Source organism: Nonomuraea angiospora (assembly GCF_014873145.1).
GTDB classification, from domain to species: Bacteria; Actinomycetota; Actinomycetes; order Streptosporangiales; family Streptosporangiaceae; genus Nonomuraea; species Nonomuraea angiospora.
Genome location: NZ_JADBEK010000001.1, coordinates 452684 through 509641 on the forward strand (window position 1 = coordinate 452684; position 56958 = coordinate 509641).

At 70.9% G+C, this 56958-nt stretch carries 50 protein-coding genes and 2 pseudogenes (2 of these 52 only partly in view); 20 read left to right on the forward strand and 32 right to left on the reverse strand.

The features are described 5' to 3' along the window. Nucleotides 1-343: the 3' portion of an FAD-dependent oxidoreductase gene (locus H4W80_RS02030; protein ID WP_318786663.1), read on the forward strand. The gene continues 842 nt to the left of window position 1, outside the view; the window shows 343 of its 1185 coding nt (coding positions 843-1185); its start codon lies beyond the left edge, outside the window; the stop codon is at nt 341-343. Between the two features lie 24 nt (nt 344-367). Beyond that, entirely contained in the window at nt 368-895 is a 528-nt protein-coding gene (locus H4W80_RS02035; RefSeq protein WP_192783488.1) for a hypothetical protein, read from the forward strand. 24 nt (nt 896-919) lie between these two features. On the opposite strand, the gene mltG is transcribed toward H4W80_RS02035, so the two are convergent. From mltG to H4W80_RS02060, 5 genes are all read right to left on the reverse strand, one after another. Further along, nucleotides 920-1852, reverse strand: a complete 933-nt coding sequence (gene mltG, locus H4W80_RS02040; protein WP_192783489.1) for an endolytic transglycosylase MltG — start codon at nt 1850-1852, stop codon at nt 920-922. Next, nucleotides 1849-2361: a SigE family RNA polymerase sigma factor gene (locus H4W80_RS02045; RefSeq protein WP_192783490.1), complete on the reverse strand. Its 513-nt coding sequence runs from the start codon at nt 2359-2361 to the stop codon at nt 1849-1851. The genes mltG and H4W80_RS02045 overlap by 4 nt, the downstream gene beginning before the upstream one ends. A 150-nt stretch (nt 2362-2511) precedes the next feature. Continuing rightward, a complete protein-coding gene (locus H4W80_RS02050) occupies nt 2512-5739 on the reverse strand; it encodes a S8 family serine peptidase (RefSeq protein ID WP_192783491.1) in 3228 nt (1075 codons plus the stop codon). 78 nt (nt 5740-5817) lie between these two features. Beyond that, nucleotides 5818-8907: a TIM-barrel domain-containing protein gene (locus H4W80_RS02055; protein ID WP_192783492.1), complete on the reverse strand. Its 3090-nt coding sequence runs from the start codon at nt 8905-8907 to the stop codon at nt 5818-5820. A 111-nt stretch (nt 8908-9018) separates the two neighbouring features. Continuing rightward, on the reverse strand, nt 9019-9507 hold the full coding sequence (locus H4W80_RS02060; protein ID WP_192783493.1) for a hypothetical protein: 489 nt from the start codon (nt 9505-9507) through the stop codon (nt 9019-9021). A 184-nt stretch (nt 9508-9691) separates the two neighbouring features. On the opposite strand from H4W80_RS02060, the pseudogene H4W80_RS64315 reads away from it, so the two are divergent. Next, a pseudogene (locus tag H4W80_RS64315) lies at nt 9692-10354 on the forward strand (AfsR/SARP family transcriptional regulator); the annotation flags it as partial. 2616 nt (nt 10355-12970) lie between these two features. On the opposite strand, the gene H4W80_RS64320 reads toward H4W80_RS64315, so the two are convergent. Next, the gene (locus H4W80_RS64320) at nt 12971-14119 is read right to left on the reverse strand and encodes an FtsX-like permease family protein (RefSeq protein WP_378526044.1); all 1149 of its coding nucleotides are present in this window, start codon (nt 14117-14119) and stop codon (nt 12971-12973) included. Here H4W80_RS64320 and H4W80_RS60020 point away from each other — a divergent pair. After that, a complete protein-coding gene (locus H4W80_RS60020; protein ID WP_225966520.1) occupies nt 14019-14264 on the forward strand; it encodes a hypothetical protein in 246 nt (81 codons plus the stop codon). The genes H4W80_RS64320 and H4W80_RS60020 overlap by 101 nt on opposite strands. A 28-nt stretch (nt 14265-14292) precedes the next feature. Here H4W80_RS60020 and H4W80_RS02070 read toward each other — a convergent pair whose 3' ends face one another. After that, nucleotides 14293-15081 (reverse strand): ABC transporter ATP-binding protein, encoded by a 789-nt coding sequence (locus tag H4W80_RS02070; protein WP_192783495.1) that lies wholly within the window; start codon nt 15079-15081, stop codon nt 14293-14295. 68 nt (nt 15082-15149) lie between these two features. Between H4W80_RS02070 and H4W80_RS02075 the strand changes: the two genes are divergently transcribed. Next, nucleotides 15150-15722 carry a TetR/AcrR family transcriptional regulator gene (locus H4W80_RS02075; RefSeq protein ID WP_192783496.1) on the forward strand — a complete coding sequence of 191 codons (573 nt, stop codon included), beginning with the start codon at nt 15150-15152 and terminating at the stop codon, nt 15720-15722. Between the two features lie 61 nt (nt 15723-15783). On the opposite strand, the gene H4W80_RS02080 is transcribed toward H4W80_RS02075, so the two are convergent. From H4W80_RS02080 to H4W80_RS02090, 3 genes are all read right to left on the reverse strand, one after another. Next, entirely contained in the window at nt 15784-17022 is a 1239-nt protein-coding gene (locus H4W80_RS02080; RefSeq protein ID WP_192783497.1) for a sensor histidine kinase, read from the reverse strand. A 223-nt stretch (nt 17023-17245) separates the two neighbouring features. Next, nucleotides 17246-17809: a hypothetical protein gene (locus H4W80_RS02085; RefSeq protein ID WP_192783498.1), complete on the reverse strand. Its 564-nt coding sequence runs from the start codon at nt 17807-17809 to the stop codon at nt 17246-17248. 321 nt (nt 17810-18130) lie between these two features. Then, complete coding sequence (locus H4W80_RS02090; RefSeq protein ID WP_192783499.1) at nt 18131-18562, reverse strand: STAS domain-containing protein; 432 nt, start codon at nt 18560-18562, stop codon at nt 18131-18133. 150 nt (nt 18563-18712) lie between these two features. Here H4W80_RS02090 and H4W80_RS02095 point away from each other — a divergent pair, with 150 nt between their 5' ends. Continuing rightward, nucleotides 18713-19039 (forward strand): helix-turn-helix transcriptional regulator, encoded by a 327-nt coding sequence (locus H4W80_RS02095; protein ID WP_192793217.1) that lies wholly within the window; start codon nt 18713-18715, stop codon nt 19037-19039. A 60-nt stretch (nt 19040-19099) separates the two neighbouring features. Here the strand turns inward: H4W80_RS02095 and H4W80_RS02100 are convergent, their stop codons facing one another. Next, on the reverse strand, nt 19100-20125 hold the full coding sequence (locus H4W80_RS02100; protein ID WP_192783500.1) for a hypothetical protein: 1026 nt from the start codon (nt 20123-20125) through the stop codon (nt 19100-19102). Between the two features lie 469 nt (nt 20126-20594). Here H4W80_RS02100 and H4W80_RS02105 point away from each other — a divergent pair, with 469 nt between their 5' ends. Further along, on the forward strand, nt 20595-21311 hold the full coding sequence (locus tag H4W80_RS02105; protein WP_192783501.1) for an isochorismatase family protein: 717 nt from the start codon (nt 20595-20597) through the stop codon (nt 21309-21311). 460 nt (nt 21312-21771) lie between these two features. Here H4W80_RS02105 and H4W80_RS02110 read toward each other — a convergent pair whose 3' ends face one another. Then, on the reverse strand, nt 21772-23082 hold the full coding sequence (locus H4W80_RS02110; RefSeq protein WP_192783502.1) for a TolB family protein: 1311 nt from the start codon (nt 23080-23082) through the stop codon (nt 21772-21774). Beyond that, nucleotides 23079-23579: a SigE family RNA polymerase sigma factor gene (locus tag H4W80_RS02115; protein ID WP_192783503.1), complete on the reverse strand. Its 501-nt coding sequence runs from the start codon at nt 23577-23579 to the stop codon at nt 23079-23081. Before H4W80_RS02115 ends, H4W80_RS02110 begins: the two co-directional genes overlap by 4 nt. A gap of 715 nt (nt 23580-24294) precedes the next feature. Between H4W80_RS02115 and H4W80_RS02120 the strand changes: the two genes are divergently transcribed. Then, on the forward strand, nt 24295-24819 hold the full coding sequence (locus H4W80_RS02120) for a hypothetical protein (protein WP_192783504.1): 525 nt from the start codon (nt 24295-24297) through the stop codon (nt 24817-24819). Between the two features lie 101 nt (nt 24820-24920). Here the strand turns inward: H4W80_RS02120 and H4W80_RS02125 are convergent, their stop codons facing one another. The 3 genes from H4W80_RS02125 to H4W80_RS02135 are packed head-to-tail and all read right to left on the reverse strand — an operon-like array spanning nt 24921 to nt 26781. Further along, on the reverse strand, nt 24921-25229 hold the full coding sequence (locus tag H4W80_RS02125) for a putative quinol monooxygenase (protein WP_192783505.1): 309 nt from the start codon (nt 25227-25229) through the stop codon (nt 24921-24923). Between the two features lie 41 nt (nt 25230-25270). Beyond that, nucleotides 25271-26191 (reverse strand): NAD-dependent epimerase/dehydratase family protein, encoded by a 921-nt coding sequence (locus H4W80_RS02130; protein ID WP_192783506.1) that lies wholly within the window; start codon nt 26189-26191, stop codon nt 25271-25273. Next, a complete protein-coding gene (locus H4W80_RS02135; RefSeq protein ID WP_192783507.1) occupies nt 26188-26781 on the reverse strand; it encodes a dihydrofolate reductase family protein in 594 nt (197 codons plus the stop codon). Before H4W80_RS02135 ends, H4W80_RS02130 begins: the two co-directional genes overlap by 4 nt. Before the next feature lie 51 nt (nt 26782-26832). Here H4W80_RS02135 and H4W80_RS02140 point away from each other — a divergent pair, with 51 nt between their 5' ends. The 3 genes from H4W80_RS02140 (at nt 26833) to H4W80_RS02150 (ending at nt 28337) form a co-directional block, all read left to right on the forward strand. Further along, complete coding sequence (locus H4W80_RS02140) at nt 26833-27039, forward strand: hypothetical protein (RefSeq protein ID WP_225963190.1); 207 nt, start codon at nt 26833-26835, stop codon at nt 27037-27039. Nucleotides 27040-27458: 419 nt separating this feature from the next. Beyond that, complete coding sequence (locus H4W80_RS02145; RefSeq protein WP_192783508.1) at nt 27459-28136, forward strand: DUF6461 domain-containing protein; 678 nt, start codon at nt 27459-27461, stop codon at nt 28134-28136. A 33-nt stretch (nt 28137-28169) separates the two neighbouring features. Next, the gene (locus tag H4W80_RS02150) at nt 28170-28337 is read left to right on the forward strand and encodes a hypothetical protein (protein ID WP_192783509.1); all 168 of its coding nucleotides are present in this window, start codon (nt 28170-28172) and stop codon (nt 28335-28337) included. A gap of 292 nt (nt 28338-28629) precedes the next feature. On the opposite strand, the gene H4W80_RS02155 is transcribed toward H4W80_RS02150, so the two are convergent. Then, on the reverse strand, nt 28630-29502 hold the full coding sequence (locus H4W80_RS02155) for a class I SAM-dependent methyltransferase (RefSeq protein WP_192783510.1): 873 nt from the start codon (nt 29500-29502) through the stop codon (nt 28630-28632). Nucleotides 29503-29841: 339 nt separating this feature from the next. Here H4W80_RS02155 and H4W80_RS02160 point away from each other — a divergent pair, with 339 nt between their 5' ends. Next, entirely contained in the window at nt 29842-30489 is a 648-nt protein-coding gene (locus H4W80_RS02160; protein ID WP_192783511.1) for a hypothetical protein, read from the forward strand. An 84-nt stretch (nt 30490-30573) separates the two neighbouring features. Here H4W80_RS02160 and H4W80_RS02165 read toward each other — a convergent pair whose 3' ends face one another. From H4W80_RS02165 to H4W80_RS02195, 7 genes are all read right to left on the reverse strand, one after another. Next, nucleotides 30574-30879 (reverse strand): site-specific integrase, encoded by a 306-nt coding sequence (locus H4W80_RS02165; RefSeq protein WP_192783512.1) that lies wholly within the window; start codon nt 30877-30879, stop codon nt 30574-30576. A 340-nt stretch (nt 30880-31219) separates the two neighbouring features. Next, on the reverse strand, nt 31220-32272 hold the full coding sequence (locus H4W80_RS02170; RefSeq protein WP_192783513.1) for a Wadjet anti-phage system protein JetD domain-containing protein: 1053 nt from the start codon (nt 32270-32272) through the stop codon (nt 31220-31222). Continuing rightward, entirely contained in the window at nt 32269-36684 is a 4416-nt protein-coding gene (locus H4W80_RS02175) for a coiled-coil domain-containing protein (protein ID WP_192783514.1), read from the reverse strand. The genes H4W80_RS02170 and H4W80_RS02175 overlap by 4 nt, the downstream gene beginning before the upstream one ends. Continuing rightward, on the reverse strand, nt 36681-37412 hold the full coding sequence (locus tag H4W80_RS02180; protein ID WP_192783515.1) for a hypothetical protein: 732 nt from the start codon (nt 37410-37412) through the stop codon (nt 36681-36683). The genes H4W80_RS02175 and H4W80_RS02180 overlap by 4 nt, the downstream gene beginning before the upstream one ends. Continuing rightward, nucleotides 37409-38941, reverse strand: coding sequence for a hypothetical protein (locus tag H4W80_RS02185; RefSeq protein WP_192783516.1), 1533 nt, complete (start codon nt 38939-38941; stop codon nt 37409-37411). The genes H4W80_RS02180 and H4W80_RS02185 overlap by 4 nt, the downstream gene beginning before the upstream one ends. Nucleotides 38942-39312: 371 nt before the next feature. Beyond that, entirely contained in the window at nt 39313-39735 is a 423-nt protein-coding gene (locus H4W80_RS02190; protein ID WP_192783517.1) for a (4Fe-4S)-binding protein, read from the reverse strand. 30 nt (nt 39736-39765) lie between these two features. Continuing rightward, nucleotides 39766-40074, reverse strand: coding sequence for a GNAT family N-acetyltransferase (locus H4W80_RS02195; protein WP_192783518.1), 309 nt, complete (start codon nt 40072-40074; stop codon nt 39766-39768). A gap of 287 nt (nt 40075-40361) precedes the next feature. Between H4W80_RS02195 and H4W80_RS02200 the strand changes: the two genes are divergently transcribed. Beyond that, nucleotides 40362-41150 (forward strand): MerR family transcriptional regulator, encoded by a 789-nt coding sequence (locus H4W80_RS02200; RefSeq protein ID WP_318786664.1) that lies wholly within the window; start codon nt 40362-40364, stop codon nt 41148-41150. A 725-nt stretch (nt 41151-41875) separates the two neighbouring features. On the opposite strand, the gene H4W80_RS02205 is transcribed toward H4W80_RS02200, so the two are convergent. The 3 genes from H4W80_RS02205 to H4W80_RS02215 all read right to left on the reverse strand — a co-directional run bounded on the left by H4W80_RS02205 (nt 41876) and on the right by H4W80_RS02215 (nt 44496). Further along, the gene (locus H4W80_RS02205) at nt 41876-42451 is read right to left on the reverse strand and encodes a small multidrug efflux protein (protein WP_192783519.1); all 576 of its coding nucleotides are present in this window, start codon (nt 42449-42451) and stop codon (nt 41876-41878) included. A gap of 83 nt (nt 42452-42534) precedes the next feature. Next, nucleotides 42535-43392, reverse strand: coding sequence for an alpha/beta fold hydrolase (locus H4W80_RS02210; RefSeq protein ID WP_318787597.1), 858 nt, complete (start codon nt 43390-43392; stop codon nt 42535-42537). Nucleotides 43393-43476: 84 nt separating this feature from the next. Then, the gene (locus H4W80_RS02215; protein WP_337959995.1) at nt 43477-44496 is read right to left on the reverse strand and encodes a GMC family oxidoreductase; all 1020 of its coding nucleotides are present in this window, start codon (nt 44494-44496) and stop codon (nt 43477-43479) included. 72 nt (nt 44497-44568) lie between these two features. On the opposite strand from H4W80_RS02215, the gene H4W80_RS02220 reads away from it, so the two are divergent. Both H4W80_RS02220 and H4W80_RS64325 read left to right on the forward strand, forming a co-directional pair. Then, nucleotides 44569-44814 (forward strand): hypothetical protein, encoded by a 246-nt coding sequence (locus H4W80_RS02220; protein ID WP_192783521.1) that lies wholly within the window; start codon nt 44569-44571, stop codon nt 44812-44814. A gap of 39 nt (nt 44815-44853) precedes the next feature. Beyond that, nucleotides 44854-45015, forward strand: a pseudogene (locus H4W80_RS64325) (hypothetical protein); the annotation flags it as partial. A gap of 105 nt (nt 45016-45120) precedes the next feature. Here H4W80_RS64325 and H4W80_RS02225 read toward each other — a convergent pair. The 3 genes from H4W80_RS02225 to H4W80_RS02235 all read right to left on the reverse strand — a co-directional run bounded on the left by H4W80_RS02225 (nt 45121) and on the right by H4W80_RS02235 (nt 47879). Continuing rightward, on the reverse strand, nt 45121-45873 hold the full coding sequence (locus H4W80_RS02225; RefSeq protein WP_192783522.1) for a MerR family transcriptional regulator: 753 nt from the start codon (nt 45871-45873) through the stop codon (nt 45121-45123). Between the two features lie 31 nt (nt 45874-45904). Next, complete coding sequence (locus tag H4W80_RS02230; protein ID WP_225963191.1) at nt 45905-46729, reverse strand: CPBP family intramembrane glutamic endopeptidase; 825 nt, start codon at nt 46727-46729, stop codon at nt 45905-45907. A 610-nt stretch (nt 46730-47339) separates the two neighbouring features. After that, nucleotides 47340-47879, reverse strand: coding sequence for an MDR/zinc-dependent alcohol dehydrogenase-like family protein (locus H4W80_RS02235; protein ID WP_378526406.1), 540 nt, complete (start codon nt 47877-47879; stop codon nt 47340-47342). Between the two features lie 365 nt (nt 47880-48244). Here H4W80_RS02235 and H4W80_RS02240 point away from each other — a divergent pair, with 365 nt between their 5' ends. Genes H4W80_RS02240 through H4W80_RS02255 form a run of 4 tightly spaced genes read left to right on the forward strand, consistent with a single transcriptional unit; the run spans nt 48245 to nt 55209 of the window. Next, nucleotides 48245-49177, forward strand: a complete 933-nt coding sequence (locus tag H4W80_RS02240; protein ID WP_192783524.1) for an ABC transporter ATP-binding protein — start codon at nt 48245-48247, stop codon at nt 49175-49177. A 20-nt stretch (nt 49178-49197) separates the two neighbouring features. Continuing rightward, nucleotides 49198-49914, forward strand: coding sequence for an ABC transporter ATP-binding protein (locus tag H4W80_RS02245; protein WP_318786666.1), 717 nt, complete (start codon nt 49198-49200; stop codon nt 49912-49914). Nucleotides 49915-49930: 16 nt separating this feature from the next. Continuing rightward, entirely contained in the window at nt 49931-53101 is a 3171-nt protein-coding gene (locus H4W80_RS02250; RefSeq protein WP_192783526.1) for an FtsX-like permease family protein, read from the forward strand. Continuing rightward, nucleotides 53098-55209, forward strand: coding sequence for an FtsX-like permease family protein (locus H4W80_RS02255; protein WP_192783527.1), 2112 nt, complete (start codon nt 53098-53100; stop codon nt 55207-55209). The genes H4W80_RS02250 and H4W80_RS02255 overlap by 4 nt, the downstream gene beginning before the upstream one ends. Here the strand turns inward: H4W80_RS02255 and H4W80_RS02260 are convergent. Next, nucleotides 55159-55830 (reverse strand): carboxylesterase family protein, encoded by a 672-nt coding sequence (locus H4W80_RS02260; RefSeq protein ID WP_225963192.1) that lies wholly within the window; start codon nt 55828-55830, stop codon nt 55159-55161. The two genes, H4W80_RS02255 and H4W80_RS02260, sit on opposite strands and share 51 nt — an antisense overlap. A 209-nt stretch (nt 55831-56039) precedes the next feature. Between H4W80_RS02260 and H4W80_RS02265 the strand changes: the two genes are divergently transcribed. Continuing rightward, the gene (locus tag H4W80_RS02265) at nt 56040-56651 is read left to right on the forward strand and encodes a TetR/AcrR family transcriptional regulator (protein WP_192783528.1); all 612 of its coding nucleotides are present in this window, start codon (nt 56040-56042) and stop codon (nt 56649-56651) included. A 215-nt stretch (nt 56652-56866) separates the two neighbouring features. On the opposite strand, the gene H4W80_RS02270 is transcribed toward H4W80_RS02265, so the two are convergent. After that, on the reverse strand, nt 56867-56958 hold the final stretch of the coding sequence (locus H4W80_RS02270; RefSeq protein WP_192783529.1) for a serine hydrolase domain-containing protein. 1048 nt of this gene lie beyond the right edge of the window; the window shows 92 of its 1140 coding nt (coding positions 1049-1140); its start codon lies off the right edge, out of view; its stop codon occupies nt 56867-56869.

Consider the following 56958-nt stretch of genomic DNA (forward strand, 5'->3'; position numbering starts at 1 on the left):
GGGGGAGGCCGCGCACCTCTACGCGCCCTTCGGCGCGCGCGGGCTCAACTCCGGCATCGCCGACGCGGCCGCCGCCATCGACGCGATCGTCAACGCAGGCCCCGGCCCCGACGCCGTCCTCGGCGCGCTCGCCGGCTACGACCGGGTGCGGCGGGCCGCCGCCGAACGCAACCGCGCGGCCGCGGGCAAGGCGCTGGCCCACCTGACCGCCGCCGGACCGCACCGCCAGGCCGCGCAGCGGGCCGCCGCCCTCGCCGCCCGGGTGCTGCCCCGCGCCGGGACCTGGCTCGACAGCAAGCCCTACGGGCCGCGCGACGCCGGGATCCCCGGCAGCCTCTACTGAACGTCTGTCCCCCGCGAGGTTCCCATGAAGCCCCGAACGATCACGCCGCGCTCCGCCGGCGCCGAGCTCTTCACCGACCCCCGGACCCGAGCCCTCCTCTCCCACACCGGCAGCACCACCTGCCTGCTCGAACGCCTCCTGGACGAGCGCGTGAACGTCCACACCATGGAGGTGTCCCGCGCGGCCGTGGACCGGACGTGCCCCGAGGCCGCCGCGCCGCTCGGCCTGCCCGCCGCGGCTCCCGTCCTGGTCCGCCGCACCACGCTCGCCGTCGCGCGCCACCAGGTCTCCCGCAACCTCGTCCTGGCCCCGCTCGGCCGGCTGCCCTGGGCCGAGCGGCTGCTGCGCTCGTGCGACACGCCGCTGGGACCACACCTGCCCCAGCCGCACGAGCGCCACCCGCTGGGGCTCGGCCTGGACTCCTGGGGTCCCGGACGCGCCGCCGTCTCCAGGTGGTACCTCGTCATCGACCCCGGCAGCGCCCTGCCGGCCCTGTTCATCCGGGAGACCTTCAACCCGGACCTGTTCGACCCCGCGACGACGCGCCCATGAACGACCGCCCCTGGCCGGCGCCGGTCACCTGTCCTTGAGATTCTTGCGGTACTCCTCGATCAGCGCGATGCGCTCCGCTTCGGTGGTGGCGAACTTCATGACGCGCTCCTTCGGGTCGGTCGCCATGTAGTAGAGCCAGGTGCCGCGGGCCGGGTGCAGCGCGGCCCTGATGGCCTCGGCCCCGGGGCTGCCGATGGGGCCGGGCGGCAGGCCCCGACGCCGGTAGGTGTTGTACGGCGTCGGGCTCCTGATCTCCTTGAGCGTCGCCTCGACGCCGTACTTGTTCAGGCCGTACAGGAGCGGGCTGTCGACCTCCAGGAGCATTTTCCGGTTCAGCCGGTTGTGGATGACCCGGGAGATCTTGGCCATGTCCTCGTCCCTGCCCGCCTCCGCCTGGACGATGCTGGCGATGGTCACGATCTCCAGCGGCGTCCTGCCGGCCCGCCTGGCGCCGTCGGCCAGGCCGGCGGCCTCGGCGGCGGCCTCGAACCGGGCCACCATCGGCCGCAGGATCTCGGCCGGGCTCGCGGCGGGGGAGAACTCGTAGGCGCCGGGGAAGGCGAACCCTTCGAGCGTCCGCCCGGCGTAGGACGGCAGGCCGAGCGCCGTCCCGTCCTTGGCGGCCCGCTCGAACTCCGCAACCGGCCTGCCGGTGAGCCGCGACAGCTCCTTGAACAGCTGAGAGAGCCGCATCCCCGCCGCCACGTTGACGGTCACCCCCGCCTGGAGCGAGGCGGCCGGGCGCGCGACGGTGTCGCCGGGGGCCCGCGCCGAGATCTGCTGGACCACCAGGGTGGATCCCACCACCATGGCGGCGACGGCCGTGGCCGTCGCCAGCGCGAGGCCCCGGCGACGGGGGCGGCGCCCCTGGAGCCGCAGGAACCGGTCCGGCGAGGGCGGCCGCTCTTCGGCGGCCATGTCGGAGAGGGTCTCGCGCAGTATGTCCTCGATGTTCATCCGAACTCCCTCACGGTGGTCAGTTCAGGCGCCGCCTTCTTCAGGCGTTCCAGCGAGCGGTAGATCTGGCTGCGTACCGACCCCACCCGGACGCCGAGCAGGCGCGCGATCTCGGTCTCGGAGAGATCCTCGAAGTAGCGGAGCACGAGCATGGTCCGCTGCCGGGGAGTGAGCCGGGCCAGGGCCGCGCGCATCACCAGGCGAAGGTCCGCGACGTCGGCGTGCCCGGCGTCGATCCGCTCGGGCGGCTGCCCGGTGGAGACCTCCGCGACGCGGGAGCGCCGCCGCCACCAGCTCACCTGTTCGTGGTACATGACCCGGCGGACGTATCCCTCGATGGCGGCCGGATCGCGCAGACTGCGCCATTTCGCGGCCGTCTTGACCAGGGCCGACTGCACCAGGTCCTCGGCGGTGTGCCGGTCACCGGTCAGCAGGTAGGCGGTGCGGAACAACGCCCCCGATCGGTCGATGACGAACTTCCGGAAGTCCGCCTCAAATCCTGGATCCACCCGTCCTCCTCGCGACGTTCACGGGCAAGGACGCGAGCGGCAGGCCGATCTATGCCGGTGCGGCCCAGATTTCTCGCCGCCCTGACGCCCGAGAGCTCGCCCACCCCGATGGCGCCGGGGCGGCGAGCTCTGAACGTGGCTCCTGCGGGCTCAGCCCGTCGCGACGATCCGGTAAGCCCTGATCACCGTCTGCTCCACCGTATTCCCCGCCAGGTCGCGGGACCTGGCCCGCAGCGACACGAATCCGTCGCCCGCGGGATGCCGCAGCACCGCCCGTGAGCCTTTCACCTCCGTCTTCGCCCAGGTGGCGCCGTCGTCGTAGGACACCTCGACGGTCGTCTCCCGGGGGCGTCCCGCCGAGCCGCCCGGCTGCGGGCGCACGGAGAACGGCACGGTGAAGAGCCGGCCCGCGGGCGCGGCGTTCTCCGCGTTCAGCGCAGGGGTGAACGTCACCACGGAGACCGGCAGCCGTACGGTGCCGTCGGGGGCGGTCGCCGAACGGAACGTCCACGCGGCCGACACGCGCGTGCCGAGCACCGCGGGAGCGCCGCGCTCGGCCTCGGCCACCAGCCGGTATCCCGCCTCGCCCGCCGGCACCTCGAAACGGGCCCGAAGGGTGGCCGCCTCGCCGACGCGCTCGCCGTCGCGATAGAGGGTCAGGTGCTCGGTGGCGCGGGAGGACCAGCCGAGCGAGCCGCGCCCGTCGCCGAACATCCACAGGTCGGCCGAGATCACGTCGCCCACCCGGGAGACGGCGCCGCCTTCCTGGTCGCCCGCCGGCAACGACGGGCCGAAGACGCCGCGGTTCCACCACTCCGTCGTGACCCGGCCCGGCGGGTACCGGTGGAAGGCCGACTCGAACTGGTTCACCCGGCCGTCCGCGCCGTACTCCCACAGGTAACGCTGCCAGCGGATGCCGTCCCCGGTGTTGACGTGTTCCGTCCGCACCGAGGGAGTGATGACGGGGTCGGGAGTCAGCCAGGTCGGGATCTTCCCGTCGCGTGGCCAGGCCCGGCTCGCCGCTCTGGCGGTCGCGTCGGGCAGATGGCGGGCGAAGTCGGTGCGTACGGTGGCCAGCCGCTCCCGCGTCGTGTCACGCCGGAACCCGGTCACGACCCTGCCCCGCTCGAACCAGGCCATCCGGTACGTGTCGGCCCCCGCCCAGTGAGCCGCCACCATGGTCAGCAGCCCCTCGTAGTCACGGTCGGGCCCGAGCTGTGCCGTGAACATGCGATCGAACCGGCTGCCGAGCCATCCTCTGTTCAGCGGCGTGCCGCCGGGCCCGCGCCACTGGTAGACGACCTGGCCGAGCTCCAGCTTCGCGTCGGCGCTGGGCGCGGTCACGTCGAGCGGCCGGCCGAGCCGGGCGTCGGCGTCCACCGTCCGGTCGGCGTCGAGTCGCAGCTCCGGCTGGACGAGCAGGGTGACGCCGTCCTCGCTCAGCACCGTCGTGTCGAACAGCCACCTGCCCTTGGGCAGCCGCAGCGTGGTCGTCTCCGCGCCGCCGAACAGCACGATCGGCGGAGCCTCGGCGTCCAGCCGGACGATGCTCGCCTCGAAGTCACCGGTGGGAACGCCCGCCCTGTTCGTGTGCCTGATCGTCAGGTTGTAGCTCTCGACCTCCTTCTCCACCGCCACGGGGGTGCTCACGCTGACACCGCCGGCGCCGGAGGCCACGACGTACCCGCCGAGGAATCCGTCAGGCCCGCCGGCACTGGTGTCGGCGGTGACAGTGGCCTCCGCCGTGCCGCCCGCGGGCACGACGATCGTGTCGGGCGACACCGTGAACGCCTCGCCCGCGCGGATGCCGAGCGTGAGGGTGAGCGGCGTGTCGGAGTGGTTGCGGTAGACCAGCTTCCTGGTGACCGCCTCGTCGTCGCCGTGCGGCCACTCCTGCCGCGGGAAGCCGATGCCGGCCGGTTCGGCGGTCACGTTCTGGAGCGTCGCGCGAGCGGCGTCCACCCGGCCCGCGCCCTGCCCGTACACGTTGACGGTGGGGCCGGGCTTGGCCGAGCCCATGAGGGCGGCCTTCAGCGTGCCCGCCTTCCAGCCGGGATGCTCACCGGCCAGCAGGGCCGCGACCCCGGCCACGTGCGGGGTGGCCATGGAGGTGCCGGACTTGGCGACGTAGGAGCCGCTGCCGGGGCTGTCCTTGCTCCGGGCCGCGGTGATCTCCGCGCCGGGGGCCGTGATGTCCGGTTTGAGCCCGCCGTCACCGACGCGGGGGCCGCGGCTCGAGAACGACGCGAGTTCGTCGGACTTCGTCACCGCGCCCACCGCCAGCGCGGCCTCCGCGCTGGCCGGGGACGACACCGACCGGTCGTCCCCGATGTTGCCCGCCGCCACCACGAACAACGTGCCGTACCGCTCGGTCAGCGTCTGGACCGCCTGCTCGATCGGGTCGGTCTCCGGCGTGTCCGCGATGCCGAGGCTCAGGTTCACGACCTGGGCGCCCTGCTCGGCCGCCCACTGCATGCCGGCCAGGATCGCCGACTCGGAACAGAGAACGGACTCGCACACGCGGCCGTCCAGCAGGGCGGCGTCCGGAGCCACGCCGCGGTAGCGCCCGCCGGAGGCGGCCCCGCTGCCCGCGATGGTGGAGGCGACGTGCGTGCCGTGGCCGACGACATCGCGCTCGTCCGGCTCCTCGGTGAAGTCGCGTCTGGCCACGACCTTGCCGGCGAGGTCCGGGTGGGTCGCGTCGACGCCGGTGTCGAGCACGGCCACCTTCACGCCCTTCCCGGTGTGGCCGCGGGCCCAGGCGTCGGGCGCCCCGATCTGCTTGACGCTCTGGTCCAGCGACACCTTCCTGAGCCCGTCGAGCCAGACCTTGCCGCGCGCCCCGAGCAGCCCGGCCCGGCCGGTGGATCCCGCCAGGTCCCGCCAGAACCGCGCCGCCTGCGCGCGCTCCTCCTGCACGGCGTAGCCGCCGACGGCGGGCAGCGCGGCGGACCGGCCGCCGGCCAGGGAGGCCGGCCGCTCCGCCCCGGTGACGATGAGCGGCAGCGAGCCGCGGCGGTCGTCGTACCCGTATTCGAGCAGCGTGGTCACGTCGAACAGCCGCTCGTCGAGGCGTCCGGCCCTGAGCAGCGGGAGCGCGTCGTCGGGGACGACACGTAACCGGCCCGCGTCCTGGCGGGTGTGGAACATGACCCCCTCGCGGCCCTCGCCCCGCTGGACGAGCACGGCGTCCGGGCCCAAGACGGTCACCCGGTCGCCCGTGACCAAGGTGACGCTCCGGGCCTCCGCCCCGGCCGCGCTCCGCTGCCCCGCCTGCGCGGTGGCGGTGGGCAGGCCGGTGGGCAGGGCAGCGGGCAGGGCGGTGAGCGCGGCCGTGGTCAGCAGTAACGCCCCGGCCGTTCTGACTCCTTTACGCAAGGTGAAGCTCCTGATCGTCGACAGTGCATCACTGTGTATCTGCCGATACGACCATTCGCGTTCACGCCTGGCGGGGCGTCAGCGATAGGTGAAGGTGACCGGGTCGCGCCGGGGGAGCGTGACGGTCAGGGTACGGGTGGCGCTGTCGTAGCGGTAGGCGTTCGCGGGCAGGTCGGTGGGCGGCTCCGCGTTGCGCAGGGAGAGGGTCCACCGGTGGCCGGTCGGCCTGCCGGTGATCTTCACGGTGTGCCGCCCGCCCGACTCCGTGTACCGGATCCTGGTCCTGTCGTGCAGCGCGACCGAGCCCGAGGCCCCCGCCGCGATGCTGACGGTCATCGTGTCCTTGGCGGTCCGGGTCGGCACGATGCCGCCGGCCCTGACGAACACGGGCATCGTGTCGAGGCCGGTGGTGATGCTCCGGGTCGTGCCGCCGCTGTAGGTCTGGCCGGTGAAGTAGTCGGTCCACTGCCCCGGCGGGAACCACACCGAGGTCGTGGCCGTGGCGCCGGGCGTGGTGACGGGGGCGACCAGGAGGTCGGGGCCGTAGAAGTACTGGGTGGCGGCCGCGGCGTAGGCGGCCTCCTCTTCAGGATATTCCAGATATGTCGGGCGGACGATCGGGACGCCGGTGGCGTTGGCCTCCTTGGCGAGCGTGTACGTGTACGGCACCAGGCTCTCCCGCAGGTTGAGGAACTTCTTGGCCGACTCCTTCGCCGCGCTCCCGTACTGCCAGGGCAGCCGGTCGCCATGGTTGCTGTGCAGGCGGTCGATCGGCTGGAAGGTGCCGAACTGGACCCACCGGGCGTACAGGTCGTCGGGCAGCTTGGTGGTCCGCCTGGTCTGCCCGTTGGCGAGGTAGGTCTCCGAGCCCGGCAGGCCCGTGGTGTCGTTGTGGCCGCCGATGTCGTGGCTGATGGCCGCCATGCCGGTGGCCGCCGACTCGGCCGGCGTGGAGCCGACCTCGACCCGCAGGGTGCCCCATGTGGAGGAGGTGTCGCCGGTGAAGTGGAGCGTGGTGCGCTTGTCCGCCCACGGGCCGGTCGGCAGGCCGGAGCGGCCGGCGTACGAGCCGGTCTGCAGCGAACCGTACGCGCGGGACATCACGAACCCGCCGTTGGCCGCCGCGTACTGCTGGTTGATCCAGGCGTCAGGGGTCACGCCGGGCAGCGAGGACTGCGAGGCGTCGCAGCACCAGTCGAGCCACCAGAAGTCGTTGCCCTGCTGGTCCATCGTCTTGTGCAGGTCCATGTACGCCTTGAGCTGGTCGGGGTCGCCCCAGTCGAAGGTGTGGCAGTCCGGCCCCGCCGCCCCCGCGCAGCCGCCCCTGCGGAGCTTGCCCTTGGCCGTGGCCTGCGCCTGGGCGAACTGGGGGTCGTCGGCGACGATGCTGGGGTGGGTGTTGAGCGTGTTGTGCAGGCCCTGGGAGGCGGACCAGTCGAAGAAGGCCTTCGGGTCGGGGAACTTCGCGCGGTCGATCTGCCAACCGCTCCACGTGTTCGGCGACTTGAAGTCCGTGTCGGTGACCAGGACGTCCAGGGGGACGCCCTCGGAGCGGAACCTGGGCAGGATCGTGTTCTGGTAGTCGGCCGCGGTGCGGTCGATGTACTCGGAGTACCAGACGCCGTACGCCCATTGGGGCAGCAGCGCGGGCGGGCCGGTCAGGGTGGCCAGGTCCGCCAGGGCCCGCTTGTGGTCGCGGCCGAAGCCGAAGAAGTAGCCGTCCTGGTAGGGCCGCTGCGCGGGACGCTGGGTGACCGTCCTCGTGGCCGGGTCGTACAGGGCCGAGGGGGTGTCGTCGAGCAGGTACCAGCCGTCCTTGTGCAGCAGGCCGGGGGTGGTCGGCGGGGCGCCGTTGTCGCCGTTCACGTTGTCGAGGCTGCGCCGGTACCCGCCGAGAGGAAGGTGCGGCGGGGGCGCGGACGCGCCGGCGGCGGTCACGGCGAGCGTGTCGGGGTTGACGCGGCAGGCGCTCGGGCAGCTCAGGGCGATGTCGTTCGCGCCCGCCTTGAGGGTGACCGGGAGGGAGGCCGTCTCCCAGGTGTCCCAGTCGGCCGTCGTGGGGAAGCTCAGCTGCCCCGTGGTGGAGCCCGCCGTGACGGTGGCGGTGCGGGTCTGGTGCAGGCCGTCGCCGCCGACGCCGTTGGCGTACCGGACGTGCAGCGTGTACGTGCCGTCGGCGGGGACGTTCACCAGCCTGGCGGCCACGCCGGCGCCCTGGTTCAGCTCGGCCACGAACCCCCTGCCGGCGTAGCCCGCGTGGTCCTCGGCCACCTTCGCCGTGCCGGCCGGCCTGCCCGCCTCGGCCTCGCAGCTCACCCCGTACGCGCAGTCGACGGTCGCCCTGGCCGACGTCGGCGGGTACGCGGCGCCGGGCTGCAGGAGGGCGACGCTGTCGATGTTGACGTTGCCGGAGTCCGCCGCCGTGCGGGTCAGCGCGATCGTGTGGCGGCCCGCGGCGAGCTGGAGCGCGGGGGTGGTGAGGGCCCAGGTGTCCCAGTTCGCGGTCGCCGGCAGCGTCACGGTCCGGGCCGCGCCGCCGTCCACCGACAGGCTCAGGGTGCGGGTGGTGTGCTGGCCGTCGCCGCCCACCGCGTTGGCGTAGCGCAGGGCGAACTGGTACGCGCCCGCGGCCGTGACCTCGACGTCGGCGGCCAGGGAGTTACCCGTTCCCTCGAACCCGGCCAGGAACCCCGCGCCGGTGAACCCCGCGTGGTCGGTGGCGACGGCCAGGCCGCTGTACGACAGGTCCTCCGCCTCGCACAGGGCTCCGGCGGAGCAGGTCAGCTGCTGCCACGGCGCGGCGGTGGTGGTCCTGAGGCTGACCGACAGGTTGCGCGTGGTGAACGGGCCGGAGCCGACCTGGTAGCGCAGGGTGAGCGCGCTCGTCCTGATGGTGAGCCAGCCGTTCGACGTGCTGGAGGTGAAGGAGGCGGGCGCGAACGCGTCGCGGCCGACCGCGTTGAACGTCGGCGCGTCGGCGAACTTGCCGCCGCCCGCGTACTCGGTCCGGATCAGGGTGGGGGAGAGCACTTGGAAGCGGGCGTTCCCCGAGGTCACCGCCTTGATCCGGGTGTCGTGCGCCGCCCCCGCCGGAGCGGGGGCGACGGCTGACATCGCCGCCGCGAGGATCGCGGCGGCGGCGATGCGCTGGAAGGGGCCTGATCTCATGACGACTCCCGACCGAATCTGATCGCTTTGCCGTCACTATCGAGCAATCCGGGAGGCCTGACAAGATCGAGGGGGCCTATTCGATCAGGAATGGGCGCATCTCGGTCACGGCTACAGGCCGGTCATCTCGAGCCTGATGTAGTAGGAGTAGTAGGTGTCGTCCGTGCCGGTGATGGTCTTCGTCAGGCCGACCGACTGCCCCGTGGAGAGCGTGGCGCAGACCGAGCCCTGGGCGGTGATCGAGCCGAGGTTGGTGCCGCTGCCGACCCACGGCGGGGTGACCTCGCGCAGGCTGAAGAGCGCCGAGCCGGCGGAGCTGATCGTGGCGCTCGGGCTGCCGAAGGAAGCGGTGTAGGCCCGGGCGCCCGTCCACATGTTGACCCAGGTGTTGCCGGCGGGATACATGACCCCGCCGAGATTGATCCGGATCTCGTCAACGTTGTCGGACTCGTCCACGTTGTTCGCGTCGATGTAGTCCAGTTCCACCCGGCACGTCGCGGCCCTGGCCGTCGCGCCGGCGGGCGGGGCCGCGGCCAGCGCCGCCGGCACGGCCAGGGCCGCCGTCAGGGCGAGCGCGGGGATCAGTTTGTGAGTGCGCATCCTGTTTTCTCCTTGGTGTGACGTGCGCTGCGCTCCTGTCGCGAAACGCGGCATCAGCGTGGGGCAGGCAGCGTGAGCGCATCGTGAGCGCATCGTGAGAGCCCAGGTCAGTGACACAGAGCACGCTCCATGTGCGCCTTTTGGCACAGCCGCACGGCCGGGGCGCGCCTACTGTGCGGCTTCTATGGGAGACTCGCTGACCCTGCTGCTGCTCGGCCCGCCGGAGCTGGCCGTCGGAGGGCGGCCGGTGGGCATTCGCGCCGCCAAGACGCGGGCGCTGCTCTGCTACCTCGCCGCCACGCCGGGGCCGCGGCCGCGCCCGGAGCTGGCCGCGCTGTTGTGGGGCGAGCGGCCCGACGCCAACGCCCGGGGCAGCCTGCGTCTGGCGCTGTCGGAGCTGCGCAAGGAGGTGGGCGGGTGGCTGGACATCACCCGCGAGCACGTACGCTTCCGCGCCGGCGACGGCTGCTTCGTCGATCACGGGCGCCTGGCCCAGACACCGACCGTGGCCGAGGCGCTGCGCTTGTGGCGCGGCGACTTCATGGACGGCGTGTGGTTCTGCGACGCCCCGGCCTTCGGCGGCTGGCTGGAGTCGGAGCGCGCGCGGACCCGGCTGCAGCTGCGCGAGCTCCTGCTGCGGGCCGGGTCCGCGCCGCCCGACCAGCTCGTACGGCTGGCGCAGCTGGTGGCCGGGCTGGATCCGTACGACGAGGAGGCGCACCGGCTGCTGATCACGGCGCTGGCCCGTGCCGGGAACCGGGGCGCGGCGCTGGCCTGCTACGACGGCCTGCGGCGGCGCCTGGCCGACGAGCTGGGGGTGGAGCCGGCGCCGGAGACGGCGGCCGTCCGCCGGCGGCTCGTCACCCCCGTACGAGCGCTGGAGGCGGCGGACGCCGGCCGGCGGTTCCGGGCCGCGCCGCCCGTACCCCGCACCGACCTGTTCGGCCGGGAGACCGAGATCCGCGAACTGCGCGCGCTGCTGGCCCGCGAACGCCTCGTGACCCTGCTCGGCCCCGGCGGCGTCGGCAAGACCCGCCTGGCCATCGCCACCGCCGCGCCGTCGTGCGCGTTCGTGTCCTTCGCCGGAGTGGCCCCGGAGGCGGCCGTCACGACGCTCGCCCGGCGTCTCGGCGTGGACCTCTCCCCGCGGCGCCCCGCCCTTGACCTGCTGCTGGCCGCCCTGTCCGGCCGCGAGCAGCTCCTCGTGCTGGACAACCTCGAACACCTGCCGGCCCTCGACCCGGTCATCGCCCGGATCCTGCGCACCGCTCCGGGCGTGCGGATCCTCGCGACCAGCAGGCGCCGCCCGGACGTGCCCGGACAGGTGACGTTCGAGGTGGCGGGCCTGCCGGGGCCGGAGGCCGAGGCGTTGTTCGCCTCCAGGGCCGTACGGGCGCAACCGGCCTTCGACCCCGGCCCGCACGCCGTCCAGGTCGCCGCGATCTGCGCCGCCATCGGCGGCCTGCCCCTGGCCATCGAGCTGGCGGCCGGCCTGCTGCGCGCGGTGCCGCTCGCGGAGCTGGCCCAGCGCCTCGGCGTGGACGCCGGCCTGCTGTCCGCCTACGGGCCGGCCGCCCGGTCGCGGCACGCCTGCATGCGCACGGTCTTCGAGACCTCCTGGCGGCTGCTCGACCCGGACGGGCGAGCGGCGCTGGCGGCGTTGTCGGTGTTCGGCGGCGGCTGCACGCTGCGTGCCGCGCTGGAGGTGGCCGGGACCACGCCGCGCGTGCTGGTCCACCTGGTGGATCACAGCATGATCCGGCTCACCCCGTCCGGCCGCTACGTCCTGCACCCCCTCATCCGGCAGTTCGCCGCCGGGCACCTGAACCCGCCGGAGCGTCGCGCGGTGCGCGAACGGCACGCCGCCCACTTCGCCCGCCTGCTCGACCGGCACGCCGCCGCCCTCCAGGACGCCTCCGACGCCGAGGTCACCCGCGTGCTGGGCGCGGAGATGGACAACATCCGGCTGGCCTGGGCGGTGTCCGGCCGGCCCGGCTTCCTCGACCACTACTGGGTGCTGTGCCTGCGCCTGCGCCTGTACGAGGAGTCCGGGGCCGTCGTCCTGCGGCACCTCGCCCGTACGCGCGAGGCTCCCTGCCTTCGGGCGCGGTGGCTGCGGATGGCGGGTGTGAGCGAGCACCAGCTGGCCAGGGAGCGCGAGTCCGCCCGCCTGGCCAGGGCGGCGCTCGACACGATAGGCGCGCCGCTCCCGACGTCCCGCCCCGGCCTCGCCGCCGCCGTCCTGGCGGCCGCCGCCGGCCGGCTCCTGCACCGGGGCCTGCCGATCCGCCGGCTCCTGGACCGCGCCGTGCCGATCCGCCGGCTCCTGCGCCGGGGCCTGCCGATCCGCCGGCTCCTGGACCGCGCCCTGCCGGTCCGTCGCTCAGGCGCCTCGGCGCAGGCCGAGGTGGCGCAGGCGCTGACGTTCCTGGCCCGGCAGGCCTACCACCAGCAGGACCTGCTCACCATGCTGGCCGCCTCGTTACGCCAGCTCAACGCCGCCGACCGGACGCCGGACCCGGCCCTGCGCGCGGAGGCGTACGCGAACTTCGCCACCATCGCCCGCCTGGCCGGACGGCATCGCCTGGCCACCCGCTACGGCGCCCTCGCCGATCGATCGCTGCGCGACCTCGACCACCCGACGGAGCCGGCGAGCCGCGCCCGCCTGGCCAGGGGCCTGGACCTGCTCGCGGCCGGGGACTTCGAGGCGGCGCGCGCCTCGTTCGCCGAGTGCCGGGCCAGGACCGTCGACCCCCGGGTGGCGGAGAACTGCGCGGGGATGCTCGCCGAGACGGCCCTGTGGCGCGGCGACTTCGAGCAGGCGGCGGAGCTGTTCGCCGACACGGCGGAGCAGGCGGCCAGGCGGGTGGGCGGCGACGACCTCGGCCGCCACTGGTGCCTGATCGGGCAGGTCGAGGCGCTGCTGCGCCTCGACGGGACGAGCGCGGAGCGGATCGGGCAGGTGCTGGCGGCGGCCCGCGCGTCGACCGACCGCCGCCGTTCCCAGGAGCGGCGACTCGGCCTGCGTGACGGCACGGTCATGCCGGTGATCCAGGAGATGCGCCTGCTCACGGCCGCGGCCCGCCTCGGGCGGGTCGAGCCGGGGCAGGCGCTGACCACGGCGCTCGAACTGGCCGCCCGCCTGCCGGCGGGCCGGCGCGGCATGCTGGAGTGCTGGTCCGGCCTGGCCGAACTGCTCGTGTCCCTGCCCCCGGACGCCGCCACGGCTCGCCGGCTCGACCGGCACCTGGCCGCGTTCCAGTCCCGCCACCCCGGCGCCGCGGCCCGCATCGGCTGGGCCCGCGCCCTCGTCCTGGCCCACGGGGGACGGCGCAAGGCCGCGCTCAAGGCGGCGGAAGGGGCCATGCGGACGGCCGAACGGCTCCGCGCACCCTACGATCACCGCAGGGCGAAGGCGCTGACCGAACGCTTCGCCGAAAGCGCGGTTCGCCGGGGCCCGGTCTCACGCCCCCCGGATGACGCGCCTTCCGACGACGGACGTGACGCCCAGGGTGACGGCGATCCCGGCCGCGATCGTGACGGCGTAGGGCAGGGGCGCCGCGGCCTGCAGGGGGTTGCCCGTCTTGACGATGGCGAAGGGCAGGACCGTGACGAACGCGCCCACGCTTCCGGCCACGGTGCTGACGGCGGTGGCCGCGCCGATCTCGCGTACGAGCATGCGCTGCGTCTGGGCGCTGGTCGCGCCGATCAGGGACATGGCCGTGAACTCGGAGCGGCGCCGGGTGATGGAGGCGACGAGGTTGTTGGTGAGGGCGATGGCCATGAACGCCGCGATCAGGGCGACGACGAAGTAGTTGATCGAGGCGAGGACCTGGGCGGTGCCGCCGGCCGTGCCGGCGCTGTTCTCGATGCCTTGCATGCTGAGCGTGCCCGCGGCGACGCCGACGAAGAGGGTCAGGAACGTCACGGTCGGCCGCACCCGGTCCGGGGCCACGGCGAGGTTGATCGCGGCCAGGCGGGAAGGGGCGGTGATCCGCGCTCGCCGGAAGGCGCCGAGCGTGGTGTTCGCCGTGACGACGAGCTCCGGGGCGAGGAGGCACAGGCCGGCGGCGACGAGTACGCAGCCGGGGCCGGTCATCGCGGTGGTGAGCACGTCGGCCGGGTCCATGGCGAGGACCGCGGCCGATGAGGCCAGGCCGGCGGCGATGGTGATCGTCGCGGCGATTCGGCGGCCCCGTCCAGGACGCCGTACGGTACGACGGCGCGGGGGCGGAGCCGCGTCGGCCACCGGGCTGCGACGAGCGAGGGCGCGGCTGCCCAGCCACGCGGCGAGTACGCTCGCGGCCAGCACGACGAGCATGCCGAGGACCGGGAGGAGCACGCCGGGCGCGAAGACCGAGGCCGCGTCTGTGAGCCCGGCGGCATGGATGCTCCGCATGACGATCCAGCCGACGAGGTAGCCGCCGGCCAGGCCCGGGAGCGCCGTGACGGACGAGACGGCCGCTGTCTCGATGGCGAGCAGCTGCTGCACCTGCCGAGGACTGGCGCCGATGAGACGGATGCCCGCGATCTCCCCGGCCCGGCCGCCGAGAGCGACGCTGATCGTCGAGACCATGGCGAACAGGACGATCGCGACCGCCCACCCGCCCATGATGAGCGGGAACTGCACCAGGAACGCGCGGTCGGCGGCGGCCGTGCTCGGGGCCAGCCCGGTGCCGAGCAGGCTCATCATGCCCGTGACCAGGATCGTGCCGACGAGCGCGACCAGGCCGGTGGCGGTCGCGGCGGCGCGGTGATGCGCGAAGGAGCGCATGGCGATTTTGATCATCGGTTCGCCGCCGCGTCGTTGGCGGCCTGTTCGGCCGATTCGACCAGGACGGCCATTCTGCCGGCGACCTGCTGGGCGGTGGGGCGCGGGAGATGATCGACGATCCGGCCGTCGGCGAGGAACAGGACGGCGTCGGAATAGGAGGCGGCGACCGGATCATGCGTGACCATGATGATCGTCTGGCCGTGGTCCGCGAGTTCGCGCATCAACCGCAGGACGTCCCCGGCGCTGCGGATGTCGAGGGCGCCCGTGGGCTCGTCGGCGAAGACGACGTCGGGGTCGGTGATCAACGCTCGCGCGACCGCGACGCGCTGCTTCTGGCCGCCGGACAGCTGGTGCGGGCGGTGGCCGCCCCGGTTGGCGAGCCCCACGCGGGTGAGCAGGTCGGCCGTGCGCGCCGGCGCCGTCTCCCGCGAGTCCAGGCGCAGGGGGAGCTCGACGTTGTCGACGGCCGAGAGCGCGGGCAGGAGGTTGAACGACTGGAAGACGAACCCGACGCGGCGCCGGCGCAACCGTGTGAGCTGCGTCTGGTCGAGCGACCCAAGGTCCTGCCCGTCGAACTCCACGGAGCCTGACGTCGGCCGCTGCAGCCCGGCGGCGCAGTGCAGGAGGGTGGTCTTGCCGGAACCCGACGGTCCCATGATCGCGATGAAGGACGACCGCGCGACGTCGAGATCGACGCCGCGCAGGGCATGGACCGGCCCGGCCTCTCCCGGGTACTCGCAGCGTAGACCGCGGATGCGAAGCACTGGTCGCGCGGGCGCGGCGGTGGCGTACGGGGTCATGGAACCTCTCTAAATGGTTGTTTTAAACAAACATCTAAAACGAACGTTTATTTGATACGGTAGGGCATGTGAGTGCGAAGGACAAGCTGCTGCTGGCCGCCCGCGACTGCCTGCTGACCAAGGGGTACGCGCACACCACCGTGCGAGACCTGGTCGCGGCGTCGGGGGCGAACCAGGCGTCGATCAACTACCACTTCGGGTCCAAGGAGCAACTGCTCACGCGGGCCCTGCGCGATCTCAACACGGAGTGGGGCGAGCTGCTGTTCGCCGTGCTCGAAGAACCCGGCGACGCCGCCGGGACGCGGCCCGGCGATCAGGAAGCGCTGTGGGGACGGATCATCGACTCGATCCAGGCCAACCGGTCGCTGTGGTTCGTCAACTTCGAATCTGTGGCGTCCGCGCGGCAGGACGAAGAGATCCGGGGGATGATCGCCGGCGGTCAGGAGCTCGCGCGGGCATCGCTGGCGCGGGCGTTCGCCGGCCTCGGGCCGGACAGCGATCCGGGCGAGGTGCAGGCGGCCGGATCACACTACCTCGCCCTGCTCGTCGGGCTCGCGTCGCAATGGCTCACCGACCCCGAACGCGCGCCGACGGCGGAGCGGTTCGCCGCCGCCAACCTCGGCTCCGGCCGTCGCGGATGACCCCGCCTTCCCTGCCATCTCTCCAGGGCGGTCGGTCCATGCCCTTCCGCGGAACGCGGCGCTAAGGCGCGAGGGGAAGGCGCACCTCGAAGCAGGCGCCGCCGTAGGGGGAGTCCAGGACTTCGATGGCCCCCGAGTGGGAGCGTACGACGTCGGAGACGATCGCCAGGCCCAGGCCGGTGCCGCCGTGCCCGCGGCTGCGGGCCGCGTCCAGCCGGGTGAACCGTTCGAAGACGCGCTCGCGATCCGCCTCGGGGATCCCGGGGCCGTCGTCGCGGACCGCCATGATGGCCTGCCCTCCGTCGCGGCGCACCTCGACCTCGATCTTGTCGCGGGCATGCCGCTGGGCGTTGTCCAGCAGATTCGTCAGCACGCGGGTGAGCTGGCTGGACACCCCCTCCACCGTGACGCCTTCCGCCAGGTTCGCCTGGACGGGGATCCGATCGGCGCGCCGGCCCAGTTCCGTACGGGTCAGGTCTTTCAGGTCCACCTTCTCGCGCACCCTGGATGCGCCGGACCCGAGCCCGGCCAGCATGAGCAGATCCGCCATGATCGCCTGCAGCCGGTCGACGTCGCCCAAGGTCTCGGTGAGCAGCGCGTCCACGTCCCGGCCCTGCGGATGGATCTGGGCCTCCTCCAGCTTGACCCGCAGCCCGGCCAGCGGGGTGCGCAGCTCGTGCGAGGCGTCGGCCACGAACCGCCGCTGTTCGTGGGTGGCCCGCTCCAGCCGCAGCAGCGTCTGGTTGAGCGTATGGATCAGCCTGGCGATCTCGTCGTCGCCTTCCGGCTCGGCGATGCGATCGCTCAGATGGTTGAGGGTGATCGTGGCGAGCTGGGACCGGACGGCCTCCATGGGTCGCAGGATGCGCCCGGTGACCTCCCAGGCGATCCACCCGACGCCGGCGGTCAGGACGGCCGCCTGCGCCGCCACGATGGAGTCGATGAACGTGGTGGACGTCAGCGTTGTGGTGCGCTCGGCGGCGTACACGATCGGGGACTTCGGCCCGTCCACCCGGAGCGCGGTGATGCGCAGGCAGCCGGGCGCGGGGTTGGCGCAGGTCTGGCTGTTCTGCATCGAACCGCCGGAAGAGGGCACCAGCTTCGCCATCGGCTCGACGTCGGCCGCCGGGGACGCGGAGAGCACCTGCCCGCTGGGACTCACGACCTGCAGCAGATCGACCCCGGGCACGGACCGCGGGATCGCGCGAGGCAGGACACCCGCGCGTACGGCCGCCGCCGCCAGCACCGCCTGTTGCTGCGTGTCCTGCCAGGCCAGATCGGCGATCGCCTCTGAGATCATCTTGCTCATCATCAGGGCCATGGGTATGAGGACCAGCAGCGTGCAGACGACGCTCAATATCGTGAGCCGCCCACGAATCGACCGCGGGCGCAATTTCGACAAATAGGTGCCCACACCCCCAAAGTAGTGAAACGGTCCTGGGTCATGACAATGCCGAGGGAAAGGCTCGGCCAAGTCTCGGCGGACGGTCGTGGCCTGCCCCGTCACCGCCCGCCATCGCCCATCACCGCCCGGGTCGCTCGAGGCGCCGGCCAGTCCTCGCGGCTGCCCGCTTCGCCGCAGACACACGCCGTCCGTAGGACCACGCCCCCACGAGGAGGGCGCCCCCGAGCCCTCCGAAGGCCAGCCCGCCAAACAAGATCATCCAGGTCACGTCCCCGCTGCTGGTGAACGGCGCCGGTGGCGCGAACCGCGCGATCACCCCGGCAAGGCTGAGCGGCACCAGGACCAGCAGCACCACCCCGTACCCGCCGAGGCACAGCCCCACCCCCCAGGCCGGAACCAGGGGCAGGAAGGCAGGCACCCGCCGCCCGGCGAGAAGCAGGGTCCACCGCGGGAAGACCATTCCCCACCGATGCACCAGCCCGAGAGCGAGGAACACGCCAAGCAGCGCCGCCAGCACGGTCAGATCGATGCCGACGGCCGCCAACGCCTGATAGACGGCATCCCCATCGCTCTCGACCCCCCGCAGCCAGTCCTCCCCGTTCACCCCAAGGGCATCACCGCCAAGAGTCCACACCGTCTTCACCCCCGCCCACGGCACGAGCCCGCACAGCAGCAGATACACCGCCCACCGAACCCGCAACGAAGCAGCCACCTGACCTCCAGACGCCGAACCCGCGTAACCCCGCAAGGCTCCCGTCAGGGGGTCAGGGCGCGCCTCCCCCGTACGAGGGAACCCCTTCACGCCACCGGGTGAGAACTCGGCCGGGCCGCCCCGTTGCACCGCCTCACCTACGCCGACGGCCACCTCGGCCGGCCGGCGACCGGACACGCGGCCGCCCGCGCCGCGCTCGGCGAACCCGGGGAGCATCTACGGCGTTCACTCCCCGGATGTACGCCACCACGGCCACGACCAGGCTGCGGCTTCGGGGGTCGTTCCGTCAGGTCATGCCGCGGACCGAGGCATGGGATCGATCAGATCGGCGGCCAGCAGCGCCTGATCGAGCGTGGAATGGGTGTGCAGCACCTGGCCGACGCCCGTGATCTCCAGGAGGCGCCTCACCCGTTCGTGCGGGGCCGCCACGTGCAGGCCGGAACCATGCTCAGCTTGACGGTTGTGCTGCTCGACGAGCAGATGCAGGCCGGAGCTGTCCATGAAACTCACCCCGGACAGATCCAGCACCAGGGCCAGGCCCGCGTCCGGATGCTCACGCTCGATGTAGGCGGTCAGCTGCGGGGCGGTGGCGGCATCCACCTCGCCCGCCACCTCGATGAGCGTGCCGCCGATCAGGGCTCGGCCGCTCAGGTGCAGGGGGGTCACGTCAGTCATCCGCGCGGCCAGGTCCTCGGCGTGGCGGCCGACCGCCTTTTCAGACATCGCGTATCCGCTCCTCGATCGGTACGTGCTTCAGTGGTGCTCTCAACCGTAAACCCTGAAGAGGATTACATGAAAGGTCTTTCACTGTAAACTCTTGCCCAGTTACTGACCCGACACCGCCCGTCACTATGGTCTGAAAGTGTGAGCGCCATGCAGCCTGGTCAAGAGGCCCCGGCCTGGACCTTCCTGACCCACCACGCCCGCGTGCTGCTGGAGATCGCCCGCAACCCCGAGGCGCGGCTACGCGAGATCGCCTCGTGGATCGGCATCACCGAACGCACCGTGCAGAGCATCGTCAACGACCTGCACGACGCCGGCTACCTCACCCGCGAACGAGTCGGCCGCCACAACCGCTACACCCTCAACGGCGACCTGGAATTCCGCTACCCCACCGAGGCCGGCATGCCGGTGCGCCGCCTGATCGCCATGTTCACCGACCGCGACCTGCCCGACGGCCCTCCCTCGCCCCAGCCCTAGACTGATACCTCGCCGGTTCGGCGGTGACGCGCTGATCACGGTGAACCGACGGGGACGGCTTCAGTCGCTTGTGGGCAGGCGGTCGAGCGTGCGAGTGAGGGCGGCGCGACCCGCGCGCAAAGCGGCGGCCGGGTCAGGCCGGTCCGATGCCTGCCAGCGGAGATAGACCATGGTGGAGCCATGACGCACGGCCACGGCGACGTGCGCCACGGAGTCGTGGTCGAACGGCCGGCGTCGCAGATCAGGGCGGCCTATGGCGAAGGTCTCGATCTCGCCGGTCCACGGGCCCCGGGTGAATGGCGCGCGGCGAGGGGCGATGCTGTAGGACCTCGCGTCCTCGGAGCCACAGGGTAGGGGCCCGTTCGCGATGGGGATCTCTGATCCGGCGGTGAGCGGCCGAACGCGGGCCTCTTCGGCGCTTGGTTCATCGGGCAGGAACAGTACATCCTCACGAACGGAGACCTCGCCGATCAGCCGCCGGGTGACGGCGGGCGCACCGGCGTAGGCGTTCTGCTCGAAGAAGGGGTCTTGGCAGACCAACTCGTGCGAGAGGGGGCCATCCCCTGGGCGCGGCCACGACACCAGGTCCTTGCCGTACGCGGACGGAGGGGGGAGGGCCGTGGCCACCGCGGCCGCGGCCGACCGCGTTGAGGTGGTGACGGGTGCGGAGCCGGCAGGGTCGCCGCCGACGGCGGCCAGCACGGCGGTGGCCGACGCCGTGCCCTGGCGCAGTACGAGCGGGTCCGGCTCGCCGTCCACCTCGAACGGCCAGGCCCACGTCACCTCCGCCAGCAGCCCGCCACGTGCCGCCACGATCGTCGCCCCGGCGCCCGGGTCGCCGAACTCCGTCCAGCCGTCCATGGTGACCAGGGCTTGCACGCCACGCCACCCCCACTGGTTGAAGCCGGCCACGTTCTTGAGCACGTCACCGTCGGAACGCCCGCACTCCTCGGTGCCCCGGCGAGCCGCCGCGACCGCGCGGACCGCCGCCTCGGGGGAGGTGATCCAGAACCGCACCTCCAGCGGCTCGTCCATCCCCGCGGGGAGCAGCTCGCCGCTGTAGGCGGGCACGCCCTCGGGCGGCATCCGTGTCTCCATGCTCTCCGGCCAGCACCACGCCAGAAGGGGGGGTGCCCGGGAGCGTGACGTAGGGAGCGGAGGTGACGTCGTCGTCGAGGAGCGCGCGCAGCCGGTCGGCGATCTCCTCGACCGAGGCGGCTGCCCGTGCCGGCATCGGCAGGGCGGGCGTCTTCAACTGATCGAAGACGCCGAGGGTGAACATCAGGGTGACGGCCGCGGCCGCGATACGCGGCCTCCGGCGCCTGGCAAGATCCACAACGGATACGACGCGGGGAATCCGGCCGAGGTTGACCAAAGGTTCCGTGCCATCTACCGCCGAAGGTCCCAACCGACCACAGCGTTCGCTGAGGCCTCGCGGACCACCGTGGCTGATGCTGCTCCAGCAGCACGTATACGGGTCATCTACGGCTCCTAGACGTCCCCGGGGCTACTTTCTACTTAAAGATTCAATTTTCCTCAAGCAAAGGATTTCGACATGAGCAATCCAACCCGCAGGCAGGCTCTCACCGCAGGCGCCGCCGGTGCTGTCGGGGCCGCCGCGGCGATCGCCCCCGCCCTGGCCGGCACCGCGTTCGCCGAGAGCGGCAGTAGCGAGCCCAATCCGCTGTTCAGCCAGGAGAACTCGATGCTGGTGCTGATCGACTACCAACCCGAGATGGTCAACGGCGTCGCCTCGATGAACAAGGACCTGCTCCAGCTCAACATCAAGGCCCTGGCCCGGATCGCGCGCCTGCTCAAGATCCCCACCGTGCTCACCACCGTGGGCGTCAAGGCGGGGGTCAACCACCCCACCATCGCCTCCCTGCGCGAGGAGGTGCCCACCCTCACCGAGTACGACCGCATGAACATGAACGCCTGGGAGGACGAACCCGTACGCCGTGCCATCAGAGCGACGGGGCGCCGCAACATCGTCTTCGCCGCGTTATGGACCGAGATCTGCCTCGCCTTCCCTGTCGTGCACGCCCAGCGCGACGGCTATCGGACCATGGTCGTCACCGACGCGGTCGGTGGCACCAGCCTGGCCGCGCACGAGGCCGGGATCCAGCGCGTGATCCAGGCGGGCAGCATCCCGAACTCCTTCCTCGGCATTCTCGGTGAATGGATCCGAGACTGGTCCGACCCCCGCTCCGACGCCGGGCGCGAGGTCGTGCCGTGGTACTGGGCGGAACTGGCGAAACTCGACCTGGGCTGAACCGGCCACGCGGCCCCCGGCCCCGGCCTGGCCGTCGACTGCCGAGCCCGCGGGCCGCGCTCGTACCCTCCGGGGCGATACAGGCGCGCGGTTTCGATGAAGCCGCGGGACCAGGTGAACTGCCAGGAACCGTCGTCCCGCAGCCCGTCCAGTCCGAGTTGCCGTTTCACCTCCGTGTACGCCGTGGCCGGCCCGGCCGGGTCCCCACCCCCGGTTTCACAGCGGTGCTCCTGCCAGATCGCCACGCCCCGCGGGTCGCCGGCCTCGGTCAGCTCACCGGCGTAGGCGAGCCACGCCTCCCGGTCGTCCGGCTCCGGCACAGCCGGGGTATCCACAAAGCGCATGTCATCCTCCTGGTCCAGGAGATGAGGGGGGTTACGAGGCGTGCCGGCCCCGGCGCCGGCTGACGCGCCTGACGCGCGAGAAGAGGGATGGTGGGGTGGCGTCAGGCACGGCGCCCCTACTTGATCGCGGCCAGGTCCAGGACGTACATCTCGTTCTTGATCGGATAGGTCATCAGGCGGTCCAGGCCGCCGTCCGGGATCGCCATGCCTCCCTTCGCGTCCGGCCGTATGCCGAGATCGGCGGACCTGCCGGTCTCGGCGTCGTACAGCGCCAGGACATCCTGGTTTCCCGGACCCCTCAACGTGACCTTGAAGAAGCGCTCCAGGCCGGCGTCGTCGCCGCGCTGGAAGGTGCTCGGCAGTTCGCGCTCGTGGGAGCCGTCGCGGTCGCGGACGAACCTACGCAGGATGGTCTGGCTCTGCACCGTGTCCGGGCACCGGCGAGTGCCGCACTTGATCTCCTTGCCGGAGCGGTTGCGGGGGCGTTCGACCTTGACGGTCTTGTATCGCACCGCCACGCCCGCGCACCGGTCGACGCCGCACCTGACCTCCTCGTCGGCCTTGACCACGGCGTCGCGCCGCTCACCGGTCTCGACGTTGAGCAGCTCGCGGAAGATCGCTTTTCCGCGGTGGACGCCCACCCACGGCCATTGCAGGATGTGGTGCCGCTCGGCGCCCTTCACCGGCTGCGGCGAGCCCCCGCTCAGCGGCACCCGGTAAACCCCGCCCTTCTCGTAGGCGAAGGCCACGTCCGAGCCCGTCACCGTCAGCCCGTTGATGTGTCCCTGCTCCATGACGTTTCCGAGGGGGACGTCAGTCACCGGCCGAGGCCGGCCGCCGGTGGCCGGCACCGTCCAGATCCGGGCGACCCGCGGGCTGCCCGCCTCCTTGTAGGACGCCCACCAGACGATGTTGCCGCCACCGGCGGCGACGCCGTCGGCGAAGATCGCCGATCCCTTCGTCGGGGGGATCTCGGCGATCTGCCTGGGCCGGCCGGTGCCCAGGTCGTAGCTCCACAGGAACTGACGCTTTCCGTCACTGGCGCCCGTCATGACCAGCAGCGTGCGATCGTCGAGGAGCAGCTGCGGGTAGTACGTACGGCCGTCGGGCAACTTGGCCGGGATCTTGTGTACGGCCTGCGGCCACACCTTCTCGATGGGCGGCGGAATCTTGTCCGCCGACGGCTCGGGCCTGCCGGTCGCGCTGACCGCGGGTCGCGGCTCGGCCGACGCGCCCAGGGCACTCACCGCCACGCCCACCCCGCCCGCCACCAGGACCACAGCCGCGACCGCGCGCACAGCGGTGGTCCGCGCCAGCCGCCGGCGATGGCGCGTCTTGACTGTCGCGATCAGCCCGGGCGGCGCCTGCGGCGCACGATGCGCCGCCCCGGACAGGACGCGGCTCAGCTTGTCTTCCAGCTCGGTCATCGCATGCTCCTGTGGGTCGCCGGTGCGGAGGAGAGGGAGGAACGCAGCTTGTCCAGGCCCCGGAAGGCCTGGCTGCGGACGGTTCCGGGGGAGATGCCGAGCACCTTGGCGATCTCTGCGTCGCTGAGCTGTTCGTAGTAGCGCAGCACCAGCACGGCACGCTGTCTGCGGGGCAGCGCGGCCAGCTCCTCCCAGAGACCCTCGTCCTCGCCGGGAGGGAAGACTTCGTGGTGAACCCGCTCCGGCGGCTCTCCGATGAGGTGTTCACGCCTGCGCCGCCGCCAGATGCTGATGTGTAACCGTGCCATCGTCGTTCGGACATAGCTGTGCGGGCTGTCCTTGAGTCTCACCCTCGGCCAGGCGCCGCACAGCCGTACCAGTGCTTCCTGGACCAGGTCGGCGGCGTCATGAGGGTTTCCGGTCAGGACGTATCCGTAGCGGAGCAGCGCGTCCGTCTGCTCCGCCACGAAGTCGTCGAAGCCGGGTTCGTCATCCACTTGTTGTCCCTTCGGTAGTCACGTCCCAGACGGTCGAAGGGGCGAAGACGTTGCATCGCTCGGCGAATGTTTTCTCGGGGTCCGACTGTCCAGCCCGAGTTTCACAGATCGGTGATGGCCCGGCTGCGGGCCGGTTCCGGGCCGAGGACGCGCACCGTTTACGAGTACGTCCTCGGCATCCACAAGACGCCCGGGACGTATCGGTCGGGACGGCGGACGGAGTTGCGCAACGATCGGGAGGTCATGGAGGCCACCGATCACCGGGTTGAACGCTGGCCGGAGGGGGCCGATTCAGAGCCGGCCGTACGCATCCTCGGGCACGGCTGCGTCCGCGACATGGACCGGCTCGCCGGTGGCGATTTCGACCGGGCCGCCGCCGAGTCGCTCGACGCCGGTGGTCCGGCGAGCACAACTACCGGGCGGCGCAGCGCTACGGGCGCCACGTGCTGCTCATGGAGGGCACCTACTACACCTTTCGCGGTCAAGCGGCGAGTACGCCGTCGGCGTGTGGGGCAGCAACTGGGCGACCGGACTCCAGGGCGCCCGGCTCGACCGCGAGTTCGCCGGCGCGGGCAGGGGCGGACGGTTGCTTGTACGGACTTGTACGGATGATTCGCCCGGGTCTTCACCGGTCCCGGAATTCTCGTCAGCGTGGTTCCAGCAACGACCCATCGCGGAGCGCACGGCTTCGCGCCAGCAGCAGGGAGGAACCCCGTTGTCCAGACTCATCAAGGCCGCGTCCGCCGCGGCGGCGCTGTCCGGCGCTCTCGCGCTGACGGTCACCGCCGCCGCCGCTGTGTCCAGTTCCCAGTCCGGCACGCAGACCAGCGTTCAGTCGTACACCGGGGAGAGCAGCCCATGGACCGCCCAGACGGTCGGAGCCTGGGGGAACATCCCGACGGCGTCCGTCAACGTCACCGTGCCCTCGGGGACGACACGGTTCGTCGACGCCCGCTTCACCGCCGAGTCCGTTTGCGCCGGCGACGCAAGCGCGTGGTGCTCCGTGCGTATCGTCGTGGTCAACTCCGCGGGGACGACCACCGAGCTGCAACCGGTCACGAGCACGGACTACAGGTTCGACAGCCCCGGTGGCGCCGAGGAGGCACACGCCCTCGAGCGTTTCTCCGCCCCACTGGGCCCGGGCACCTACACCGTCCGGGTGCAGGCCCTGCGCATCACGGGCATCACTCAGTTCACCCTGGACGACTACGCGTTCGCGGTCGGCCTCGTCGAGCCCTGAGGCATGACGAGGCGCCGCCGGCAGTTCCGTCAGGTACAGGCCCGCCTCGTTCAACGGCAGGCGATCGACGCGCGCGTTGTGCGTGCACGAAAGCCTCCAGGTCACTCGTCCAGATTCGACATGGTGCTGTGTCCGAAGGGGATGACCATGGTCCAGCCCTCGACCAGGTCATTCATGATCTCACCGAACTTCTGCACCGGCCCGTTCTTGATGTGGCTGTCGAAGGCGGCCTCGTCCTTGTAGACCTCGTACACGTACACCACGTCAGGTTCCGCCTCGACCTCCCACAGGTCGAGGCGGAGCGTGCCCGGCTCGGAATCCCTGACCACCTGGGTGTTCCAGCGCGAAAACTCCAGAAACTCCGATCGCTTTCCTGGTTTGATGACGAGCCTGACGAGTGCTCCGTACATCTCAGCTGCTCCTGATCTTGGCGGCCGACGCCGGGTGGGTTCTAGCGGGGGTTGTCGGCGCGCCAGGCGACGTAGTCGGCGACCGCCTTGGCGACGTCGAAGGACGGCGTGAAGCCGGTGTCGTCGGTGAGCCGGGTGGTGTCGAGGTAGGGGTTGTCGCCGGGGCCGGTCCGCCGTCCGGGGAGGAGGTCGAGCCGCAGGCCGGGAGTGATCGCCCGCAGGGCGTCCGCAAGCTCGCGGTTGGTGAACGGCCGGCCGCTGGAGACGTTGTAGGTGTCGTGCCGCAGGGTATCCGCGGTCGTCAGCAGGGCGATCGCGCGCCCGGCGTCGGGTGCGTAGCAACTGTCGCCGCCGTCGTCGGCGTACAGCGGCTGCGGCTCCTCACCGCGGAGCACGGCGCTGATGTACGGCGGGATGTGGTTGAACGGTGATTCCGGGTCCATCAGCGGTCCCCAGATGCTCCCGATCCGGAGCACGACCGGCTGGACCCCGGTGCCCCGGAGGCTGTGCGTGGTCAGCGGCTCGACCGCCTTCTTGAAGGCGACGATCAGGTGCGGCAGGTCCGCGGCGGGCAGCGCGAGCTCCTCGTGCCAGCGGGTCTCGCTCCGGCCGGCGTACACGCCGAGGCTGCCGGCGACGGCGAACCTGCGCACGCCCCAGGTACGGGCGGTCTCCAGCGCGTTGAGCAGGCCGATCAGGTCCGTGCGGAAGTAGCGGACCGGGTCCTCGCCGGGAATGCTGCCGGCGAGGTGGACGATGTCGCTGATGTCGTGGCGATCGGCGAGGGCCAGGAAGGCGTCCCGGTCGGTGACGTCGAGGGGCTCCACGGCGACCCGGCCGGCGAGGAACGACGGGACCTCGGTCCGGTGGTGTGCGGTGACGACGACCTCGTGTCCGAGGTCGACGAGCGCGCGGGCGGTGTGCGCGCCGATCATGCCCAGCCCTCCGGTGACGAGGATCATCGGGCCACCTCGTAGTGGAGGTGGGTGACGCCCGGCGCCGGTACGGCTTCGACCAGGCGCAGGCGTACGTGCTCGGGAAGCGACTGGAAGAACGGGCGGCCGCCGCCGAGCAGGATCGGCACCTGGTGGAGGATCACCTCGTCGACGAGCCCCGCCTTCAGGGCCTCGGTCGTGACGCCGCCGCCCATCAGGCCGACGTCCTTGCCGTCGGCGGCCTCGCGAGCCGCCGCGATCGCGTCCTCGATGCCGGTCGTGATGAGGGTCTGCCGCTCGCTCATCTCCGGCGCCGCCCGATGGCTGAGGACGACCAGCCGGGCCGCCGGGTGCGGGCTGCCGCCTCCGAAACGGTCGGAGTCCTCGTAGGTGTTGCGTCCTGCGACGACCGCGCCCACGCGTCCGGCGAGGGCGTCGAAGACGCGGGCGCTGGGCTCGCTCAGCTTGAACCCGTCGAAGACCTGGCTGGGCGTGTCGCCATCGAAGTACCAGTCGAAGAGCATCGTTGCGTCGCCCAGCCCGCGCCCGGCGCCCGGTTCGCGACCGGTGATGTATCCGTCGACCGACACCGCGTGGGCGGCCATGACCTTGCTCATCTTGGCGATTCCTTTCTTGAGTTCCTTGAGGAGACTCTGTGACCGTAACACTTGAAGTTCCCTAAGGGAACCCTGATTGCTGGACTGCGCTCATGCTGGGGCGACAAGCGGCTCCCGGGCGAGGCCGGGCCGCCGGTGCTCTACCGCCATCACGCGTGCGGCGAGCTCAGCCGTGCCGACCTGCGCTGCGCCCACTGCGGCGAGCCGATGCGCGCCGGCGACGTCGACCTGCTGACCGGTCCGGGCGCAGCCACGTGATCGAGACCGGCACCACGGCTCGCCGGGCGGCGCAGGTCCTCCCGGGCGACGAGGGAGGGCCGACAACAGCACGAACGCGTCCACGGACACCAGCGGCGACGACAGCGTGAGCACCGCGGGACCGGGCCACCGCCTCAGTTCCGGCCCGCGGCGCAGCCCGATCGATGATCATGATTGCGCTCCTTCCGGTTGCCGGAAAGTCTCGCGGCTCCACCGCTCTACCGGCAGATGCCGATGTGGACTGTCGTCGGTGATGAACGCCATCGCGAGTTCGGTGATATTTGCATCTGTTCCCGAGGCCGGCGACCTCATCGCTCGCCCTTGCCCTCTCCGGCAACGGCACCACCGTGCTCGGCGGGCGCGTCAATGTCGGATCCGCCTGCCATACTCCCCGTGATCATGAAGAACTGGGGAGCCCGATGCGCAAGATCATGCCCGCGGATTACGCGTGGGAGGACGACTGGCCCGAGGAGATCTACACCGTCACCTTCGTCCGCGGCCTGAACGAGCGCGAGACGCTTCGCCGGTTCGGCGTGGCCGACGACAACATCCATCCAGTGGACGACGAGGAGGTCATGGAGCGCATCGAGGAGACCGACGGCTGCTGCGACATGGTGCTGGTGACCCGGGCCGGCGACTGGACGATCGCCTTTGAATACTGTGGCTGGGAGGGGACCCGGCCCGAGACCCTGCGCGAGCTGGGCCTGGAACCCGAACCGGAGGAGGAGTTCCCATTCGTGCCCCGCTCCGTACCTGCGGCCCTCGCCCTGGCCAGTCGTATCTCCGGAGTGCTGTTCACCCCCGCGCTGCTGGACGGGCCGCTGCTGGGCGGGGTCATCACCGACGCCGTTCCCGACGATCCCCGGGAAGGTGACCCGCTCGCCCGGCACGCCCTGCGGGCCTTCAACCAGGAGCTCGCCGAGGCCATCGACAATGCCTCCCCTGGCCTCCAGCGGCGGGCCGCGGTCGCCGAAGCCCGCCGCCAGTGCGAGGTGGCCGGCGTGGCCGACCACCCGGTGCTCGCCGCCGCGCCGGCCTCGGCCGAGCGGGGCGAGCCGAGCCAGGTCGGGCACGACTCCCCGCTGGCCGAGCAGTGACATCACCGTCCGGGCGAGGCGGAGCGGGAGGCGGTGCGGCCGCGCCGGCAGGCGGTGACATCCGTACGCCATGCCCTGTCACCCGACGCCAGGAAGGCCGCCTACAACACCCACTTCGCCCTGGTCCACAGGGGTCAGGTCATGGCCGACCCCGACCACGCGGCGGCGGTTGCCGCGACGCTGCGCGCCGCCTCGGCATAGCAGCCCCGATGCTGCGGATCAGGAGGCAGCCGGGTGATGTTCCGAGGCCGCGGTTCGACGGTCACGCGTCCGCCATCTCGTCCTTGTGGCGGAACAGGCTCCGGTATTCCTGACATCGCCGCGGCGGACGTCGACCGGGAGTGGGAGGCGATCGCCCTGCACTCCTCCCTGGGCATTGCCGACCGGCGCGGACTGCTGACCTACCTGACGCACAAAGGCGTCTTCACCGACGCCGGCATCTTCACCGACCTCGACGCCGCGCTGCTCCAGCCGGTCGGTCCTGGTGGTCCCCCTAGCGCTGAAAGTGCCAGAACAGCATGGACGGCGTCCCGGCGATGGCCGCGTGCGCCGCCTCGGGTGCCAGGTCGCACAAACCCCACGGCCACACATCCCACGGCTCCAGGACGCCGGTCCGCTCGCGCGGCTCCCCTGGAGGGTGCAGTGGCTCCTCGCAGCGCCGTACCTGGAGTCCCGCCGCCAGCGCGGCTCGTACGTAGTCCCCGACCAGGTGGCGGTAGGTGGCCACCCTCCCCGGCCGGCCGTCCGGCAGCCGTACGGGCGGGACCACGCCCCGCGCGACGCCCTCGGGATGGATGTCGGCGATCACCACATGCCCGCCGGGCCGCAACACCCGGGCGAACTCCGCAAGCACCGGGTCCAGCACGGGCACATGCGTCAACGCCAGCGAGCAGACCACCAGGTCGGCGGACTCATCAGGCAGCGGCAGGGACGACAGCTCGCCCAGCAGGAACTCCGCCTGCGGCACCCGCCGGCGCGCCCGCTCCATCATGTCGGGCGAGCTGTCCACGCCGCGCACCCGATGGCCGCGACCGGCCAGGTAAGCCGCCATCCTGCCGGTGCCGCACGCCGCGTCCAGCGCGTCACCGGCCGGCAGCGCGTCGACGATCTCCCTGATGAAGGGCTCGTCAAGCTGGAACGCGCTGTTGGGCCCGTCGTAGGTCTGCGACCAGATCCGGTAACCCGCCACGCTGTCCACCCTGGTCACCTCGACGGCGGCCTCGGCCAGGGACTCGTCGTCGAGGAACTTGCGGATCTCGGCCAGGCGCGCCTCGACGAACGCGCGGTCATGCTCGCCGGTGTGGGCCCGCATCAGGGCCATGCCCTCCAGGCCGAGTACGTACGCCAAGGGATGCTCGTAGATCACCGCGACACGCTAACGGCCACCGCCGACGGAAGCTACAGAATTTCGAATCGGACGGGCACCGGGAGGAAGACCCGAACAACCCCGTTCGAACCGTCCGGATCAAGGTGAGCTTCGGCCCCGCCTTCGCGCCGCCGTTGCAGGAATCTCCGGCGCGGCTCGAACCAATGGGCGTTCGGCGACATCCAACATGATCGCAGTATCAGAAGGGGACTCATGTGATCATCTCGTTGAACGCCACCTCCGAGGCAGCGGCCAGGTCACCGCGGATGAGCCTTTCGACAGGCGACCGGGGCTGCTCATGACGCGAGGTGCCCTCCCCGCCGCCGGCGTGTCCCCGCCATGGTGATCCGCAAACGCGCCCCACGCACGACGCAGCGAATCGACGTGGCCCGGCTTCCCGAAGACGTCGTGGCGCTCATCGACGCCCTCGGACCTGATGAGAGCTTGGTCGTCACGCGTGACGGCGCGTCGATAGCGACGATCTCCAGCACCGTTGACGTGGTCCAAGGCGCCATCGTCGACCGCGACGCTTCAGATGAGGCCGAGGATCAAGCACCGATGGACCACGAGAGCGTGACGGTCGTGGCCACCGCGATGGAGCTGTCGACCGCGGCCCGGGTCGCGCTGTCGACACAGCTCGGGGCGGACTATGTAGTCCTTGATATGCATGCTGCTCCCGCGACAACCGATGTGCTGCTGGTGCCTCCAGGAAGCCCGCAGCTGATCGGAGCGCTCCGAGCGATGTTCCCGAAGGCTCGCGTCATCGTCACCGAGATCGAGGACCACGAGCTCGGGGTCCAGTACCACGGCCCGGTCCGGCGGCTGCTCGACGCCGGCGCTGACGGGTATCTACCTCCGGCGACCCTCCCGCTCCTGGCCAGGCAGCTTGACTACACCTTGAATCAAGGGCGCGAGATCGCCGGCGGGGCTGCCACACCCTTGCAGATCGCACCGGCCGTGGCGCCGGCAGATCCAGACGACGAATGACCCCCGCCTTCTAATCCGGCGGTCGCAGGTTCGAATCCTGCAGGGCGCGCCACTCCACCTGCGGAAATATGAGGCAAGGCTGAGTCAGCCGCTGAGCTGCCGCCCCAGCGCGGACGCGGCGTTCAGCACCAGCCGGGCCGTCTCCCGGGCAGCCAGGGCCAGCGTGGCGGCGCCATGTCGTAGATCGTGCAGGCGGATGGGCGGCTGTCCTGAGGTGGCCACCAGCCGACGGAAGCGGCCGGTGAGGTAGTCCGGCCGCAGCGGCTCGCTGTCCGCGGTGGTGAACACGTCTCCCGAGTCCCGCCGGCGTGTGCCCGCCCTCGCGCTCAGCTCCTCCTGCCGCTCGCGGTGCCGCCTCAGCACCCGTACGGTCTCCGCGTCCAGGGCCACTACCCGGCAACTGGCGGATCAGCCGGGCACGCACCGCCGCGTTCAGCACGGTCCGCAAAGTGGCGTGGATCCGCACCACGGTAGCGGGTGACCCAGCCGCATCGCCCGCTGACGTGTACGCGAGTCTTTGCCATCTGTCCCACCTCCACCCTTCACGGTGTGCCACGACAGACGCGCCAGCCAGGGCTCGCACTCGATCAGGGATGACCTCAGGTCAAGTGTCCGGAGAACGGGGGAAGCTCAGATGAATGTTCGGCACCCGAACCCTCATCGCCACCACCCCATGGACGACGGACGAGCCACCTCACACCAACCCACCAAGATCTTCTTCAGGACACCCCTAAACCCTGTCGAGCACGTCCGGGAGAGTCGACAGCAGCTCGTACCCAACCGCTTCCTGCGGAAGCCGGATGCCACTGACCAGCACGTTCCTGGCTCGTCCGGCGAGCGGGCCGAGCCACGCCGACACGCGCGCAGCGGAATCCGCTGGTACGGGCACGGCAGGCCGTTCATGGCCTGCCTCGAAAAGCAGTTCGTAGAGCGGAAGTGCCGGCACAACCGCGGGGAGGCCGGCGAGGACGGCGCTGGCGCAGGCCGCTGCGGGGATCTGCAGTCCTTGCAGATCCACGTCGCCGAAGTAGACGATCCGGTCGGGTCTCGGGGACAGCAGCGGTACCGACAACACCGCCGACGGGAACTGGTTACCGGTGCCGTAGCCCACATGCCGTCCCGGACCTGCGGCAGCGTGGCGCCGCGTGGCCTCCAGAAGCGAGGTGTAGGTGTGGTGGTTCTCCGCGATCAGCAGTGCCGTACCGCGAGGATCGGGGCGCCCCGGAACCCATTGCGAGACGAACGGAATGGGCACCGGGTGACAACGCAGCAGTTCGAGCGTCAGCGCCCCTGAGACGAACAGCCGGTTCGTCACCAGCCCATCAAGCCGTTTCTCATCGCCGAACAGCTCCAAGGACCGTTCTCTCATCGGCACGCTCGGCCTCGTCGCCCCTCCGTCGCGAAGAAAGGCGGCCACCGTCTCGAGCACGCTGAACTCGTCGTGCCTGGTTGCGATCCGTCCGGCGGATTCGAGCGCGGGCGGCCACACCCGTACGGTCCTCGTCTCGCGCACGACCCGTTCGCGAGGAGGGCGGCGGACCCAGAGCGGCATGGGAGGCGCGTCTCGCGTGTCGAAATGCCGGGAGGTGCTCGGAAATATCACCGACTCGGCAACGGCCAGCTCGTTCAGCGCGTCGCGGATCTCGGCACGCGCGGTCGGCGCCGTCGCCAGGCGCCGATCGAATGCGACCGCCGCGTCGTACAGCGTCTCGATCTCGATCTTCTGTCGCGGCGATGCCGCGACCTGTTCGGCGAGATGTCGGGCCAGGGAGCTCAGCTTCACGACGCGGCGCCGTCCGTCGTCTCGTCACGTGTCAGGCGGACGCCGGTGATGCCCTCCACTGCGGATCCGAAACGTTCCTCCAGGACGACGTACCTCCGCGTACGGAGCGCTCCTGGCGCGTTGCGCATTCGCAGCACGTTGGGGAACTGGCCGACGGCGCCGAGGTCCTCCACCCCGGTGGTGTAGACGAGTTGCACGCCATGAGCGGCCGCCACCTCGCGCTGCAGCCGCAGGAGCGCCACGTGGCTCGCGGTGCCCAGCGGATTGTCCAGCACGAGGGTGCCGCCGAGCGCTGCCCTGCCCCTGCCCCGGTTGACGGCGCGCAGCCGGGCGAGTGTGCAGTAGAGCGCGACGCACACGGTCAGTTTCTCGCCGCCGGAGAACTTGCCGAGGCGGGTCACGTCGACCGGTTCGACCGCCAGATCGCTGTTGGGTTTGAGTACTTTGACGGTGAACCCGCGTGGCGCCACAGCTTCGTGGACACATCGCTTGAGGAGGGCGAAACCCTCGGGTTTCGACTTCTCGACCACGATCCGGTCGACGACCGCGTCAATTCGTGCGTGCAGGTCCTCCTCGCTGCTGGGGCGGGCGAACCGGATTCGGAGGAAGTGCTGATCGGCCCAACCACCCAGGGTTCCGGGCAGTTTGGAGTGCCGGTGTGCTGACTCCAGGGTCGCGAGCACGTCCTGAACCAGTGCGGCGATCTCCACCACGACGAGCCGCTGGTCGCGTCCGATGTCGGCGAGCTGGCCGTCTATGGTGGTGCGACGCGCCCGCATCTCATCGGCGCGGGCGGCGGCACGCTCGCCGAGCGTTACGGGATCGTCACTGGTGAATCGATCTCTGATCGCATCGGGGATTCCGGAGAACCTGCCCTCCGACGCCAGCCTGCGCACAGCGTCGATGGCTTCGTTCGTCCTGATCCTCGCTGCGGTGACGATCTCCGTGGCAGAGGCCAGGCGACCGAGTACCGCCCGTGTCTCCGACTCGGCCCGCGCATCGTCGCCGTCGAACGCGGCCACTCCGTCCACCACGTCGGCCGGCGCGGCAGCGTCGGTGAGACGATGCGCGCGCTGTGCGAGCACCTGCGCCGCGGTATCCGCCTCGCTCGCAGCTGAGACCGCGTCGTCGGCCTCCCTGTTCAGGGCGGTCACCTGTCCACTCATGTCGGTCGCAGTCGCCGCCTGTAGCGCGGCGAGCTCCCGCGCCTCGGCTTCGCCTGCGGGTTCGACGTCGAGCTGGGCGTGCCGCAGCCTGTCACGCGGCGTCCGCTCAGTGACCTCTTTGCGCGCCTGCTCGAGCTGGAGCATGGCACGGCTCAGCCCCTGCTGAGCCTGGTCGGCCTCCGCCCGGGATCGGCGCCGCGCGATGGCACGCCGTTCAGGGTCCTGCCCATCGCCCGTTTCGAGCAACGACGCCGCACGTTCGCGGATGGCCTCCGGATATCCCGCGAGCGCCTGTTCGGCGCGTACGCCGCGGCTGACGAGCCCCGCGAGCCGTTCTGCGAGCACGGATTGCGCCGCCACCGTATGCCATTGCGTGTCGAGATCGTTGAAACGGCTCGTCAACACGGACAGGGGGTCGTCCACCGGGGTGGCGACGTCCTCGCGGTCCGCGTCGAGCATGGAGATCGCGCGGCCTTCGCGTTCGTATCGTTCCTTGTTGGATCTGTGCTCGGCGGCTTCTCGCTCGGCGGCGCGCTCGGTCCTGCGGCACTCGTTCGCGCGAGTGGTGGCTTCGTCGGCGACCCGCGTGTACGCCCGGACGTCCCGGTCTCGTTGTTCGACGTCTCGCTCGAGTTCCGGCAGTGTTGAGACCTTGGCGACGAGGGCTGTCAGGCGCTCGATTCTGCCCGCGAGAAGGTTGAGCTTGCCGGACAGCCGCTGCTCCGTGGCCGCGTCCGTGAGGTCATGGGCTTCGAGTTCGTCGATCTGAGAACCAAGTGTCGCGTCGGTGTCGTCAATCATGTCGATGGCCTGTCGGCATTCCTCGGTCCTGATCTCCAAGGTGTGCAGGTAACCGGTTGGGCAGTCGCGCAGCAGGGATTCCAGCACCTCCAGGAGCGTTCGGTCCGCCTGCGCCTGCTGGTGGAGTTCGGCGATCCGCCGTTCCTGCTCATGGCGCCGCCGTTCACGTTCCGCCCGCGCGTGCTCCGCCGCGGCCGGATCGTACAACGCCGGGTCGCTGGCAACCGCCGACCATTCAGGGGCAGCCGCATTCAACGCCTGCTGCATCTGGGTGGCGGTGCACACGGTGACGTGGGCGATCGACCGGCAGCCCTGCTTTTCCAGGGCGAGGCGGGCCTGGCCGAGGTCGGCGTCCGCGACGACCACGCCCGCGGCGAGTTCCGCAACGATGGCGTTCCGCAACGCGTCGGCGCGGGCGGGCTCGGTCACCAGGTCACGCAGCAGCTCCCACCCCGGCCGCGCCGCCACTTCGCCGGCGATCGCCTCGGCAACGCGCTGGGCATCACGCGTGGTCGGGAGGAACGCGTCGGTGCGCAACCCGTCCAGCGCGCGATCGTCGTCGGCCGCATCGACCCGGGTTTCCACGATGACCGATTCGGCCGTCGAGACCGCATGTGTCAGCGCCGCTCGAAGGTTGGCCGCTTCGGCCCACAGATCGAGCCGCCCATCTTCGCTGAGCTCCATGAGTTCGGCGAACCTGGCGTTGGTGGCGAGCATGTTGGCGCGAGCGGAGAGCTTCTCGTGGTCGGAGACGAGTTGATCCCGTTCGGCGTTCCTGGCGGCCCGCTCGGTCGCCAGGGCCCTCCGCTGCTCACTCAGTGAGTTGCGCAGCGCCGGCCGGTTGGCGCGCCGCTCGCGTACCTCCTCCAGCAGCTGGTCCGCCTCGTTCTTGGCTGCCCGTGAGTCGCCGAGGACCTCAGCGGGAACCGCTTCTCGATCGGGAAGGTCGCCCTGGTCGGTTGCGGTTTCGATGGCTTCGTCGATGCTTGCCATCTGCAGGCGGAGGTTGTCCGCGCGTTCCTCTGCTTTGGCGGAGAGTTCCCGGTTGGCGCGCACGCGCTCCTCTTCGGTCTCGGCATGGGACCTCGCGGTCTCTGCCGCTGAGGTCTTCTGCTCCTCGGCGGTACGTTCGTCAGCCGCGAGAGCGGCGTAGCGGGCCTTCAGAACGGCCGCGGCATCATCCCGTGCCTTGCGCAGCGGGGCGGTCTCTCGCTCCGCCTCGGTCATCTGCCGGCGCACCGACCGCGCTTGATCCTCTGCCTCCGCCCGCTCGGCCAGCGGGCCGACCGCTTCCCAGGCCAGGTCGTCATTCTTTGTGGCGGTGGCTGCCGACTCCGCCTCATCGGCTGCCTTGGTCGCGGCAGCGAGCCGATATGTGGCCGCGATCCTGAGCAATTCATTCGCCACGTCGTTGAGCCGGCCGCGTTCGCTGTCCAGCCTATGAGCCTCGCCGCGAAGCCGCTTCGCCTCCCCGGCGAACCAGTCCCTGTCGGTTTCCTGCGCCGAAGCCGCGCTTTGGAACGCGGCTGCCAGCAGCGCGGCCGCCTGCCTCGCCTCGCCTGCTTCTCGGTCCGCTTCTTTGGTGAGATCGTGTCTTTCGGCCAGCGTGTCAAGTTTGCCGGACATCTCAGCACAGAAGTTACGATCCACAAGCAGATCTGGTTTCCGGCCGAGTACGTCGATGACCTTCCGCAGATTGGCCGCGACGAGCTCCGGCTGAGCGCTGTCCACGGTCAAATCGATCAGGAAGTCGATGAACTTGTCCGTGGAGGGGAAATTGAACAGCTCGGCGACCCCGCCCTCCGAGTGGTTCATCTCCTTCTGATAGCCGAACAGGGTCGGATCGAGATTTCGCGAGATGAGTGTTTCGGTCCACAGGCCGCGCTGATCGGTGATCGCGAACGAGAACTGCTGCGGCCGTGACGCCGCAGCCTCCCGCAACAGGCGAACGAACTCGGACATTGGCCGGGGGCGGCCCGATTCATCGTGAACGGGAAGGCGATCGAGATCGAGCACACCAGGCACCTCGAAGAACGAGTAGTACCAACCTCTGAGCTTTTCACGATCACGATCGGGGTCGACGGGTTTGCGGCGGTCGATCCATTCGTATACGGCTCCGGTGATGAGTCGCGGCGGGGGCAACAAGCTGTCGTCGGACTGCGCGACCCATTCAGCGACCGTGTGGCTCGTGTCGCCGGAGGCGATGTAGTCCTCCAGATACCGCTTGACGGACCTGCCCATGAAGTCTTTCCGCAAGGGCAGGAGCAGGGCGAAGAAGAGCGACAGCAGACTCGACTTGCCGCCTCCGTTACGCAGCCAGAGGATCGAGTCAACGGGCTCACTCGAACCGTCTGCGCCTGACGACACGTCCAACGTGAGATCCGTGAACCGGGCAGCCCTGTCGCCGACGTTCGCCAGCCGCAGACGAGACAGCTGATAGGTCACGGTGCCACCCTCCGGTCGTGGTCGCCACGTCTGATGGCGGCCAATGCGTCGTATGCGGCGTTGCCGGCGAGTTCGGCGGCCTGGATCCGGAAGCGTTCGAGCAGTTGGAAGACCTCAGGACCGCGGGCAGGCGCTGACCGGGCGAGCGCTTGGTCGACCATCCAGGTGAGCACGTGCGCTATCCAGTAGGTGGAGGACGCGGGGGACCGGCGTGCCTTGCCCTTTCCTCTGTCCGCCTTGTAGCCGGGCGACAGACGGTCATAGGTACGCCACGCCTCGTCGAGCGATCCCTGCGCCTGCTCGGATGTGCGCTTGAACCGTTCGCACGTCTCGCGCAGAAAGCGTTCGAGTTCGTCGACCGACACCCACCGAACTCGGTCGTCATCGAAGTCGGCCGGCGTCGGGAACGCGTAGGCGGCGATCGCGACGCTGACGAGTCCCACCAGCAATCGTTCGGTCACACCACCGACGTTCGGCAGGTCCGAGATGCGATAGGCGAAGACCGACTCACGGCGCACACCGAGTACCAGTCCCAGGTCCGAATCGGACAGCACCTGAGCGTCGAGTCCCTCGAGTACGCTGTCCACGGCGTTGCGGAACTCCACGTCGGCGCGGTAGCGGCTCAGCAGTGTGCGATATTCGCTGTCCGCGCCGGGCCGCATCTTCGGACGCAGGGCGCAACCGATGAGCACACCCACATCGGCGAGATCGCGCTGGCTGAGGGTCATGAGGCATCCCGGTCCGCCACCGTCGCCCACCGGCTGAGCGCCTCCTCGTCCTGCGCGACGATCAGATCATCGCCCGACCAGCCGGGCAGGGTGATCCGCGCCCCATCGGCGTCGACCGCCGCCGCGGCGCCGAGGACACGGGCAGCCGTGTCCACCGCCGTGGACACGGCTTGCGCCGTCTCGGGCGCGTACTTCCACAGCGCGGCGAGAACGATGACCTGCTCGACCTCCTCGGGAAGGTCCGCCGCCCGGGCCGAAAGCAGGAGATCTGACAGGCGCGCGGGCAGCCCGACTTCGTTCACCAGGCGCGCGGCGGCCCCCAACACCTCCGGAGGTATGGCGGGAGGATCGGGATCACCGAGCTCCTCGTCGGGAACCGGCGGATCTTCCGGTGAAGGCGCGCGTCGTGGCGCGAGAAGATCATCGACCAGGTCGGCGACGCGCACGACCCTCGGCACCTGGCCGCCTGACACCAGGACGGCGAAGGCCTCGGCAGGCTCCACCGCCACGTCGGCGCGCAGGGCAAGCAGCGGGAGGAACAGGCCGTCCATGATGTCGGGGTTCCGCAGCCCGCCGACCGGCCGGAACGACTGGCGGGCCTGCTCGTCAAGAAAGATCGTCCGTGCGTTGACCAGCTTCCCATGGAGCTCGGTGTGCCGTTGACGGCACTTCTCCAGCAGTGCCGCGATGCGCGCCGAGGCCTTGGCGACCTCCGGTTCGGTGTCGGGCGCGTCCAGCGCTCCTCGGAGATGGCCGAGCAACCTGGACTCTGTCGCGAGCCGTTCCTCCAGGTGCGTACGGTTGCGCTCCAACTGTTCCGGCACCTCCCTGACCCATTGGGGAAGCACGGTCCGAATGTCCCGCACGGTGTCCGCCAGCAATGTCCGCAGCTCATCGGCATAGCGGATGGACAGCAGCAGCGATCGTTCGGCCGCCTTCTCCGCCTGTCCGAACGCTCCGCGTTCGAGCTGCCGCGCGAGCATGAGCTCGATCGCGGCCTGCTCGTCCTCGACGTCGAACTCCAGCCCGCCCACCAGGGCGTTGATGGCGTCCGTCGAAGCCCGCAGGACGTTGACGCCTCTGCGGTGATCCTCATGCTCGGTCAGTAGCCGGAACTCGGCCGTCCCGACCCGATGGCGGACCGAGCCGTCGTCGGCACGTCCGAAGATCGAGACCTGGTAGCTGAACGGCGCCTCGCGTTCCTTGCGGTTGAGCAGCGCGTCCACCACATACCGCGCCACCGCGACGTGTTCATCGATGGAACGTTCCGGATGGGCGCCGGCGGCCAGCACGGCCAGCCCCGAAACCGCTTCGTCGTAGGTGACCTCGTGATCGAATCCCTGCTTGGCGATCACAGCATCGATGGCGGCCAAGGCGAGCGTCACGACGTCGTACTCGCATCCGCCCCACATCTGCCGTGCGGCGTTGTCCGCCGCGTCGGCCACCGGCCGGGCCCGCAGGAGCGCTCGTACGCGATCCCCGAACGACTCCTCGAACACCGCCCCGCCCACGGTCGAGAGATCGCTCACTGAGGCGTAACCCCCTTGGTGCGCCGACATCCGCCGCAACAGTGTGATGGCCGGGCAGCGCCCGCATCACAAGTCACTATCTTTTGATCGTGGAAAAGGCGGCTACGGTTACATGCGGCGAGACGCGGGAGGGTTTTTCAAAGGCTCGTCCTGTTTCGACTATGAAAGAAATACAGCCCACCGACGGCAAGTCGGGGCGGCCGTCGGCGACGTACCCGATCCGTCAGGTGGCCCAGGATTTCGACCTGACGGAGACAGCGGTGCGGCAGTGGTGCGCCGGACCATGGCTTTCTTCGCCGAGGAGTCCGGCGAGCGTGCGCCCGTGCATCGAGGCCGCAAAGGCGGGTGCGGGTGATTGCCGCCGGACAGGGTCAGCCCGACGCTGTCTGACCGCATGGTCCCGCGTGGTCGCAGTACGGCTGAAGACGGCTCTGCCCGCAACCACACAGAACGGCCCTGGTCTCCGCACGCGGGCCTGCCGCCGTGTCCATGCTCAACTCGCCGCGCGCGATCAACTGTCCGACGGTGTTGCGCGTGATCCGCGTGGGCCGGTCCGGAATCTCCGCCCCTCCGTCCACGAGTTCGTACTGCAGCGCACCCGAGGGACAGCGCCGCACCACTTCGGCCAGGCGCTCGGCCTCGGCGCCGTCCGGCCGGATCCACGGGCGCTCACCCGGGTCGAAGACCTCGGGCAAACCGTGGACGCATTCGGCGGCGTGCAGGCAGCGCCTGGCCTCGAATGTCACGGTGATCGACCGGCCCACGTACGCCTTCTTCTCGGTTCCGCTGCTCATGCCGGCCTCCGTCGCTGCCATGCCCGGTGTTCAGTCGCTGACTCTGCTGCGGGACTGATACAGCAGGTCCTGGTACTCGGGGTGCCGGGCGATCCACCCCGCGAAGAACGGACAGGTCGCCAGCACCCGCAGGTTCGCGGCGCGCGCCTCGTCGAGGGCGGTGCGAACCAGCGCCGACCCGATCCCCCTGCCCTCGTACTCCGGCGGAACCTCGGTATGCACGAACGCGACGAGTTCTGTCGTACGGATGTACTCCGCGACGCCCGCGACCTTGGACCCACCCTCGACCCGGGCCTCGTACCGCTTGGCCTCGGGAACGTCAATCACTTCCACTGACATGTGTCCTCCATATGCTTTCCGCGTGGCCTTGTTCCACGCCAATCCCATCAAGTCAAGTGCGCGGTGCCTTCGCCGCAGTGAGTACCTTCGCGCGGCCCGGCCACAGGCGGTGAGGAGCTTGCGTACCGACGGGATCCGCTGTGCTATCGTGCCCGCGAGGACCGATAGGAACACAGTGTCAAGGACTCTCCTGCGGACTTGACTCGACGGTGGGATCACGTCAGATCCCGTGGACCCGCATCGAGATCATCGCGTGGACCTCCAGGCGCCGGCCACGATATGCATCCGTGTCCGAGGTGATCCAGGAAGGGACAGACATGGCCTGGAGCACCCGGGAGCTCGCCGAGCTCGCCGGCACCACGGTGAACACCATCCGGCACTACCACCGGCTCGGCCTGCTCGAGGAACCGGAGCGCCGCTACAACGGATACAAGCAGTACGGCGTACCGCATCTTGTCTGCCTGCTGCGCATCCGCCGCCTTGTGGAGCTCGGGGTGCCACTGTCTGAGATCGGCGTGGCGAAGTCGAACGGGGACGTTCCCCTGGAGGTGCTGCGCCAGGTCGACGCCCAGCTCGCAGCCGAGATGGAGCGCCTGCGCAAGGCCCGCTCCGACATCGCCGTCATTCTGCGCGATGGCGCGCCGGCTGACACCCCGGCGGGCTTCGAGTCCGCCGCCGCGAACCTGTCCGCGGCCGACACCTCCCTCATCCACGTCTACACCCGGCTGTATGACGACGAGGCTCTGAAAGACCTGCAGCGCATGGCGGAAACCGACACCGATCCCGTCAACGCGGAGCTGGACGCCCTTCCTCCGGACGCGGACGAGGCCACCCGGCAGAGCCTCGCCGAGAGGCTTGCACCGCTCATCGCCCAGAACCTCATCGACTATCCGTGGCTGACCAACCCTGAAGGGCGCCTGTCCAAGAGCGAGCACGCCACTCAGCAGTTGTTGATCGACGCCGTAGCCGCGCTCCGCAACACCGCACAGATCGACGTGCTCACCCGGGCCAGCATCCTCGCGCACCAGCAACTGGGCCTCGCGCAGGCGGCCGAGGACGACACAAATCCCGCTTGACTCCTCCGGCCGGGAGACTCACGACCAAGGACAGCGATGCCCGTTCGGGGCTGGGAGGACAGGGAACCTGCCGGCTCGCCGCGCATCAGCAATGCGGCGACAATCGTCGCGGTCGCCACGGCGATCATCGAGTCCCAGCTGCAGAACCTCGACCATTCTCTCCCAGGCTGCCGATCACGAGAGAGATGTCCCTGCTCGGGTTCCAGGTGAGCCTCGGCTGTGGGCAGGTGCTCGGCCGGCCACCGGCCGCGCGCTACCGGTACCATCTGGTCCACGGTGCCGCGGCCAGCAGTTCTGTGCGCCCATGCCGTCGACGTAGTCGAGGCCTTCGGCGTCGAACGGCGCGAACGAGGCGACGAGCAGCACGTCCTCAATGCTCCCAGGGGCCACCGCCGCGCTGGCCGGCGCCTGCGGCATGCCATGATGGAACAGGACGACCGGTCCTGTGCTCGGTCCTCGCACTTCATACTCGAGATCACGCCCATCGGGCAGCCGCAGAAGTGGCACTGGAGTCTCCGCCACCTTCTGAGATCGAACGGAATGCGGTCCAGGTCGCACCCGGCGCTTCTCGGCAGGCTTCGAGGTCCTTCGGTGCGCCGGGCGCCTCGGTCTGGGCCACGTCTCGGCGCACCGGTACAGGCGGCGACGTCGAGCCGGCTGTCTCACCCCGGCCAGGGGCGGCCGCAAGGCGTCTCGGGCCACCCCCAGGCTGTGTCGGCGGTTGTTCAGACCGGAACGACGAGATGGAGCGCGAGCCAGGCCGAGACGGTCGCTATGGTCGTCCAGAGAACGATCGCTACAGCCTGCCAGAGCAACACCCACGCTCGCGGCGTCCCGCCGGCGACGAGCATCGCGGACATGAACTGGGTCGGGATGGCGAGAGGGCCGAGGAGGCTCGCGCCAGGAACCCCGAAACGGACAAGCCACTTCTTGAAGCGCTTGTGGCCCTTGGACTCGGGCTTGGCGGGCGTACCCTCCTGGTGAGCGGCGTCCGCCGCGGACTCGGGAACGCCCCTGGCTTCCCCGTCCGCCACGGTATGGGCCGTGCGGTGGTTCACGACGGCGGTGCGAGTCCTCGAGGTGAGGAATACCACGAGGAGAACGCAGATATAGTTCCCCGCGGCTGCGGCGATGCCCGTCACGATGGGATTGAGGCCCCCCACCACACCGATCAACGACGCCACCTCGCCCTCGATGAACGGGATCGCGCCGGCGAGCATCACAATGACAGGTTGGATGAACTCGGGGACCTGTCCCACGAGATCTTGGAAGCTGCTGACGAGTTGCTCAAGGGGATTCATGAGGGGACTCCTTGTGGGTGCAGACCGTTATGTCGAGCCACCTCGGCTCTGTTCCCAGTGGAAACCGCGTTCCCGGGACAGGGTCAAACCACCCGGAGCACGTGACCTTTCCTTCGCGCGACAGGGGTAGCGGAACGCACCTGAGGTGTATTCGGCGGGGCGTCGTCGGCGTGGGTCCAGAGCAGACCGTGCGGGGCGCCTTCGATCTCGACATAGTCGGCCTCGGGGAACGCCGCGTGGAAGCGACGCCCGGTGGCGTCGATGGGGAGGATGTTGTCCTTGGTGCCGTGCAGGATCAGCGCCGGCTTGCCACTGGCGCGCACCGCCTCGACGTCACCGCGGAAGTCCTCGATCCAGGACGGGACGACCGCGTACGCGGCGACCGGGGCGCTGCCGATCGCGACGTTCCAGCTGGCGGTGACGGCCTCCTGGCTGATCCGGGAGCCGAGGTTCTCGTCCAGGTTGTAGAAGTCCGAGTAGAACCGCGTGAACCAGGCGTACCGGTCGCCCTTCGCGGCCGCGGAGATGCCGTCGAACACCTCCTGTGGGACCCCCTCGGGGTTGTCGTCGCGGGCGACGAGGAACGGTTCGAGCGAGGCGAGGAACGCGAGCTTCGCTACTCGCTCATGCCCGTAGCGTGCCACGTACCGGGCCAGTTCCCCGGTGCCCATCGAGAAGCCGACCAGCACCACATCGCGCAGGTCCAGGGTCTCCAGGACCGTGTTCAGGTCCGCGGCGAACGTGTCGTAGTCATAACCGGAGCCGACCTTCGACGACTGCCCGAATCCGCGACGGTCGTAAGTGATGACCCGGTACCCGGACGCGAGGAGCTCGCGCGTCTGACGCTCCCAGCTGTGCCCGTTCAGCGGGTAGCCGTGGATGAGGACGACCGGTTGACCCGATCCCTGGTCCTCGTAATACAGTTGGTTGGCCCCGGGGATGAGGGCACCAGCATCGCATCCACTGCGGCGGTCCCAGGGTTCACAAACATTCGATCGAGCGGAACCGGTGTTCCCGCCACAGGGTCACCGGGACACGCCGTCCAGGATGAGATCGCCGGTGATCCAGCCGACCGCCATGCTCGGCGCGGCCGTGTTGCCACTCGGCAGCGTCGGCATGACCGAGGCGTCGGCCACCCGGAGCCGGTCCGTCCCGCGTACCCGCAGCTGGTCGTCCACGGCACCGCTGGGCCCGAGAGCGCAGGTGCCGATCGGGTGATTGATGACGGCGCCGTGTTCGAGCGAGTGCCGCACCAGGCCTTCCTCGTCCTCGCTCTTCGGCAGGTCGGCACTGCTCGCGATCGATGCGAACGGCTCGGCCGCCACGATCTCCCGGAACCGGGCGAAGCCGGCGACGAGGAGCTTGCGGTCGTGGTCGGTGGACAGATAGTTCGGAACGAGCCGGGGAGCATGCTCGAGCCCCGGGCCAGTGATGTGGATCGACCCGGTGCTGGTGGGCGAGTGCGGGTAGAAACCCACCGCCGCGCCGCCGATCCGGGCTGGTGCCCCGTCGTGGCCGGGCACGACGAAGGGATAGAAGAGCAGATCCGTGTCCGGGGCCGACGCGCTCAGGTCCGACTTCAGCACCGCCGCCACCGTGGCCGTGCCGAACGGCAGGACAGCGGAGCCGCCCGGGACCTCGCTGAACTGCGTCATGAACGCTATACCGCGGTGCTGCCGGAGGTTGCCGCCGATGGCCCGGTTCCCCGCGACCATCGGCACGCCGGCCGCAGCGAGCACCCGCGGGTCGCCGACACCGCTGCGCTCGAGCAGCAACGGACTCTCCAGTGCGCCGGCGCAGACGATCACTTCGCGGCGCGCCGAAAAACTGACCACGCCCTCGGGGACAACCGCCTCCACACCGGTCGCGGTCGCGCCGTCGAAGATGATGCGCCGAACCTCGCAGTGCAGGACAAGTCTGACGTTCGGCCGGTCTATGGCCTCGTGCAGATAGGCGCGCGCCGCGCTCATCCGCCTGCCGTCGGCCACCGACACGGGAGCGTAGGCGGCACGCTCCCGCTGAGCTGGGAGGCATGCCAGCCGCACCTGGCCACCTGCTGCGCCGAGGTCGGCCTGCCTGGCACGGCCTCGGAGTTCGTGACGCAGATGAAGACCCGTATGAAGGACGTGGTCGCGGCCGTGGATGCGAGCTACCCGGACAACGCCGACCTGATCATCGACGAACAGGGCCGGCCCTCGCTCAAGGCCCGCAAGTCCGCCGGGAACAGCGCCGAGGTGCTCAAACTGGCCACCGCCGTCAAGGACCGGCTGCCGGAACGCTCGCTGCTGGACCCGGACCACCCGGCACCTGCGCTGGTTCCATCATTTCGGGCCGCTGTCGGGATCGGAGGCAAAGCCGGCTGACCCGCTGGAGCGCTACCTGCTGGCGGCCTTGCCTACGGCTGCAACCTCGGCGCCGCCCGGGCCGCCCGGCACCTGGGCGGCCGCATCAGCGCGCACGAGCGGTCCTACACCGTGCGCAAGCATGTCACGCTGGTCGCCTTGAACAAGGCGATCGCCGATGTGGTCAACACCTGCCTACGCTTGGATCTGGCCCGGTTGTCGGGGGGAGGGCAACGCGGTGGCCGCTGGCGGCACCAAGTACGACATCTATGCCGACAATCTGATCGCCGAGTTCGGTGTGGGAGGCGGTCTACATCATTGAGGGGGTCACCGGGCGTCGTCGCCGGTGTCGGCACCGTCGTCGTCGGCCTTGTGGAGCAGGTGCGCTCGACGGAGCACGTCGACCTGCGCGGGGTTGTAGAGCGCTCTGAGGGCGTGACCGGCGGCGCGCCGCGCCGCCTCGGCCTGGCCTGGCGTGGTGGCCCGCGGTTCCAGCGTCACGCCGTGTGCGGTGGCGCCCGGGACGATGAAGGGCGCGAGCTGCTCGGCGAGGGCCTGCCTGGTGGCATCGTCGGCGTCTTCGGGCAGGTCGCGGAACGTCTCGTCGAGATCGTCGTTCGGGTGTGCCTCGAGCGTGCGGCGCAGTACCTGCATCGACTCCTCCGAGAAGAGCTGGGCGTAGATCGTCAGCAGGGCGCGGTCGTTGTCGCGCAGGTCCTGGACGAGGCCGCTGAAGCTGGTCGGCACCTCCGGTGACGCACCCGGCTGCGCCAGGATGGCCAGCTCTTGCCGGATGCTCTCCAGCCGCCGGACCGTCGCCTCGAGCTCGGCGTCGACGGTCCGGAAGACGGAGGCCTGCCCTTCGCCGCTTGTGCCCATCTCGGCCACCTGCGCGAGCGGCACACCGAGCGCGGTCAGGCGCTTGATCTGCAGGAGCCGCGTCAGGTGGTGCACCTCGTAGCGCTTGTAGCCGTTGGGCTCGCGGTCGGGCTCGTCGAGCAGCCCGACCTGGTGGTAGTAGCGCACTGTCTTGACCGTGATGCCCGCCAGGTTGGCGATCTCGCGTGTGCTCCAGGTCATGGGGTCCTCACCTTGTCGTCCGGGGCCGGTTCTAGGTCGTGATCCGGGTACGTCGCTCGCGCACCCAGACGAGGACGACCATGGCGATGTTGACGGCGGCGAGGATCAGCAGGGCCGCGTCACCGGTGTCGGTGGACCGGTCGATGGTGTATCCCTCGCCGTCTGCCATCAGCGTGTTGACGCTCGAGAACAGGACGTTGTTGGCGATGTGGAACGCGGCCGGCGCCTCGATGCCGCGGCTGATGATCGCCATCAGTCCCGTGGCAACGCCGATGAAGGTGTAGTAGCCGAACAGCCAGGGGTCGCTGGAGCCGTGAACGACCGCGAAGGCCAGGCTGGAGACCACCAGACCGACGGCGAGGGCCGGGCGGACCGCGCGTACCCAGGACGCGGCGGCGGGCAGCACGGCGCTGCGGAACATCAGCTCCTCGCCGACGGACTGGAGCGGGGTGCTCAGCACGGTGATCACCAGCATGAGGATCGTCGTTCCGGAGACACCGAACGCGACCCAGCCCGGGGACTCGGGGGCGACCAGCGCCACCACGCCGATGCCGGCGCCCACCAGCAGGGCCGCGCCGAGCAGGTACTGCGCCAGGCGTCGACCGTCGAACGTCCGTGGTGAGCTGATCAGGCTGCGCCACGGTACCTTCGCCAGCCGTGCCAGCAGCAGGATCGCCACCACGCCCGAGATGCCCACGCTCAGGTTGATGGCCAGGAGTTTCAGCGGGGTGAAGGTGGCGGACATCGGGTCGTCGCTGCCCTCGATGACGCCCACGACCTGGTACAGCAGGATCTGCAGGAGCACCATCACGACCGGCGGCACGAGGAGGACGACCAGCGGCCTCCACCAGCTCATGCGGACGTGGGCACCGAACGGCCGGGAGCCGTCGACACCAGGCTCGCGACGTCCGGGTGCCGGGTCATCGGCCTGGTGCGGTGAGCTCGGGCGCGCTGGCGTGGCAGGGGTCTGGCCGGGTTCTGGCGCGGACATCGGGCGGTCCTCCTGGGTCGAGATGGTTGTTCCGCGCCCTAGGGAACACCGTGCCCTGGGGACACACTCAAGCGGTGTATCGCTCGAATATTGAGGTGCCTGGCCTGAGCTGCGGTTATGCGGCGTGGTGGTATTCGTTGATCGTGCCCGCAACGACGGGTTTCGACGGATGGATCGCAGGTCGTCGAGGTCGGTCACGTGCCGGGTAGGCACGCGGGTCAGGTGGCGTTCGTTGAGGATCAGGATCCGGTCCAGGAGTTCACGGCGCACAGTGCCGATAACGCGCTCGCGGATGGCGTTCATCCTGCAGCGGTCGTACGGACGTTCGCCGACCCCGCTTTTGGCTGTGTGCCGGCCCCACCCCTTGACCGCCAGAAGGTGGGCGCGCGAACTGACCCGAACTCCTTGGTACCCGAGATCGAGCTGAAGGGCCAACAGCCGTCCAGCGTGGGGCCAGAGCAGTGGCCGTGCCCGCTCAGCTCAGGTCCGACATGTCGAGGACGAAACGGTAGCGGACGCCGTTGCGGCGGAGGCGGTCGAGGGCCTCGTTCACCTGCGCCGAGGGCAACAGCTCGATGTCGGCGGTGATGCCTTTGCCGGCGCAGAACTCCAGCATGGCGGCGGTCGCGGGACGGCCTCCGCTGCCCGCTGAGCCGAGTTTCTTGCGTCCCACGAGCAGGTCCATGGTCTCCACGGTGACCGGTCCGAGGTGCCCGAGGGCGCTGAGCGTGCCGTCCAGGGCGACCATGCGCAGATACGGTCCGAGGTCGTGCGGGGTGGAGATGGTGTCGATGACCACGTCGAACCGGTCGCGGGCCGCGGCCGGCTGCTCCGGGTCCGTGGAGGCGAACCGGTCGCGGACGACGTACTCGCGGGAGAATCCTCCCATGGTGGCCGATCCGTCCCGCAGGTCGGTGCCGCCGTAGGTCAGGGTCGGGAACGCGTGACAGAAGTTCTCCTGACCGCCCCGGCACCAACGGCTGCCCTGCCGCGCCGTCGTGGTCGCGCAGCGCATGCAGGTCGCTGTGGCAGACGCCGCAGCAGCCGATCCGCACGGCAAGATCGTCGGGGCGCAGGTCGTCCGGGGCGGGGCACAGTGGGCCGGCGGTCGAGAAGCTCGTGACGGCACGACTGCACCAGGATGCGGCAGAAGATCAGACAGAAGAGGCGGAGCGCCACGAGCTCGAGCATGCCCGGCCCAGGCCACTGCTCCGACCGGTAAGCCAAGCAAACCCGCAGCTCACGACCGTGAACGGAGTATCGGCACCCTTCACGCGAGCGCACGGTGAGATCCGCGGTGTGAAAGGGTCTTGGGGTCCGATTTGCGAGGACGATAGAGTCTGGCCCTGAGGCAGAGCCGTGCCGGGGTTGAGGAGGGGGATGTCCATCACGCCCTTGTCCCTGCCGCAGCCTCCTGCGAAGGCGCCGGAGTTCGGACGAGACGCGCTGATCGTTTGCGAGAGTCTGGTGCGGATCTACCAGTCCGGGTCGGTCGAGGTGCAGGCACTGCAGGGGCTGGACCTGGTCGTGGACAGCGGGGAGATGGTGGCCGTCGTCGGAGCGTCCGGGTCGGGGAAGTCGACGTTGTTGTCCATCCTGGCCGGGGTCGACGCTCCGACCGCCGGGCGGGTGCGGGTCGATCAGTGGAATCTGCTGGACATGTCGCGGGCCGATCGTGTCCGGTATCGGCGGCACACCGTGGGACTCGTACGCCAGCAGACGGCCGCCAACCTCATCCCGTACCTGACCGCGCGGCAGATGGTCGACCTGCCGATGACAGCGGCCCGCACTCCCGGCCGGGTACGCCGCAGGCGCGCTGCCGAGTTGCTGGACCTGCTCGACGTCGCCGAGTGCGCCGAGCGGCGGCCCGCGCAGCTGTCCGGCGGGCAGCAGATGCGGGTGGCCATCGCGGTGGCCCTTGCCAACGAGCCCAGGGTGCTGCTGGCCGATGAGCCGACCGGGGAACTGGACAGCGCCACGTCGGCCGCGGTGTTCGGGCTGTTACGGGAGATCAACCGGCGGCTGGGCGTCACCGTCGTCATCGTGACCCACGATCCCGCGGTCAGCGGGCAGGTGGAGCGGACGGTGGCGATTCGCGACGGGCGCACGAGCAGCGAGGTGTTGCGGCGTACCGCCACCGGAGACGACGGCGCCCCGCAGGTGATCGCCGAGGAATACGCGGTGATGGACCGGGCAGGGCGGATTCAGGTGCCGCGCGACTACCGGGAGGCGCTGGCGTTGACGCGACGGGTCCGGCTGGTGCTGGAGGCCGATCACGTCGCGATCCGTCCCGACGGCGGCGGGGCCGGATGAACGGCGGGCCCCTGGTCAGGGTGCGTGGCGTTCATCGCCGGTACGGCAGCGGGGCGACCGCCGTGCACGCGTTGCGGGATGTGACGTTCGAGCTCGCGGCCGGCACCATGACCGCCCTCGTCGGGCGGTCCGGCTCCGGCAAGACCACGCTGCTCAACATCATCGGCGGCCTGGACCGCCCGGACTCCGGTACGGTCCTCGTCGACGGAACGGACGTCACCGCTCTCGACGAGGACGGCCTGTCCCTGCTACGGCGGGAGAAGGTCTCGTACGTCTTCCAGACCTTCGGCCTGATCCCGGTGTTGTCGGCCGCGGAGAACGTGGGTGCCCCGCTGCGGCTGGCCCGCGTACCGCCGGTGGAGCGTGAGCGGCGGGTCGCGCTGCTGCTGGAACTGGTCGGGCTGGCCGCTCATGCCGAGCAGCTACCCGCTGAGCTGTCCGGCGGGCAGCAGCAGCGGGTGGCGATCGCCCGGGCGCTGGCCGCCTCGCCCCGGCTGCTGATCGCGGACGAGCCGACCGGGCAGCTGGACGCCGAGACCGGTCTGTCGGTGATGGCACTGCTGCGCGGGGTGGTGGAGTCCGAGGGGGTGACGGCGCTGGTCTCCACGCATGATCCGACGATGCTCGCGCTGGCGGATCGGGTGATCCGCATCAACGACGGGCATCTCGACGAGCATCCCGGCATGCACTCTGATGGGCGGCTCGACGAGCGCTCCAACGGCCGGGGCGATTCGTGATCAGTAAGAGTGGTCCGTGCTGAGGCTGGTCGCCCGGCGAGCCCGTGCGCAATGGCCGTTGCTGGCAGCCCTCCTGGCCGTCGCCGTGGTCGGCCCCACGCTGCTGGGCACCTGCGCCCTCCTGCTCACCCGTACCGCCGAGCAGGCGCTGGAGACCGCCGCCTCCCGCGCCACCGCCGACCAGATCGACGTCACCGCCTACACCGTCACCATTCGCGGCGAGCACGCGAGATCCGTCGCCGACGACACCCTCGGCGTGCTGACCTCGGCCCTCGCTCCGTTCGCGACAACGACGGCCGCGCGCGCGTCGTCCGCGATGCGGTCGCTCCCCGGCGCCGGTGTTCCGGCTGTGGCGTACCTGTCGGGGATGGAGGACCTGCCGGCCCGCACCCGGCTGGCCGCCGGACGCCTGCCGCGGGCGGGTGCCGCGCCGACGGAGGCCGTTGTCCTGGAAAGCACCGCACGGCAGCTCGGCCTGAGCGTCGGCAGCCGGGTCCGCCTCGGCAGGGAGTTGGCCGACGATCCCGACCAGAGGATCGAGGTGAGCGTGGTCGGGGTCGTACGCCCGCTGCCGGGCACCGGCTGGGACCGTGACCCCCTCGCCGCCGCCGGATTCGATCCGGCCTACCGCGACGGCCGCTCCGCACAGCCGGTTCACGCGTACGGGCCGTTCATCGTCGACCTCGCCGACCTGCTCGGCGGCGGCTCCACCCTCGACCGGCTCGAGATCAGCGCCCACCCAGACCTGTCCGCCCCCGCCGGCCGTGACCTCGACACCGTCACCCAGGCCGTGCTCGGCGCCGACCGCCGGCTGGGGCAGACGCTCGGCGACCGGGTACGGATCCAGCGAGTCGCCTCCCGACTGCCCTCGACCCTGCTGGCCGCCCGCGATCAGCAGCGGGTCACCACGGCCGCCGTGCTCGCCGTCGCCGCCATCGGCCTCGTCCTGACCGCGACCGCCCTCGCCCTCGCCGGTCGGCTCAGCGCCGGTGTGCGCGGCGAGGAGACCGCCCTGCTGTCCGCGCTGGGCGTCGGCCGCGGTCAACTCGCCGCCGCCGCGCTCGTCGAGGCCGGCGCGCTCGCCGTGCTCGCCGCCGCGGTCGCGATCCCGGCCTCGTCCGCCCTGCACGCCGGGCTGACCCGGCTGCCGCCGATGGCCGGGGCCGGGCTCGCCACGCCTTTCGGCGTGAACGCCGTACAGGTGCTGTCCGTCGCCGGCGGCGCGCTGACGCTGGCGGTGGTGCTCGTCGTGCCCTCGCTGCGGACCTCCTCCGGAGGTGTGCGCGGGCGGCGGGAGCTGCTCGCCCGATCCGGCGCCGATCTGCTGCTCGTGGCGCTCGCCGCCGTCGGCTGGTGGCAGCTACGCGATCAGCCGACCGGTTCGGGGTCTCCCGTCGACGCCGTACGAGTGCTCGCTCCCGCGCTGCTGCTCATCGCCGGATCCGCGGTGGCGTTGCGCCTGGTGTGGCCCGCGTTGCGCGCTGCGGAACGGCTGGCCGGCCGGGCTCGCGGGCTGATGGTTCCGCTGGCCGCGTTCGAAGCCGCCCGCAGGCCACAGGCGGTCGCGGCGGGGCTGCTCATCGGGCTGGGCTGCGCGGCGGCCACGTACGGGATCGGGTTCGACGCCACGTGGCAGCGCTCCCAGCAGGACCAGGCCGATCTGTCCGTCGGCACCGATCTCGCGCTCACCCTCACCGCTCCGCCCGCCGCCGGGCAGGGCCCGGTGGTCGGCGCGGCCAGCGGGGGAGAGGTGAGCCCGGCCACCGATCGTGGCGTCGCGGTCGGGCAGTGGCTCGGCGGCGCCGGTGACCCGCCGCGGCTGATCGCCGTGGACACCACGCGTGCCGGGGCGCTGCTGCGCGGACGGCTGAACGACGGACGCACCTGGAACGCTGTGGGCGCCGCTCTCGCGCCGCCGACGCGCGCCGCCGGTGTTCCCGTCCCGGCCGGAGCCGCGCTCTCCCTGGTCGCCAACGCGACCGGTACGACGCCGCTCACCGTGACACCCCGGCTGCTGTTCCAGGATGCGACAGGGCTGCGTACGCCTTGCACTGGTGCACCCATCCCGCTCGACGGCAAATCGCATCCGCTGCCGGACTGCGCGACGGCCGAAGGGCTCCGGCTGGTCGCGGTGTCCCTTCCGTTCGCGATCGCGACGGGGAACGTCGGCACCGGCCACTCCGATGCCCTGGCGGACCCCCCGACGGGGGACAGCCGCGTCGCCGTGACTCTCACCGTGGCGGGAACGGCCTCTGGGGCATCGCCCTGGACCGCCACCTCGGCCGGGCCGGCCCCCGGGCAGCTCGGCAATCCGGCCGTCGCCCTGACCAGCACCTCCGCGGGCACCGAGCTCAGGATGACCACGACCGTCGCGCTGAAGGGCCCGCCGGACGCCGCCAGGAACCTGGTCGCCACTGCTTTCCCGGCCCCGGGACCGGTGCCCGTCGCCGTCTCCGCCCGCTTCGCCGACGAGGTGGACGCCCGGCGCGGCTCCCGGCTCGACCTCACCGTCGGCCTCACCCCCGTACAGGTCAGCGTGGCCGAGGTGCTGCCGGCCGTGCCGTCCGCTCCGGGTGCCGCCGCCATCCTGGCCGACTTCGACGCCCTCTCCCGTGCCCTCGCCGTCAGCGGCGACTTCGACGTGCCCGTGGACGCGTGGTGGGTCGGCCATCCCGCCAGAGGCGATGCGGCCGATCTCCGCCTCGGCAGCGTCACCACGCGCGCGTCCGAGACCGCCCGGCTCTCCGGCGGCCCGCTGCGGGCCGGGCTCCCGGCCGTGCTCCGGCTGCTCGTACCGGCCGCAGTGCTGCTGATGATCGCCGGGATCGTCCTGCACGTGACGTTCGACCTGCGGGCCCGCGCGGTCGAGATGGCGCGCCTGCGGGGTATCGGGATGACCCGGCGCGAGATCCGTACTGTGCTGCTCGGCCAGCACGTCGGCATCCTGCTGCCGCTGCTCGCGGCGGGCGCGATCGTCGGCGCGCTGGCCACCCGCGTCGTCGCGCCTCTGCTCGTCCGCTCCGATACCGGCGCCGCTCCCGTTCCCGAGGTACTGCCCGTCTGGCCGTGGGCCGCCGAGGCCGCCCTGCTCACCGGGCTGCTGGCCGGGTGCGCGCTGGCGGTGAGCGCGGTGGTCGTCGTCCAGGCCCGGCTTGCCGATGCCGCGTATCTGCGGGTGGCGTCGTGAGGATCCCGGCGCCGCACTGGCCCAGCGTCGCCGGCCGCGCCCGCTCGGACGCCGGGCCGCTGCTCCTGGCCGCCGTCGTGGTGGCGGTCGTCACGCTGCTCGCCGGCGCGATGCCGCCGACGTTGTCCGCGACCGCCGACGCCGCCGTACGGGACGCGGTACGCAGGACCGGCGGCGACCTCCAGGTCCACGCCCGCATGGAAGGCGACGACGGGCCGGACGGCAGCCGCGTCCGGCACCCCCGCCTCGCCGAGGACGTCGACGACTTCCGAGCCCGGGCGACGGACGAACTCGGCCCCGGCCTGCGCGCCGCCCTGCGTCCACCCGTCGCCACCGTCACCAGCCCCACCCTCAAGATCACCGATGGCAGCGTGCTGCGTACGTTCCAGCTCGCCTATGTGGCCCGCGACGGTGGGCCCGACGTGACCTGGATCGCGGGCGGCCCGCCCCGGCCCACCGCCTCCGCGACGGCGGAGGTTCCCTACGGCGCGCCGCCGTGGCCGGTGCAGGTGGGCCTGTCGGAGGCGGACGCCGCCGCTCTCCAGCTCCGTCCCGGCGCCCGCATCCCGCTGGCAGACGACCGGGGGAATGTCAAGAAGGTCCAGGTCAGCGGCATCTTCCGGCCTCGGGACAGCGCCGATCCCGCCTGGCGGCTCCTCCCCTCGCTGCTGAGTCCCGTCGCCGGCGCGGACGGCACGGGAAGCACCCGGTTCGCCGGGCTGCTGTCACGCGACTCGCTGCCCGACGCCCGGCTCGCCTTCGGCCAGGACGAGTTGCGGCGTACCGTCTCGTTCACGCCCGACCCGACCCGGCTCACCTGGGACGCGGTCCCGTCGGTCGCCGCGAAGGTGGTCGCGCTCAAGGCGGCCTCCGGCTCCTCCGGCGCCCGGGACGGCTCGCTGAAGTGGGAGACCCGGCTCGACGGGGTGCTGCGGAACGTGAGCTCCCAGGTCGACGCCGCGTCCGCACAAGCGTCCGTCCTGCTCATCACCCTGCTCGCCGTCGCGATCCTGGTCCTGCTGCTCGCCGCCGACCTGCTGGTACACCGCCGTGCTCCCGCCCTGGCCGCCGCCCGGCAGAGAGGGATGTCGCTACCGGTGATCGGTGGCGAGCTGCTCCTCGAATCCGCCGTGATGGCGCTGCTGGCCGCGGCGGCCGGGCTCGGCCTGGCCCGGGCCGTCGCGCCGGGGGTCTCCTGGGAGTGGGTGGCTCCCGTGGTGGTCACCGCCGTCGCCGCCGGACCGGCGTTCGGCACGCTCACCGCCGCCCGCGCCACCCGGGATCGCCGCGTCCCGGCCAACCGGAGTGCGCGGCGGTGGTTGCGTAACACCGTACGACTGCGGCGGGCCGCCCTTGAGACCGGGGTGCTGGCGGCCTCGTCCGGCGCCATCGTCGCTCTGTACCAGCGTGGAGCCGGTGGCGGGGTGCTGCCTGCGAGCGCGCCTGCGCTCTGCGCGCTCGCAGGCGCGCTCATGCTGGCGCGGGCGCTGCCCCTCGCGATGCGCTTCGTGCTCAGGCGGCTTCTGCGGTCGAGCCGGCCGCTGGCCGTGTTCGGGGCCGCGAGGGCGGCGGCGACCTCTGCCCGGGTGCTACCGCTGCTGGTGCTCGTGACCTCCGTGGCCTTGGCCTCGTACGCTCTCACCTTTGGTGCCGCTGTCGGCCACGGGACTGCGGATGGGCCGCTGGCCTCCGGACTGCTGCGGTTGGCGTGGGTCTCGGCTGCAACCCTGCCGGTTCTGGGCCTGCTGGGGCTCGCTCTCGGCACGGCAGCCGGCGCGCCGGAGCGATGGCAGACCCTGACCCGGCTGCGCACCCTCGGGCTGCGGCCCCGGGAGGCTCGCTGGGTCGCCGCGGGAGAACTGCTGCCGCCGGTGGTGGTCGCCGCTGTGGGCGGTCCGCTGCTCGGGGTGCTGCTCGCCCGCCTGACGTTCGGCTCGCTCGCCCTGCGCCTGCTCACCGGCGCCGATCCGGCCCTGGCGTTGCCGTGGTGGGGGCTCGGCCTGGTGGCGGTCGTGTTCCTGGCGGCCGTCGCCGTCATGGTGCCGGTCGAATCGGCGCTACGCCGCCGACGACGGCTGAGCGAGGTACTCCGCGCGGGCGACGGCTGAGCTGCCGGGATCTCCGCCGAACGCGGCGATGTTGGCGCGCACCCAGCGCAGCGCCGCCACCTGGTCCTGCAGGCCGAAGTTACTGCTGTCGCCGAGCTCGGGGTGGGCGAAGAAGCCGAACACGCCGAGCCGGTAGTTGACCGTCACGACCACGATGTCTCCGGCCTTGACCAGCCGGGCCGGGTCGTAGATCGAGCCGGCGCCGGTGATGAAACCGCCGCCGGGCACCCAGACCATGACCGGCCGCCCCTTGCCGGGCCGGACGGGTGTGGTCACCTCCAGGGTCAGGCAGTCCTCGCTCTGCGGGGTGCCCTTCGGCATATCAGGCGCCTCCAGCTGCATGCACGCCGGTCCTGCCTTCGTCGCGTCGCGGGTGCCGGTCCAGGAACTCGCCGGCTGGGGTGACTGCCAGCGCCGCTCTCCGGTGGGCGAGGCCGCGTACGGGATGCCGCGAAAGCGGCGGACCCCATTCTGATTCGTGCCCTGGACCTTGCCCGACGCCGTCACGACGACTGGGTCGGAGATGTCGTCGGCATGGGCGGGGGTGCCGCCCGCCACGAGCATCCATGCGCTTGCCAGCAGGGCGAGGATCGCGGCCGGTGCTGGTGTGCGGCCGGTCATCGCGCCGGATGGCACCTTGTGCTCCCAGGACCAGCAGCAACATGCCAATGATCAGCACGGTGACGTGCTTCATGTGTGCTTTGTCTCCCATCGCCCCGAAGGGCCGTGACGGCAGGCGTGAACACGCCCTCCACAGTTTGTGGTGCGATCGAACCATAACATCGGTCTTGGTACGATCGCACCACAAACGAGTCGCGAGGACGGATGGCATGCCACGACAGGTGGACCACGACCAGCGCCGCCGCCAGATCGCAGAAGCTGTCTGGCGCCTAGCCACCCGCGGTGGCCTGGAAGACGTCACCCTGAGGCAGGTCGCCGCGGAGGCTGGGGTTTCCGCCCGGCTGCTGCAGTACTACTTCGGCACCCGCGACGAGCTGCTGCTCGGCGCGCTGGAGATCCTCAACGACGACGCCGAGCAGCGGGCCCGCGAACGCCTCGCAAAGCTCGGCGAAGCGCCTGGCATGCACGCGATTGTGCGCGGAGTGCTGTTCGAGCTGCTCCCGCTGGATGAGGAACGGCGCAGCCGGCACCTGGTGTACGCCGCCTACTTCGTCCGCTTCCTGACCGACCCCGCCCTGGCCAAAGTCGCCCAAGGCGCACCGCGCGCGCTGGAGAACCTGGTCACCGGCCTGCTCGTGCAAGGGCAGCAGTCCGGCCAGGTACCCCTGAACATCAACGCCGCGGCCGAGGCCGCGTTCCTGGTGGCAGGCGCCGAGGGGATGCAGTCCAGCGTTCTGCTGAGGCAGCGGTCCGCCGAAGACGCCATAGCCATGATCGACCACCAACTTGCCCGCATCTTCACCACGACCAACTCCGCATGACCCCACCTCCGCAACCCCGTCCTCGCCCGTCACCCGCCGAAAGCCCACCTGACCGTTGCCGCGATCACGCTCATGACCAGGCGGCTGACCAGGAAGAAGCCGCAGGCATGGACCAGAAAGCCAGCGTCCACGCCACAGGCCGCCTGAAGGGGGTGTCGCTGGGCTCAGGAGGCGTGGCGGATCCGAACGACGCGAGAGAGTGCACCGCCGCCTATTTATCTGGTGTTGCACAGAGCCCGGTTGACAAGCCGGTCGACGGCGGCCTCGATCTGCAGAGCGCGCTTTGCCGAATCGAAGCGCTCAGTTG

Bases quoted from the DNA above. Each gene is read 5' to 3' on its own strand.
- H4W80_RS02035 (WP_192783488.1), top strand. From the start codon at position 368: ATGAAGCCCCGAACGATCACGCCGCGCTCCGCCGGCGCCGAGCTCTTC.
- mltG (WP_192783489.1), bottom strand. From the start codon at position 1,852: ATGAACATCGAGGACATACTGCGCGAGACCCTCTCCGACATGGCCGCC.
- H4W80_RS02055 (WP_192783492.1), bottom strand. From the start codon at position 8,907: ATGAGATCAGGCCCCTTCCAGCGCATCGCCGCCGCCGCGATCCTCGCG.
- H4W80_RS02060 (WP_192783493.1), bottom strand. From the start codon at position 9,507: ATGCGCACTCACAAACTGATCCCCGCGCTCGCCCTGACGGCGGCCCTG.
- H4W80_RS60020 (WP_225966520.1), top strand. From the start codon at position 14,019: ATGAGACGGATGCCCGCGATCTCCCCGGCCCGGCCGCCGAGAGCGACG.
- H4W80_RS64320 (WP_378526044.1), bottom strand. From the start codon at position 14,119: ATGGGCGGGTGGGCGGTCGCGATCGTCCTGTTCGCCATGGTCTCGACG.
- H4W80_RS02070 (WP_192783495.1), bottom strand. From the start codon at position 15,081: ATGACCCCGTACGCCACCGCCGCGCCCGCGCGACCAGTGCTTCGCATC.
- H4W80_RS02080 (WP_192783497.1), bottom strand. From the start codon at position 17,022: ATGATCTCAGAGGCGATCGCCGATCTGGCCTGGCAGGACACGCAGCAA.
- H4W80_RS02090 (WP_192783499.1), bottom strand. From the start codon at position 18,562: ATGTCTGAAAAGGCGGTCGGCCGCCACGCCGAGGACCTGGCCGCGCGG.
- H4W80_RS02095 (WP_192793217.1), top strand. From the start codon at position 18,713: ATGCAGCCTGGTCAAGAGGCCCCGGCCTGGACCTTCCTGACCCACCAC.
- H4W80_RS02100 (WP_192783500.1), bottom strand. From the start codon at position 20,125: ATGCCGCCCGAGGGCGTGCCCGCCTACAGCGGCGAGCTGCTCCCCGCG.
- H4W80_RS02105 (WP_192783501.1), top strand. From the start codon at position 20,595: ATGAGCAATCCAACCCGCAGGCAGGCTCTCACCGCAGGCGCCGCCGGT.
- H4W80_RS02110 (WP_192783502.1), bottom strand. From the start codon at position 23,082: ATGACCGAGCTGGAAGACAAGCTGAGCCGCGTCCTGTCCGGGGCGGCG.
- H4W80_RS02125 (WP_192783505.1), bottom strand. From the start codon at position 25,229: ATGTACGGAGCACTCGTCAGGCTCGTCATCAAACCAGGAAAGCGATCG.
- H4W80_RS02130 (WP_192783506.1), bottom strand. From the start codon at position 26,191: ATGATCCTCGTCACCGGAGGGCTGGGCATGATCGGCGCGCACACCGCC.
- H4W80_RS02135 (WP_192783507.1), bottom strand. From the start codon at position 26,781: ATGAGCAAGGTCATGGCCGCCCACGCGGTGTCGGTCGACGGATACATC.
- H4W80_RS02145 (WP_192783508.1), top strand. From the start codon at position 27,459: ATGCGCAAGATCATGCCCGCGGATTACGCGTGGGAGGACGACTGGCCC.
- H4W80_RS02160 (WP_192783511.1), top strand. From the start codon at position 29,842: ATGGTGATCCGCAAACGCGCCCCACGCACGACGCAGCGAATCGACGTG.
- H4W80_RS02180 (WP_192783515.1), bottom strand. From the start codon at position 37,412: ATGACCCTCAGCCAGCGCGATCTCGCCGATGTGGGTGTGCTCATCGGT.
- H4W80_RS02190 (WP_192783517.1), bottom strand. From the start codon at position 39,735: ATGAGCAGCGGAACCGAGAAGAAGGCGTACGTGGGCCGGTCGATCACC.
- H4W80_RS02195 (WP_192783518.1), bottom strand. From the start codon at position 40,074: ATGTCAGTGGAAGTGATTGACGTTCCCGAGGCCAAGCGGTACGAGGCC.
- H4W80_RS02205 (WP_192783519.1), bottom strand. From the start codon at position 42,451: ATGAATCCCCTTGAGCAACTCGTCAGCAGCTTCCAAGATCTCGTGGGA.
- H4W80_RS02220 (WP_192783521.1), top strand. From the start codon at position 44,569: ATGAAGGACGTGGTCGCGGCCGTGGATGCGAGCTACCCGGACAACGCC.
- H4W80_RS02225 (WP_192783522.1), bottom strand. From the start codon at position 45,873: ATGACCTGGAGCACACGCGAGATCGCCAACCTGGCGGGCATCACGGTC.
- H4W80_RS02230 (WP_225963191.1), bottom strand. From the start codon at position 46,729: ATGAGCTGGTGGAGGCCGCTGGTCGTCCTCCTCGTGCCGCCGGTCGTG.
- H4W80_RS02235 (WP_378526406.1), bottom strand. From the start codon at position 47,879: ATGCGCTGCGCGACCACGACGGCGCGGCAGGGCAGCCGTTGGTGCCGG.
- H4W80_RS02240 (WP_192783524.1), top strand. From the start codon at position 48,245: ATGTCCATCACGCCCTTGTCCCTGCCGCAGCCTCCTGCGAAGGCGCCG.
- H4W80_RS02260 (WP_225963192.1), bottom strand. From the start codon at position 55,830: ATGACCGGCCGCACACCAGCACCGGCCGCGATCCTCGCCCTGCTGGCA.
- H4W80_RS02265 (WP_192783528.1), top strand. From the start codon at position 56,040: ATGCCACGACAGGTGGACCACGACCAGCGCCGCCGCCAGATCGCAGAA.